This is a genomic window from Methylophaga sp. UBA2513 (assembly GCF_002341285.1).
Classification (GTDB): domain Bacteria; phylum Pseudomonadota; class Gammaproteobacteria; order Nitrosococcales; family Methylophagaceae; genus Methylophaga; species Methylophaga marina.
Genome location: NZ_DDNT01000007.1, coordinates 115,714 through 172,292, shown reverse-complemented (window position 1 = coordinate 172,292; position 56,579 = coordinate 115,714). Strand labels below are relative to the sequence as shown.

Here is a 56,579-nt window from a genome sequence, read left to right as displayed (position 1 = left end):
TTTCATAGCCGGCCAGTAAGGCATTATGCCGTTCAAATCCATGCAGACTCAGACCCGGTGTATGTAATTGATGAAAAACTGTTTTTGCCTCAACAATGGCCATTCCATCTTGCACGTTTTGCTCACCGTACATCAGTGACAAATACTGCTGATAATCCTGATACTCACGCTCATCATCCCATTTAATATCCAGTAAGGCCTTTATACACCGATAAAAGCGTAATTGCGCCTCATTACCTTGTCCCAGCGACAAACACCAATCTACCCACTCCAGTGCCTGTTCATCTTGCAGAGCCAAACACAGCATTAATTTGATTTCACCCAAGCGGATAGTAGACCACAATGTGCCGGGATCAGGTGCCAAGCCGATAAATTGAGCAACCGGCGTATGATCGTTATAGCCACCATCTTCCAGTGCCACTAATAACTCACGCCATTGTTCTTTGGTACGAAATTTCAGTGATAATAAATCTTCGCGGAACAGGGCACCTTCATTATTATTTTCCCAGAGCAACTCATCGACGGGGTAAATATCCGACATACCGGGCACGAGAATACGGCAGGCGTAAACATCGAGATGCTCATAATCGGCAATATAGATATCAAAACCCATCTCATGAATAATATCGGTCAAATAAGTCAGTTCATCGCGTGTAGGTGCATCATGATCCCAATCATAAAACTCATAATCCGGTGCTTCACGAAAAAAGTCATAAGACACATAACCACTGGAATCAATAAAATGCATTTCCAGATTTTGCGGTGAAGCGACTTCTTCCATATCAAATGTTGGAGGATGGAAAACATCTAACTGATCTAGACCTCTACCTTGCAGTAATTCGGTGACCGTTCTCTCCAACGCCACTTCAAAACTTGGGTGAGCACCAAAGGAAGCAAATACAGAACCATCTTTTGGGTTAATCAAGGTGACATTCATCACCGGGAATTGACCGCCCAGAGAGGCGTCAGCCACTTTCAGATGATAACCATGCTGTTCAAGTTCTTGTAATGCGGCCTTAATTTTTGGAAAGCGGTCAATGACATACTGAGGGACCTCAGGTAGGCAAATGCCTTCAGCAATAATATGATTTTTGACGTAACGCTCAAAGACCTCAGATAAGCCCTGAACCCGCGCCTCATTTTGCGTATTACCGGCTGACATACCATTACTGACATAAATATTGCCAATGATATTAACGGGGAAATAGATGGTCTGGTAATCACGCTGACGAATATAAGGAACAGCACAAATTCCTCGCTCGCCAACCCCAGAATTGGTATCAAATAATTTATCTGCGGTTAGCGCCCTTTCCGGATCAAAGTGATCCCACAGACCTTCATCTAATATGCCTTCGGGCATTTCACCATCGTTAGAAACAAACCAACGTTCATTGGGATAATGCACAAAAGGCGCCTGGCTATGTTGCTCACCCAGATAGAAGTCAGCAAAAAAATAATTACAACTCAAACGCTCAAAATATTCACCTAAGGCACTGGCTAAACAGGCTTTAGCAGAACTCCCTTTACCATTGGTAAACATCAACGGACAGCTTTTATCACGAATATGCACCGAGTAAACATGGCTGACCGGATTTAGCCACGATGCCTCTTCGACATCAAAACCAAACGCTTTCAACTTCGCTTGCATGGTCGTAATACTGGTTTCCAGATCACGATCTTTACCTTTAATAAATGTTTGTTCAGTCATGATTTTTTCCAAAAAATAACCCCCTGCTCAATACGAACAGAGGGTTGTTTGACATCATCAGCGGTTGTCTTACATTTTTTCAGCGGCAGCAATCGCTTTTCTTACTAAACGTCCTGCAGCGCCTTTCGCATCAGCCGCTTTGATTTGCTCGAGGTTGACCGGATTACCAACGATGATGGCGCCGCCCATACCTGCACCAAAGTGAGGTGTGCATTTGTACACATAGATACCTTCAACGGTAAAGGTACGCTGATAGTTTTCACCCATTTGTGAATGCCATGCTTCAGCACCTTCCGGAATCAGGCCTTCTAATGATTGTGTATCATGCGTAGGCATATTTTCCCAAGCGACTTTATCGCCAGGCTGAATCTGAATGACCAGTGGATCATATTTGAGACCAACCGCAGTAACAATGTGCGTTTTCGCTTCTGCAGACGCTTGCTCTTGTTCTTCAGGCGCCGCTTCAGCTTGTGTTTCTTCAACAGCCGCTTTCACGTCTTCAGCGGCATCATTCGCTTCACTGGTGTCTGGCTCGGCAATGGCCGCTTCATCTACCACTGTTTCAGGTACCGCCTCTTTCGTATCTTCCATATGCTCGGTGACGGTTTCATTCACACCACCCACTTCGTTTTGTTCAATGGGCTGAGTCATCTCGCTTTCAACAGATGCTGGCGCAACCGCATCACCTACTTTATCTTCTTTATTAGAAGAAGGTACATTGGCATAACGTTCTTTACTGTCATTTACAAAGACTGTAGATACAGCAGCAACAACAAAGATCGCCAATAGCGCAATTACAATGGCAATTAAAATGGATTTTTTCTTCATGATTCCTCCTAAGTAAAAAGTGATAAATGAATGATAACATTCTAAACTGACGATTTTTGTAGAGAAAACAATATTCCTATCAAAACTCTGTCATAATTGTGCCTACAGAACTCGTCGTTACCTGCTTCAGGGTAGACAATAAGTTCCATGTGTTAACAGCCGTTCTGACATGACCTCCACTTTTACATCCCGCTTTGTCGATGTAACACAACCGTGACTGTTAACCTTATCCAAAAACACACGCTGAATAATGCGAAGACGCTGTTTTCACTATATACGCTTTATATTGAGTAAATTATGACATTTTCCGAGTTAGGTCTCATTTTGCCACTGCAACGTGCCGTGACAGAGTCAGGTTATACGACCCCCTCCCCTATTCAAGCCAAAGCCATTCCTGCCATCATGGAAGGTAATGATGTTATGGCAGCAGCTCAAACAGGTACCGGCAAAACCGCAGGATTTACCTTGCCAATTCTGCATAAACTCTCTGAGGGCAAACCTGCCCGAGCAAATCAGGCACGAGCACTTGTACTCACCCCCACTCGCGAGCTCGCCGCTCAAGTGGAAGAAAGCATTAAGACCTATGGTAAATATTTACCATTACGTTCTGCCGTTGTGTTTGGTGGTGTAAAGATAAACCCACAAATGATGCGTATGCGTCGTGGTGTTGATGTGTTAGTGGCTACCCCTGGGCGACTTCTGGATCTCTATCAACAAAATGCCATCCGTTTTGATGAGTTAGAAGTGCTTGTTCTGGATGAAGCTGATCGTATGTTGGATATGGGATTTATCCACGATATTCGTAAGATTATTAATTTACTGCCACAAAAACGTCAGACCTTAATGTTTTCAGCCACGTTTTCCAAAGAAATCCGTGAGCTGGCAAAACGTCTGGTGAAGAATCCTGTCGAAATTTCTGTCGCCCCAGCCAACACCACAGCAAAAAAAGTGAAACAGTGGATTATTCCTGTCGATAAAAAACAAAAACCCGCTTTGCTGAATCAACTTATCCAGGATAATAACTGGTATCAGGTTCTGGTCTTTTCCAGAACAAAACATGGTGCCAACAAACTCACTAAATACCTGGAAGATCATGGGCTGAAAGCCGCCGCCATTCATGGTAATAAAAGCCAAGGTGCGAGAACACGAGCACTTGCCGACTTTAAATCCAATACCATTCAAGTGTTAGTGGCAACAGATATTGCCGCGCGCGGTTTAGATATTGATCAACTGCCCCATGTTATCAATGTTGATTTGCCTAACGTGGCTGCTGATTATGTGCATCGAATTGGTCGAACTGGACGTGCGGGTGCCGCAGGTGAGGCCATCTCCTTGGTCAGTGCCGATGAAATCGATCAGCTCAAAGATATTGAAAAATTAATTGGGAATAAACTGGAACGTGTGTATGTGGATGGTTTTGAACCCACACATGATGTGCCTGATAGTTATAGCTTAACGAAAAAGACCTCGGCCAAGCGTCATCCGGCTAAACCACGCTCAGCCAGACCGCATTCGGAAAATACGTCAGCGAAACGTCCTGCTCGGCGCCCACCCAGAAACAAACCATTGAATAAAACTAATAAAAAGTCTGGCTAACCATCAATTGGCGTAAGGGACGTTTTGTTTCTTTGCGCCTTTTCATCTTTACTTCATGTTGATGTTGTAAATTAAACATCACTTAGAACCATTTCTGCTTCCCGCCAGACAGATCAACGCACTAACAAGCTTCCATTAGTAAAAATTGTTTATTCGATGTAATCTTCATTAACAGCCTTAACAAATATTTACATCTTCGGGAACTAAGCGGTGACCAGCTACCTAAATATGCGATAACAGCCGTAAACGGAACAACATGAAGAATCATTATCATTGGAAAAGAGTCTGCCTATTTTTGTTTGTTTTGTCTGGTTTTCTCAGTACATCAAACCTCTATGCTGAAACACCTGTTTCAGTTATATCGCCAGAAAAATCGAAAGTAAGTGATAACTTAACACTCTCAGGAACCCTCACCGCTGAAAAGCGAGCCATGCTCTCACCCCGTGTAGATGGCTTGGTTTCAACTGTATTAGTGGATGCTGGCAGTCAGGTAAAAAAAGGAGACGTTTTACTCGAACTTGATCCCGCTTTATCTAAACAAGTGCTCGCTCAGGCAAGAGCGGCGACCGCTGAAGCAGAAGCGGCTCGTGATGAAGCAAAGCGCCTGGTTAACGAAGCCAAAGGCTTACGTGAGAAAAATTATATTTCAGCGAGTGAAAATGCCAGCCGTTTATCAAACTTAAATCTTTCTGAAGCTGCACTTATGGCAGCCAAGGCAGCAGAAGCATCTGCTCAGGAACAGTTAGCTCGTCATCATCTTCCAGCGCCTTTTTCTGGAGTTATCAGCGCTAAACTGACTGAGGTGGGTGAATGGGTCAATCGAGGTACCACTGTGCTGGAACTGGTGGCGACCGATAAAGTCCGCTTAGATGTCAAAGTCCCTCAAGAACGTTTTTCAGAAATTAACCAGCAAAATCAGGTAGAAGTCATTCCCGATGTTTTTCCAGATAAACGCTTCAAAGGCACCATCAATGCCATTGTGCCGGTCAGCGATCCTCAGGCAAGAGCTTTTTTAGTCCGAATTCTGATTGATACTGGCGACATTAGCTTATTACCTGGCACCTCTGCCCAAGCCATCATTGGACTCAATGATAATCAGCAAACTCAACAGCGCATCATCATCCCACGCGATGCTTTACTGCTACATCCTGACGGAGGCTATAGTGTTTTTATTGTTGAGAATGGCATAGCTAAGCGTCAGAAAGTCCAGATTGGCAACCAAAGCAGTCAGGGTGTCACCATTCTGTCAGGCATCACATTAGAAGATAAGGTCGTCACACGTGGTAATGAAGTTTTACGAGACGGAGAAAACGTCACGCTTGTTGACCAAGAACAATAACCAGGTGTCATTTCATCATGCTTGAAGCCCCCATTAGAAACGGAAAGCTGCTCACGGTCATTGTTCTGATCATTATGGTGCTGGGTATCGCCGCGGCAAAACGTATCCCCGTACAAATGATTCCTGATCTTGATGTGCAAACCATCAGCGTCGTCACGGGATGGCCCGGTGCCACACCACAGGATATTGAAAAAGAAATCCTGATAGAACAAGAGCGTTATCTGCGAAGTGTTCCCAATCTGGCGCGAATGGAGTCACTGGCCGATACCGGACAGGCCACCATTGAGCTTGAGTTTCCATTTGGTGTGGATATTAATGAAACATTAATTGAGGTCTCTAACGCGCTCAGTCAGGTCTCCAATTATCCCGAAAATGTTGATCAACCTCGTCTCTACAGCAGTTCATTTTCTGAAAATGCCTTTATGTATTTTGCTGTGACCCCACTGCCTGGCAACCCTCTGAGCCTGGATATGGATATGGTCACTGACTTTATCGATGATGATGTCAGACCTAGAATGGAACGTGTAGCAGGTGTGTCTGAGGTTCAACTTCGAGGTGGTGCTGAAAGACAAATACAGATCCATATTGATCCTGCAAAACTGGCGCAGCGTGGACTCTCTCTAACTGATGTCCGAGATGCCATCCGTGAGCGTAACAGAGATACCTCAGCCGGTGATCTTGATGATGGTAAACGTCGCTATTTTATTCGAACGGTCGGTCGGTTTAAGGATGTTGAAAGCCTGAAAGAACTGACACTTGCCCACCGAAATAACACCGACATCAAACTCAAAGATGTAGCGGAAGTCCGCCTAGATCATTATGAAGTACGGGGCTTATCCATCGTCAATGACGAAGCCGCACTGACCATGGCAGTAAAACGTGAAACAGGCTCAAACGTTATTGATATCAAACAGGCCATGCTGAAAGAAGTGGATGAGATTCGGCAAGATCAACTTCATCCTAACGGCTTAACGATTTCGTTAATTGGTGATGATGTTCGCTATGTTCAGGCCTCGGTAGAAAAGGTCACACAGAATCTGGCACTAGGGGCTATTCTCGCGACACTTATTCTGTATTTATTCTTGCGTTCAGGCAGAGCGACCGTAATTGGTCTGCTCGGTATGCCGGTGTGCACGATTGCTGCTTTTATTGGTCTATTAGCCTTTGATCGCACCATCAACGTCATCTCACTGGCGGGGATCGCCTTTGCTATCGGTATGACAGTGGATAACACCATTGTGGTACTAGAGAGCATTGAGCAGGCGCGCCGACGTGGCCTGGACCGTATTCAAGCCGCGATCACTGGCGTAAAAGAAGTCTGGACCGCGGTACTGGCCTCCAGCATGACCACCGTACTCGTATTCGCACCAGTATTATTTGTCGATGAAGAAGCCGGGCAGCTTTATTCAGATATTGCTATTGCGATATCGACAGCGATATTAGCCTCCATGTTATTCGCCGTCGCTGTCGTACCTGCTGCTTGTGCCCGCGTTGGCTTTGGTGATGACCGTGATCATGGTGATGATTTAAGTCATCCAGGCCCGATTTTAAAATTGGTCAGCTGGCTCAATACTTCGCCCTTTAAACGCCTCCTTTCCATTGTCATTATTTTTACCTGCACAATGGGTGCTGGCTGGTATTTACTTCCACCGGCCGAATATTTACCTGAGGGTGAGGAACCGAAAGCGTTCAGTATGATGGTGGCTCCACCTGGCTATAACTTACCTGAAATGCGTTTACTGGCAGATGATATCCGCCAGCATTTAAGTGAAGCCTTGCAGGCTGACCCAAATAAATTTGATGAAGGTGAACACAAACTACCCGCCCTGAAATATTATTTTCAGCGTATTAATCCAGGCTCAATATGGATTCTGAGTGAACCTGTTCGACCACAAGACTTAGAAGCCATGATGGATGCACTGACATCCATGTTTAAGGAATATCCAGGCATGCGTGGCTTCTCAAACCGTGGCTCAATTATTTCGAGCAGCCAAGGCGGCACACGAGCCGTGAATCTTGATATCTCTGGTGCCGATCAGGAAAGCCTCTATAGTACAGCTGAATACGCGATAAGACGTGCTGAAAAGCTGTTTGGTAATCCACAGATTGAATCCGAACCTTCCGCCTTGTCTTTAGATCAACCCTTAGTCGAAATTCGTCCAAACTGGGATCGACTAGCTGAGATCAATATGTCTGCAGATGATTTTGGTTACACAGTCGCGGCACTGAGTGATGGGGCTTATGTGGACGAGTTTTTTATGAATGATGACAAAATTGATATGTTCATCTTCAGCACCGCCGGACAAAACCAAACCCTGTCCTCACTGGCTAATGTGCCTATCATGACACCACAAGGCACTGTGTTACCCTTAAATGCACTAGCCAATATTGTGGATACAGTTGATAGCGATCAGTTACGACGTGTGAATGGTCGTCGTACCGTCACTTTATTGATTATTCCGCCAAGAGAGATCGCGCTGGAAACTGCCGTGAATCAGGTTCGTACTCAAATGCTGCCCAATATGCAGGCAGAGGGTGAAGTGGCAAAAGGTGTGTCTATCAGTATTTCTGGGGCCGCCGATCAGTTAGATGCCACCCGTGAATCCTTATCAGGCAACCTGGTCATTGCCTTAATTCTTATTTATTTGCTGCTGGTCGCTATTTTTAGTCACTGGTGGTATCCACTGCTGATTCTCGCGACAGTCCCTCTAGGCATCGCCGGTGGTATTGTTGGCTTAGCGGCGGTCAATGCTGCTGGGCCAGTGCTAAATATCTTTGGTCTACCCGCCATTATCCAGCCATTCGATATGATTACCATGCTCGGTTTTGTGATTTTACTGGGTACAGTCGTCAATAACCCGATTCTGATTGTTGAACAGGCACGAAGAAATTTGGAAGATAAAGCTGTATCGGTTCGTGATGCCGTCAATCAGGCCGTTGCCACGCGCTTACGTCCAATTTTGATGTCCACTGCCACTACCGTATTTGGTCTAGCACCTTTAGTCTTTATTCCAGGTGCTGGTACTGAGCTCTATCGCGGTGTCGGTATCGTGGTACTGGTTGGGATTTTATGTTCAATGATTGTCACACTGACCTTTTTACCCAGTTTATTAATTACAGTATTGAACTGGGCTGAACGCTTTTCTTCCAGAAAAAAAGAGATATCAACGACATAAGATTAGAACTAAAAAGCGAATAACAATGTGTTTATTACAAGACTTTAGTAACTAAAAAGTGTGGGCCGATTTCTGGAATAATAAACTCTTTGGAAGCCTGCTTATAACCTGAGTTTGTATAGAAACCCATTGCTGTGCTTCTGGCATTAGCCCAGATTAGCTCTGCATCTTGCGATTCTGCATAGTCTTCTGCAGCACTCAATAGTGCTTTTCCAAGCCCTTTACCTCGATAATTTGTCGCTGTCGCCATCGCCCTTATTTGATAGGTGTTAGTCTGCTTAAGCAAAGGATTATCCTTCAAATAAACTGATACAACTCCTACGATAGTGCCTTTTTCATCCACAGCACCAAAATGTCTGGTAGTGACAGCCTTATCACCCTCAAACACACATTGAGAAAGCGGTTTACCAGAACGCAGAACTTCACTTCTTAAGCTTAATGTTTCATCGGCAGTGATTGTTTTAATCTTCATTTTTCAATATAAGCAGCGTTAACGTTCTGCTAGTTGCATATGCAGCAATGGATAAGGTTTACCCTGACCATCAACAGCTGAACGTCCAACCACGGCAAAACCAATGTGCTCATAAAAGCCTAATGCCTGTCTGTTTTGTTCATTCACATCGACCTTATTTGCACCGAGATCATTTATTGCGTGAGTAGCAAGTCTTACCCCAACTCTCTGCCCTCTTGCTTCTGGTGAAACGAACAACATCTCAATATTGCCATCACTCACACCACAAAATCCGACTATTTCACCATCATCACGTTTAGCAATATTTAACTCAACCACATCAAAATAGTTTTCCAATATCAATGGTTTCAATACCTGAAGATCCTGCTCGGCCAGAAAATCATGCGTTGCTCTAACAGAGCTTTCCCATATTTCTATCAGCTTTTGATAATCTGCTTTTGTTGCTTTTTCAATCCGCATTATTATTTCAATCAAAAATTTTCAAGGCAGCATTCTGAAGTGTAATGCCTATAACATCAAATAGAGAAAACCTCCCTTGTCATGGCAACAAGAGAGGCATGTCTTAAAAGTCGATGGTGGTAGAGACGGTGAATGTACGTGGTGCACCATAAGCCATACCACTCCAGGTATCGACACCAGACCAGTAATCACGATCAAAAACATTATGAATACCGGCACGAATAGTGACATCTTTACCGGCCACCAGCAGACCATAACGTGCACCTAAGTCGAGCCGGGTCCAGCTGGGTATCTTCTGAGTATTGGTCTGATTCACGTATTGTTTGCCAGTGTAGATCAGGTTTGCCGTCCAGGTTAACTCAGGCACCATTGGCATATCCCATTCGGCACTGATATTCGCCTGCCGCTCAGCTACACCGACAGGTGTATTACCTTTGGTTGCAGGATTATTAGTTTTATTTAATTCCGCATCCAGCAACATGAAACCACCTAATACACGGATATCCGACGTTAATTGACCGAAGACATTCATTTCAATACCTCGGTTACGTTGCTCACCCGAAACAGACGAGATATTGTTCACTGTTTGATAACTGGGCTTTTCAATCTGAAACAGGCTGACTGTCGATGTAAACTCACCAAAATCAACTTTAGCCCCTACTTCGTATTGCTTGGTTTTGTAGGGCTCAAACACTTCTCCAGCATTAGCTGAACTGTCCGGGGCAATATCGCCTTTGCTCAAGCCCTCACTGCGGTTGGCATAAAGCGATACATTTTCCCAGGGTTTAAATACTATGCCGACCATCGGTGTTAAGGCACTTTCATTGTAATGAGTAGTGACGGCACCTGTGCTGGCATTAAAGCTGTCTGATTCCACCTGCTGCCTTCTGACGCCCAATGTCAGTTGCACTCTGTCATCCAGAATAGACAAAGTATCTGCTAAGGCAATCCCCCGCAGCCGACTCTCACTGACTCTGGGCGCATGCTGCGGATTAGCAACTATAATCTCAGCCTGATCGGTCGGTGAATACATATTATTTAAATAGGAAGAACTGGCATTGATCGTCGCTTTTTCGAGCTGATCGCGATACTCGGTTAATTGCAGCGTCATATTGTGATTAATCATACCCGTGTCAAACCAGCCTCTCAGGCCGGTACTGACGGTATATCTATCCACATTAAAATCCGCATTACTTGGTGTAACGGTCACATCACCAGATGCACTCGTAATGCTAGGGTAGCCAAATAATCTGGATACACGGGTTCTGCCTCCACCGATATCAGCAAAGAAGGTTAATTGGTCATGGATATCATATTCGGCTTTGACCAGTAATGATTTGTCATCCACCTTCGACCATTCCCAGTCCTGAGTAATATTATGTTCACCATCCGGGGCCGATGGGACATCCACACCACTGGCTAACCAGAGATGGCGCAATGGGGCATCGAGATCTTCTTTTTGATGAATTAGATCGGCTGTCACTCTCAGTTTTTCGCCTTGATAATCCAGAGCTAAGGCCCATGACTCGACCTCGCGTGATTGGTTTTCACGTTCGGTATCACCATCACTGACAGTACCGTTAAATCTGACCCCAAATTGCTCGTCATCACCAAAACGTCGACTCAGATCAAGATGGCCTTTTAACTGACTATCAGAAGCGTAAGATGCGGTAAATCGTGTTAAGTCTTCATCCAGAGCACGTTTGGGCACGATATTGATACTGCCGCCAACACTACTGTTTGGTGAGATGCCATAGATCATAGACGCTGGGCCTTTTATAACCTCGACTCTGTCGACATAATCAGCCAACACCCGGTAATTAGAAGCCACACCATACACACCATCAAAGGCGATATCGCCTGAATTACCTTCATTCATAGTAAACCCACGAATACGGAAAGAATCCAGCATGCCACCACTCACATGTGCTGTTCTAATTGAAGGATCTGTCGCCACTACATCGGCTAATGTCTCTGCTTGTATATCGTCAATATAATCACTGGTGAAGTTAGTCATATTAAACGGAGTATCCATCACATCGCGATTACCTAAGATACCGACACGACCTTGTTTGGCTACCTGACCACCGGCGTACTTTTCCGTTTGTAATGACTTTCTTACTACTTTTGCATTGATATCAATGGCATTTAATACCACTTCATCATTTGCTACAGCTTTAATCACAAAGCCTGTCCCGGTATTTTCTGCTTTAAGGTTATGACCGCTTAATAATGTAGCTAACGCATTCTCTGGCGTGTATAAACCTTTAATTGCTTTTGCTGATTTATTTTTTACCAGATCGGTATTCACCACGATGGATATATCTGCCTGACTGGCAAGTTGAGTGAGACTGGTTGATAAAAAACCTGCAGCAATGTCAATTGGCTTTTTGCCACTCTCTACTGCCGAAGCAATGGAAAGCCAGCTTAATAGAAACACCATCAGGCTATAGCGAAACCGTGCTGGTGAAAGAAAACGATTGATAAACATGAGACTCCCTTATTTCATTTGTCTTATTAACGTTGACGAATGAGATAAGGAAATCACCACCAAGAACATCATTTTATTATTTTGATGTCATCGTAATCGTTGTCCACCACGGAGTGAGTGTGCTGACTTTTATTGGGAATGAATCTGCTAATAAGGCTAATGCCTCCAGCGGCTTATCTAGAGGCAGTACCGCTGAGACATGATAATTATCTAACGGTTGATCATCAAAGTAGATATACCCTTTATGAAAACGACTCAGAATCGCAAGCACATCCCCTAACGGCATACCATCCACCATTAACTGGTGTTTGTCCCACATCAAGCTTGCATCGCTGACACTAAAGTCAGTAACCTTCCCCAGATGTTCTGCATAAACACGAATCTGCTGACCTGGGTGAAGAGGTTTAACATCACACCCTTGTCGCTGACAGGTCGCCGCTACACTAGATTCGATCACTTTCAGTAAACTGTAATCGTCCCGCTTATCCACACTAAACTCTGTACCCAGAGCGGTGAGACGACCGTGCTCTGTTCTCACTACAAACGGTCGCTGCGGATTTTTACTGACCTTGAGTCGTATTTCCCCTTTCAACAGATGAATGGTTCGTTGAGTGTTATTAAAATCGACATTAATAGCACTATCACTACTCAGTGTGATAACTGAATTATCTGCCAGGGTGAAGGATTGCCATTGTCCCACATCTGTTTTTTTATCAGCCATCATCAGCGTAATGCTATTTGGCGACCAAGTAAGTATTGGCAGAAAAACGACCATTAGCAGCACAAATGTTTTTGCCAGGGTTTGCCAGGAATGTTGATGATGTCTGTCATTGACCGAGACAGATAATGCCGCCTTCGATGCTGACCGGGGGAATTGCTGAATACTGCCCAACATGGCGTTTAACTTATCCACCGCATCGGCATGGCGCGGATCCCGGTTTTTCCAGTCAAAGTAGGCTTGTTTTTGTGCTGCTGATGGTGGGTTTTCTTCATCAGACATTAACACAAACCACTCTGCAGCTTGAGTAGCGATGTTTTCCGAATCAGTCCTTTCAGCTGATGAACTCGTGACCATTAATACGACTCTGTTTCAAACACTTGCTGACAGGCGACTAAACTTTGAATCAAATATTTCTGCACCATGCTCGTGGATACACCCAGTTTTTTGGCAATAGCAGACTGGGTTAAACCATCAATATGCCGAAGAATAAAAGCTTGCCTGACATGTATAGGTAACTTATCTAACGCCTGAGAAATATTATCCAATGCATTGATCGCCACATAAACATCTTCTTCTGATGGTATTGGTTCAGCATCATCCAAGCTAACTTTTAACTCTTCTAAATACGCTTGTTCCAATAAAGAGCGGCGCCGTTTATCAATTAATAAGCGTTTGGCAATGGTCAGCAACCAAGGACGAGGTTCTTCGATTTGAGTTAAATCTCTTTGCTTACTGATAACATTAACAAAGGTGTCCTGTGTGAGATCTTTGGCATTTTGTGAACAGCCTAATTTTTTACATAACCATCCAGTCAACCAATAGTGATGATTTTCATACAACGAGGTGATGAAACTGCTTTCATCACTCGGCTGATTAAAAGCAATCTGTTTATTACTCGACATGTTCAGCGGTGAAACCGTAAAAGATATTAATGATAACTATTATCATTTAAACACATATCGTATGCAAACTTTTGTTTTTATTAGAAAGCAAATTTATTTCATTTGCATACAACTGTATTATTCCATCTATAAAACAGATTTACAGTTAGTGTCTCAACTTAAGCGATACTGCCGGAGAAAAGAATGAAACAAACGGGAAAAATTAACTACCTTGAAATTCCTTCTCAGGATTTAGACAAAACCAAAGCTTTTTTTAGTCATGTGTTCGGGTGGAAATTTATTGATTATGGTCCAGATTATATAGCCATCGAAGACGCGGGTATTGATGGTGGATTTTATAGAACGCCACTTTCATCGACTCAAGATGCCGGTAGCGTGTTGATTGTGCTTTATAGCGAAACGTTAGAGACTACCCTTGAACACGTAAGAGCGGCTGGCGGTGAAATTGTTAAAGACATTTTTTCATTCCCCGGTGGACGCCGTTTTCATTTTACAGATCCAAATGGTAATGAATATGCAGTCTGGTCCGAATAAACTCACACTCACTTTTTATGATTCATGGCGTCGTTTCAGGTAGCTACCAAATTGAAAGATAAGAAAACCTATCAGCGACAGAACAATAGCAATTTCATACCTACGGTAAGCGACTGAAAGCCCTATTGCACCTGTTAACCATATTCCAGCCGCATTGGCTGTTCCCATCGCTCTACCAGACTCTTTAACAATAGCACCACCACCGATGAATCCCATACCGGTAATCACGCCATACATCACTCGTGCTTCCGCATCACTTCCTTGATAGACATCCATTGCGACTAGCATAAAGGCACAACAAGCAATAGACACTAAAGGATAGGTTCTTAAACCGGCCCCCCCGGTATCGACATATTCTCTATTCATTGCGATAGGTAGAGCTAGGATAAAAGCAATACCGATTTGATATAAATTAAACCAAACCTGATCAAAGTTAATTTCGGGCATGATGCTATCTCATTGAGTTGTAAGTCCTACCATGCCATTAGCGAGTACTTTAATTCAACGTTTTTTGTTCAACAAACAAGAGTTCTTCGGTATCAAATCCAGCTGCTTTTGCTTTATTGATAAAGCGTTGTTTTACCTCATCAGACACTGTAGGTGTTCGTGAGAGTAACCATAAATAATCATGATTCGGACCCGAAACAAAGGCATAACGATAATCATCATCTAGTTCAAAGATGACATAACTTCCATAGAATGGACCAAAAAATGAAACTTTCAGATGACCTTTATGAGGACCATCAACAAAGTAGGCTTTACCTTCTGCTTGTTTCCACTCTTTTTCTTCTGCTGAGTAACCACGGTTAATCACTTTGACACCACCATCTCCTTTTAGAGAATATTGTGCCGTGACGTTACTTAACCCCCGCTCAAAGCCATGATCTAATCTGGCTATTTCATACCAATTTCCGAGATAGCGATTTAGAACAAAATTATCTACTGCTGTCACGCCTTTTGGTGTGCCAGTACAAGCCACAGCGCTGATAACTAAAAAAAACAGCATCCCGAATAGACGCATATCTCTCTCCTTTGATTATTATTATGGATGAGGCAATATCAGTAGGACACAAACAGGCGCTATTGTTTCCCTTTAGACACTATAAAAAACTAAAATGCCAGTAAGGCTTTGACTCCAATGTATACAGCACTAAAAAAGCCAATCAAAAATACTAGCGAACGATATGTATCCATATCGAGAATATAGAATAGCGGATGGAACAGTCGGCTTAATAAGAACAAACCCGCCGGGTAACTAAAATCTGCCAGGTTCAGGCCTGAGGCGTAGGCCAACAAGCTCATAGCAGAAAATAAAATCAATGACTCCCAAGCATTATGTTGAGCGGCGAGTACCCGAGCACCCAAACCGGTCATATGTGCTTGTTGTGCACGTGGGTAATGGTTATCAAATTTGCCAAACTGTTTATATCGACAATAGCCACCTAACATGGCCAATAACATTGGTAGAATCGCTACAATAAATAACACCCATAATAGAACTGGCATAAATCACTCGCTTTATTTAGAAAACACATTGTTTAATGCATTCATCAATGACTGTTGAAAACGTTCAGGATCTTGAATTTGAGGAGAATGCCCCAAGTCATCGAATAACACTAAATGGGATCCTGAAATCGCTTTTGCTGTTTTTTTCGCTAACACTGAGTAATTACCCAGTCGTTTTTTCACCTCATCAGAGACGAAAGCTTTACCAATCGCGGTATTGTCTTTTTCGCCAATAAATAACCAGGTCGGCACCGAAAGCTGATCAAATTCATGCACTACAGGTTGCGTTAGAATCATGTCGTAGTGAATGGCCGACAACCAGGCTGAATCTTCCTTATCTGCCTTGTATGGCATCATCAACATATCGATCCAGTGTTGATAATCATCACGCCACTGACCGGCATAATAGGTGTTTTGCTGATAGTTTCTGGCTTTTTTAGCGGTCAGACCTAACTGGTTTTTATACCAGTCTTTAATCGACACATAAGGCACACCTTTCGCTAACCAATCTTCGAGCCCAATGGGGTTTACTAGAAATAAAGCATCAACATTATCCGGATACAATAGGGCATAACGTGTGGCTAGCATTCCACCCATTGAATGTCCGACCACCACTGCTTTATCAATATTTAACTGGTTTAACAGGCTTCTGCTATTGGTTGCCAGTTGATGAAAGCTGTACTGATAATCAATAGGCTTGGATGATTTGCAAAAGCCTATCTGGTCGATTGCCACAACACGATAACCGGCAGCTGACAGCGTGCGGATAGTCTCCCCCCATGTGGCTGCACAGAAGTTTTTACCATGTAACAGAACGACGGTTTTCCCGTTCGCTTCAGTAGTCGGTTTTACATCCATATATGCCATTTCAAGCTGCTTTTTCTGGCTGGAAAGAGACATAAACTGGACTGGATAAGGATAGTCAAAATTCTCTAATCTGAAACCGGATTTATTCTTTGCTGATGCGGCGCTGCAGATGAGCAACAAAACGACAAAAAAACTCAGGACGCGGAACATAGATGTCATCACTACCTTATTACCTTTTTAAACTTAGTTTGCCTTAACATCATTAATGATATTTGGCGGCTGTAATGAAAATATTAAATGATTCACACCAAATCACTACAGCCTGATAATCAGTCGGACTAATACCCTCAGGCATATCCAGCATAAAACCATTAAAGGTTCTGACATCACCTACTTTTATCATCTTATCTTTATTGGCTAGAAACGCTTGTTTCGTTTCAACAAACAGAGGAGATAAATACAACTTGTAATCTGGACCAGGTGTAATCTGTCCATCAAAGGCGATCTTGTCAGCACTGATGTAGACCGTGCCGCTACCATAATGCAGCACATCACTCCCCTCAAGATCACGTTCAAAGTCGCCGGTGAATAGTGCTGAGGTGGCCACTTGACCAATCTCAACCATCGAAGGTTTATCTGGCTGCGTGAGAATAGGTAATGCATAAATGCCCAAGGCAAACCCCATTACCAGCATGACACTATGAGTGAGTAACAGTAATACTTTCTTCATCGCACTCCCCTCTCATATGACTATCATCGTTGAGCAGATAGCGTTTGTATATGGTTTTTATTGTTTTCTATTTCCTGCTGTAAGTGTTTTATTTCTTGTAAATGCTGTTGCAGCACTACTCGCATATTTTCTAATACTGTGGGATCACGTGTAGCAACCATGCCATTACCCACATCATAAGTCTGCTGCTGCAAGGCCTCATATTTCGCCTTATTTTCTACCGCCAAATCATCAATTTGGCGTTGTAGCGCTATATTCTTTTTCTTGAGCGTTAAAATTTCTTGAATTCGCGCACCTTCTTTGTAAGCGGCCGTGCGTTGCTTTTGTTGATCAATATCGTCTTTAGAAGACTGATGAAGTCGTATGTCAACCTTTTCAGACTGTGACAGGCAAGGTTTATCCTGAAAATGCATCTGGCCTTTTTCAGCACATTTATAAATATCTGCCTGAGCAACCATGCTGATGCCCAGACTTAGCAACAATAAAACACGTAACATCCTTAACCTCCAAAATCCTTTTGGGATGGACAACTCAAAGATGATAAGACTCCAGTCTTTCTACCTCATGTTTTGAGCCCAGAATAACGGGTACACGCTGATGAATAGATTCGGGTTGAAGCGACAGAATACGTTCTCTACCCGTACTACTAGCCCCTCCTGCTTGCTCAATGATAAAACTCATCGGGTTGGCTTCATACAGCAGTCGTAACTTCCCACCTTGCTGTGCGATACGACTATCGAGTGGATACATAAAAATCCCTCCACGTGTCAAAATGCGATAGACTTCGGCGACCATGGAAGCATTCCAGCGCATATTAAAATTCTTCTCGCGCACACCATCTACACCTTGAATACATTCATCAATATAGCGTTTAACAGGCGGTTCCCAAAAACGCTGGTTCGACATATTAATTGCAAACTCAGACGTGTCCTCTGGGATCTGCATATTCGGATGAGTCAAAATAAACTCACCCACTTCTCTATCCAAGGTAAAGCCATTTACACCAAAACCAGTGGTAAGAATGAGCATAGTGGTGGGACCATACACACAAAATCCGGCGCAGACTTGCTCTGTGCCTTTTTGTAGAAAATGTTCGTGACTGGGATTTTCAATGCCTTCAGGGCAGCGTAATACAGAAAAGATGGTACCTACGCTCAGATTGATATCGATATTGCTCGATCCATCTAATGGGTCAAAACAAAGTAAGTACTTACCTTTTGGGTAATCATCAGAAATAGTGATAATGTCATCGATTTCTTCTGACACCATCGCCGCCAGATGACCGGTCCAGTTTAAGTGCTCCACCATGACATCATTGGTCAGAATATCGAGTTTTTTCTGATGCTCGCCCTGCACATTATTGCTGTTAGCGTAGCCTTCCAGACCTAAAATACTACTTCGATTGACCAGGTTTGCGATTTTTTTACAGGCACTAATGACATCATTCAACAGTCCTGTTAAATCACCTGTCGCTGATGGGTGAGCACGTTGCGTTTCAACAATGAGTTGATTAACTGATTGTCCGATATCAGACATAAAGACATCCCCGTCATTAACACATTAAAGCTATCATCATTTCTAACACGGAGAGAAAAGAAACCCGGCTAGAAGCCGGGTTTTTCTGGTTTAAATCTTAATTAAAATCTCACCCATGCCTATGCCGGAAACATCACCAGCATAGCGTTGAACACGTGAAAAAGGTTCAATCTCGGCAAACTTGGTATCAAACTTTTTAAATGACGCAAACATCAGCGGCAAAAACGCTAATGTATGTGAACCACAATCATTAAAGTTAGCAGATATACCTTGTTTCGGTGCTGAGGTCAGTAATAAGGTGCCACGTTTCATCGCGTAACCAAAATGTTTACCCACGTTACCTAATACGGCAATCGTACCTGACACCATTCTTGAGCCACAGTAATCACCGGCATCACCTTCAATAAAGATATAACCGCGACGCATGTGATCACCTGTTCTTGCACCCGTATTACCAGTGACAATCACAGTACCACCCGTCATACCATTCTTATAACCAATACGGGCACCACCCAGGAAATCACCGGCATTACCATTAACCTTAATGGTACCGCCTTTCATTTCACAGGCAGTGTAAATGCCGGTATTACCATTAACGGTGATATCGCCAGCTTCCATAAACTGTCCAAGATAAGCGCCTGCATTTCCAGCCACAGTTATCTTACCCGTGGTCATTGCATGACCGATATGATCCAGTTTATCTGAGGCTTTAGCGAAATGAATATTCGCAACATCATCACCCTGAATATCAAAAATCTCATCCGTACGTACAGCTTGGTTACCAACCACTAGGGTGGTTGCTGCAATTTCCGCCGTTGTTTTATCAGCCAATTTGTCGGCTGTTAATGGTGAACAATCCACCCGCTGTGCAGGTGATGTTTTTAACGTGAATGTTAATGCACTCATGCCATGATCTCCTGCAAGTGGAAGTGGTATGGACCTAATTTACCGCCATAGTTACCCGCGCTGATACGACGAATACCATTTTCAGCACCTAAATCACAGACCGCCTGTATACCCACACGCATTGCTTTATCAATATCTTCTTTGGTCAAACCGTCAATTACAATTTCCATGACCGATTCAACTTCTGGTGATAAATCACTCTTAGTCTGACCTTTTAAGGTCGGACAGAAAGCATCATTGGTAGACGCATTCAGCGCTTTAAACTTGGAGCCCACTTTAGAACCTGACCTTACAACTCCGCCCGGGAAAGGCATGATGACGTTTGGAATTTTTCTCATTTCTTCAATCGCTGCTTCACACGCCGCTAATGCTTGCGCTTGTGATTCAGCTAAGACCAGGAAGTTACCACCGCCGACAGAGTCATGAACACCGGTCTTTTCCTGTGTTAAAAACTCACCATCCATGACAGGAATACGCCAGTAACGTTTACCATCAATCATTTTCGAAATCTGGAAACCGTCACCGAAATAACGCAAGTTCTGACCTAGAGCGATTTCTTTTTCGCTGTTATCCAGTCCAGAAAACAAGGCTGATGTAGGTGACGTTAAAATACATTGGCCAGCACGCGTTTCTACTTGTTTCGCCAGACCTTTACCACCCATTGCAAAGATAAGTACTGAGACACCTGGACGACCATCCGGTGTTTCACTCGGATCCAGTTCGCGCTCAATACCTGCTTCACAACCACAGGCGATAACAGAAGTCGCAAAACCGGTGAATGCTTGTGCTGAAATCATGGCCCATTTGGCATTTAATGCTGTAATAATCAGCCGTGTGCCTTTCATTGGAAAAGCTTCAGCAAACGTCTCATCTATTGTGACGCCGTTGATAATCATAACTTGCCTCCCTTTTTCAACGGCTGTACGGTCAAGCTGCCACGGCCATCATCAACAATTTCGTCATCACTGATTTTAAAGTTACCCATCGTCATCGTGTGATATTTATCGAAGTATTCTTTTAAAGGTTTTTCAATACCTTTGTCATACTCAGGTTTGACCACATGAGTCGTTCCCCAAATGACTTTCACCAGCTCGCCGTTTTTCACAACAATATTGCCATCTTTAAACACATAATCAGGTGAGGTGAACATTTTTTCACGATCAGCATGATCGGTATACACCGTAATATCTGCAGCAGCACCGACACCTAAATGACCACGGTCAGCCAGTCCAACCAGTTTTGCTGCACCAGCACGCGTCATGATAGCAATATCATAAAGACTGTATTCACGATCCAATGAGGCTAGATGTGTGGCATTTTGTGCTTCTGGATGCAGCGTAGACAGCATATCGTTACGGAAAGACTTATCCATCAATAACTTAATTAAATGTGGGTAGCTGGTAAACGGTGCGCCATTGGGGTGATCTGTGGTCAGGAAGATACGCCATGGATCATCCACCATCAGGAAGGTTTCCAGACCGATCATCCATTGCAAGGCATTTACAAAGCTTTGATCTTTGTATTTGAATGGGACAACACCACAACCACCATCACATTCGATATCCATACACACCCATTTATTAGGATGGGCATGTTTGCTGCCATCAAACTGACGCATATTATCGCCAGAGGCGGTCACTGTCTGACCAAACAGAATCTGACCAACGTCAACGGTGATATTTTTGTTTCTATTGATAGATTCAGCGATCTCAGCTGCACCTGATGAGAATTTAAAGTCACCTTCAGTGCCATAACTATGGAACTGAATATGGGTTAAATGCATCGGCAAGCCTTCAATACCTTGAATCGTATCGAGTGTCGTATCTTTGTTACCTGGTACACCTAGATTACAACCATGAACATGTAAAGGATGTGGCACACCCAGTTCAGTCACCGCACGAGATAAACGCTGCAAAATCTCACGTGGAGAGACGTTATAAAAACTGTTTTTCTCATCCAGATCCAACTTACGTTGGTTAAATTTAAATGCATTAATACCACCGGGATTAACCACTTTCAAACCAATAGCCTGACTGTGTGTTAATGTCCAGGCCACATAGTTATTAATGGCTTCCTGATCTTCATTGGCCGCCATCATGCGTAATAGGAAGTCATCGCTTCCCAACATGGCATAACCACCTTTATCGATAATCGGTGTGTCATGCATTTCCATATGTGCCTGACGCGCATTAACTGGCATCACCGCAGGTTCAAATCCGGCTGTGTAGCCCATTTCAGCGTAACGATAGCCTGTTGTTAGCGTACTTGGTGCAGCATGACCGCTACCGCTTCGCATGAGTTCTGTACGTTCAATTAACGATTCGGCATGATCTTCCGGTAGCATAGTACGGGCAATATTGACTTTACCGCCACCAATGTGGGTGTGCATGTCGATCGCGCCAGACATAACGACTTTGCCACGGACATCAATTTCTTCGTCGACTTTTCCATCCGCTGGTGCGTCTACTATGCGACCATCGCGGATATAAATATCTCTCACTACATCATTTTGCCCATGTTCTGGGTCAAAAATGCGTCCACCTGTTAATTTTGTCAGCATATTTTTTCTCCGTTTACAGGGCTTTCTCAACAGCCGTTAATACCTCATGTGTGCTGGGTAAACCACTGTCACGTAATTTTGTAAGTGGAAGTGATACTGAGCTATCACAACGGAATGTTCGTCCTACATGGTCGATACCGGGAACCCCCACCGGGATAAAGACTTCCGGTTCACTCTCAAACGTCATTCCAGAGCGGCCTAAAACAACTGTTGCTGCGTCAGTTTTTGGTGGCGTTAACTTCGTGTTGAAACTGGAAATCCAAAGCAGACAGTCCACTTCTCCCTCATCCAGCATACGTTGCCCACGGTTCAGGAAGGGATCGTAATCAGGCATATTTCTGCTGAAGCTGGTTCGCATCGGATAGCCAGCTTGCCAGGATGACACGGCATTCACTGTGGTATCACCATCTTTACCCCCCAACATTAATCCATTACAGCGCGTGGTTTCATTGACCTCTTTGATCATTTCACACAGGTTTTGAATGCTTGCTTCAGCATGCTCCATACTCATTTCAGAGCCAGACCAAGTAAGTACAGAGTATTTTGCAGTATTAATTTTTTCTGCCAGCTCAGCAAGTTCGGAAGTGGCTATCCCACCCACAGATTCTGACTGAATTGTTTTGCCTTTGACTAAGGCCCTTAATACAGAAATGACTTCTGGCAAATCATCAATATCACACGGTAATACACTGGCTTTTCTACCTGCAGGAGAGGTGGAAGCGTCACCAGAAGGTGATTTACCGAGATAAATAACTTCCCTTGACTCAATATCCTGACCAAACATACTTTCTTGTGGCCAGATCATGCGCTCATAAAACCGAGGAAAGCCTTTTTCGATATCACTACCGACAACAATCAACAAATCAACACGATTTCTGACCTCAGTCAGTGTGGTTGTCATGTAACCAGTGTCTTGTAGTACCAGAATATTTTTGAAAGCGTTATCAGAATAAAAACTATCAACCGTAGCTCGCGTCATATCGGCGAGTGACATTGCCGCCCTGGCACCATTTAAATCAGTCGCCATTCCACCTATTAGAGGTTGTTTGCTTGATTTCAGCAAACCTGCAATGTGATTGACTGCTTGTTCAAATGAAACATCCTGACCTTTTATTCGTGGTGAAAGATCAGTTATCGGTGTCTCAAAACCAGGTTTGGTGACCGCATCGCCATTCTCTTTCACCGTGATGGTATTACCCTTGACTTCGATGACCAAATCATCAGAAGCAATACCACAAAAAGGACTGACTACATCTTCAAAGATGTGAGTTTCTGTATTGTCCGTCATGTCGGTGTCCTCAATTACTCAAATTACAAAACTGAAATCAGTAGCGCTTGATAATAAACAGCCTGGACCATGACAGTCACGAATTTATTCAACTTTCTATTATCAATTGTGTTTGGCCCGTAACAGTAGCGAGTCGATATTATTTTCACGTAATTGCTTTTGCAAAGCATCTGCCTTGCTGCGACCAGCAATAGGACCCACCTGAACTCGATGCCAGGTTTCTTTATTGTCTATAGTAACGCTCTGAACTTTAGACTCAATACCTAATAAGGCTAACTTCGCGCGAAAACCGTCCGCATCCGCAGCCCTCTTGAAGGAACCAACTTGTATCATATAGCTGACATCAGTTTCAGCTGACGTTTCCGCTTCTGTACTATTTGTGGCCTCAGCAGCATCTGAATCATCAGAAGGCGAAGTGACGATCGGTTGTGACCCTTTATTTTTCTTATCCACCATCACTTCCATCTCAGGGAGTAAGGTATAAAAATCAAATGTGGGTTCCACCCCTTCCTTCTTTTCAGGCTTTTTCTGCTGTTTAGACTCTGTTGTTTTTACACTACCAGACTTATCGGCTGGAACATTATCTTTAAGGTGCAGTAAAAACATCACAAAAGCACCAACAGCAAAGCTCAACAACATCGGTCCCCATGGCAGGGAACGGGATGATGGCTCGTTACGTGTATTTCTTTTTGCCGCCAAAGCTCAACCTCTTACATCGACTCAGGCGCTGAAACACCCATCACAGATAAGGCATTATTAATGACTTGTCTGACTGCTGAGACCAGTAATAAACGTGCCTGACTTAACTCCACATCATCCACAATAAATTGATGTGCGTTGTAATAAGCATGGAAATCTCTAGCCAAATCAGTCAGATAGTGAGCCAACAAATGAGGGGTATGATTTAATGCTGCTGTTTCCAGAATTTCTGGATAACGTGACAGCATCGTCATTAATGTCTCTTCCTGAGGTTCTGTCAGTTTGTTCAGGTACTGTTTTGCAATATCTGGATTCCAGTCTTGTCCGCGCTCAGCCAGCTGTCTGAAAACACTACACACACGAGCATGAGCATACTGTACGTAATACACGGGGTTATCATTGCTTTGAGATTTTGCGAGCTCCAGATCAAAATCCATATGCTGATCAGCGCCACGCATCACATAAAAGAAACGTGCTGCGTCTTTACCCACTTCGTTACGTAATTCACGCAACGTTACAAACTCACCGCTTCGGGTAGACATACCTACTTTTTCAGTTCCCCGGTATAACACCGCAAACTGCACTAATAAGACATTTAATTTGTCTGCATCAAGTTGCATTGACTCGACAGCCGCTTTAACGCGTGGGATGTACCCATGGTGATCAGCACCCCAGATATCAATGATGCGATCAAAACCACGTTGGTATTTGTTGAGGTGATAAGCAATATCAGAAGCAAAATAGGTAGCTTGGCCATTGTCACGCACAACAACACGATCTTTTTCATCACCAAATGCCGTGGATTTAAACCACCATGCCCCTTTGTCCTGGTACAAGTGACCAGCAGCTTTGAGGACTTCAACCGCTTTGTCTACATCGCCTGACTCAACGAGGGAACGTTCGGAAAACCATTCGTCATACTCTGTACCAAACTCAGCCAAGTCATCACGAATGTCATTCAGGATGGCATTGAGACCTTTATCAAAAATAATCCGATAATTGGCTTCGCCTAATAAGCTTTTCGCTTTATTGGTCAATGCATCAATATGCATTTCTTTGTCGCCACCATCTGGCTCATCCGCAGGGATATCTTCAAAAACCTGACTGGCCGAAAGTAAAAACTGGTTACCGAACTCAGTTTTTAACTCACCTGCAATATTTCTTACATATTCGCCTTGATAACCATTACTCGGGAAAGTAAACACTTCACCAGATTCATCCAAATAACGCAGCCAGACACTGGTAGCCAGTATATCCATTTGTCTGCCGGCATCATTCACATAATATTCACGGTGAACGTCAAAACCGACCGCGGATAGCAGGCTACTCACAACAGAGCCATAAGCAGCACCACGACCATGCCCGACATGCAAAGGTCCAGTTGGATTCGCGGAAACGTACTCTACCTGTACCTTCTTACCCTGCCCAACTTGGCTTAAACCAAACTTTTCACCTTGCTCAAGTACATCTGTGATGACTTTCTGATTCGCTTCAGCAGAAAGGAAAAAATTGATAAATCCAGGGCCGGCAATCTCAACATTGGTGACAAACTCTGTCGCGGGCAATACTTCAACGATTTCGGTGGCAATTTGACGAGGATTCATTTTGGCTGGTTTGGCCAGCATCATCGCAATATTAGAGGCAAAATCACCATGAGATTTATCTTTAGTTCGCTCTATCTGTATCTCAGGTAGCTCAATGTCTAAAGCGTGTTTTTGAATAAACGTAGATAAAGCCTGACCGAGCAGGTTTTTCAGTTGATTTTTCAACGTTAATGAACCTTGAATGCAATTTGAATAGTGTCGCGCATTTTACCCGATCATCCACTCGGTTTACATCCTTGATTGTCTCAAGTTTGACTGCTGTATGACTGTTTAAAGAATATCGACCGGATCGATATCAATAGACCACCTTACCCTCCGCGCCAGTTTATGCCTTGAAATCACACTGATATGTTGATCCAACAGTTGGTGTAAGGGTTTTCGTTGTGTACTACTTAGTAATAATTGTGCTCTGAATCGTCCTCCCTTTTTTTCCATAATGGCAGGGACAGGACCTAAAATGAGGACATCCTCAGCGAGTTGTTGATGACACTGTGCGCTGAATGCTTCTAAAAAAGCGGTGGCTTCTTCTCTATCAGCAGACTCAGCGCGAATGACCGCCCAGTTTGATGCTGGAGGTAATGCCATTTCTATTCGTTCTTGTAATAGACTTTCTGCCGTTTTTTTGTATCCATTGGTGATCAATGTTTTCCAGAAATCATGTGCGGGCTGTTCAGTCTGAATAATAACTTCACCAGACTTTTCTCCTCTTCCAGCCCTTCCTGTGACTTGAGTAATCATTTGTGCCAGATTTTCTGTGGCTCTGAAGTCTGCACTATATAAGCCCTGATCCGTATCAAGCACCCCCACTAAAGTCACATCATGGAAGTCATGACCTTTTGCCAGCATTTGCGTGCCCACTAAAATTCGCGCTTCTCCCTGTTTGATATCAGCGACTAAGTCAGAAAAAGCATTTACTCTTTGTGTGGTATCACGATCTACCCTACTCACCGGTGTTTCGGGAAAGAGTTGTTGTAAATGCTGCTCTATTTTTTCTGTACCGGCTCCATAGCTTTTAAGAGAGGTGGATTCACATTCAGGGCATTCATCAACTAAACGCTGAATATAGCCACAATGATGACAAAACAGTATATGACGATGCTGATGAACCACCATTCTTGCATCACAATGTTTACATTTTGCTTGCCAGCCACAGTCGTGACACATCAACACGGGAGCATAACCACGCCGATTAATAAACAAAATGACTTGATTGCCCGCATCAAGATGTTTTTTTATTGCCTTAAGTAGGATGTCACTAAAACCGTGATCAGGATTAGCCTGACTACAATCAACTAAACGTACTTTGGGTAATTGAGCACTTCCTGCACGTTGTGTTAATTCCAGAAGTTCAAAGCGTTGTTTTTTTACTTGATACAAACTTTCCAGAGAAGGCGTCGCACTTCCCATTACGATAGGAATATCGTACTTCTGAGCTCTAATCAACGCGACATTTCTGGCGTGATAGCGCAAACCATCTTGTTGCTTGTAAGAACTGTCATGTTCTTCGTCAATAATGATAAGGCCAGGTTGGCTTAAAGGAGTAAAAACGGCAGAGCGTGTACCAATAATGACATGAGCTAATCCTGCTTTTGCTAATAGCCAGGCTTGTTTTCTCTCTTTATCAGACACGGATGAGTTTAAGATGACAATGGTTGTATTCAACCTTTTCTTGAATCGATCAACAAATTGACTCGTTAGACCAATTTCTGGGATAAGTATTAATACTTGTTGATTGTCCTTTAACACCCTTTCAGTGAGTTCAATATAGACTTCCGTCTTACCACTTCCTGTTATTCCTTCTAGCAAAAACGGTTGAAATCGTTCCTTTTTTTTCCAAACGTTTTCTACAATGTTTTGTTGTTGATCATTAAGTTCTAAATCAAAATGAAGTTCATTCCTTGCTATCGGTAACTTTGCTTTCTGTTGTTGCGATATAAGACCTGCTGTTTCAAGCGATTTTAGAGAAGTATTAATATTTCCAAGGTAATGCTTTAGCTGGGATTGACTGATGCCGTCAGGATAATCATTAAGTAAATCTAAGCACTGCTGTTGTTTCGACCCTATTTTTTTCTCTACGGTTTTGTTAGTTCTGCTCCACCAATTTTCTGTCTCGATTTCTGCAGGTTTGCCTGTTCTTAAGAGTTTAGGTAAAGCCGTTTGGAAACATTCTCCTAAAGGATGATGATAATAACGGCTTACCCATAACAATGTTTGCATTAACTCTTTTGGAATGAGGGGCTCATTGTCTAATTTTTCTTCAATGGGTTTTAACTTGGCAATTTCTGTTTGTTCAGTGACTTCGCTAATTTTCATAACGATGCCAGTACAGAGTCGGTTCGCAAAGTTTATTTTTACTCGTGCTCCTATCTTCCACTCTGTGATGGGTAAGTCAGAGGTGTAATCAAACAATTGTCTGAGAGGACACGGTACGCTAATGTGAAGTATGCAAGTCATTAATTAAACATAAAGAAAGAAAGATATTTTTTTAGTGATGTTAATGATTTATGCCTGTGGATTGTTGGATAGTTCTTATTACAACATATAAATCAATATTTTATCTGTGTTAGGACATGTTAATAACTACAAAGCTGCGCAGTCTAAATCTTGTGGATAAAAAGACGAGTTATCCACAGGAAAAGTTATCCACAACTTGTGATCGATCTTATAGGGATCTTATACAGCAGTTATCATGGATAAAATTTAGTCTTAATTGGGCAATAAAAAGGTCTTCGGAGAGTCAATGAAAATAGCAATGATTGTGGCAATGGATGAGCAAGGTGTGATTGGTAAAGATAATGATTTACCTTGGAAAATATCAGCGGATTTACAGTTTTTTAAACGGACAACAATGGGCAAACCCATCATTATGGGTAGAAATACACATGAATCTATCGGTAGACCTTTGCCAGGCAGGCGAAATATTGTCGTGACGACCCAACAGGGCTACATCGCACAAGGCTGTGAAGTCGTCCACTCTTTGGAGCAAGCTCTTGAAGAGTGTAAGGATGTGGATGAAGTGATGATAATGGGAGGTGCATCGTTATATAAACAATGCTTCCCACTATGCGACAAACTCTATATTACTCAAGTCCATACCACGATTGATGGTGGAGATACCTGGTTTCCAGAATGGGATCGTTCCGACTGGACTTTACTGAGTTCAGAAGACCATCAAGCCGATGAAAAAAATCAATATGACTATAGTTTCAGACTTTTTAAACGGATTCAGAACGTATGATTTGTAAAGCGTGCTGTAAGTGTTCAGCCGCTTCATAACCGAGATCGGTCAGATAGCCACCATCATGTTGACTGATAAGTCCTTTTTTATATAGGTTCTCAGTGGCATCAATCATTTCCTGTCTGGCATTATGATGGACTTTAATACCCGCCTGAGTGCTATCCAGAGGGAACTGAAGTAAGACTTCGATTTCTTCTATTAGGTATTTGTTGATTGTCATTGTCTGAGCCCTTTGTTGTATTTATGGATTTAACATAGCATAAAGGGTGATACTGATTTAGCTATTTGTGAAATACATCCGAATATTTTCTGTTGTATATAAATATGATGAACTTATTTAATATTTAGCCGCTAAACAATAATAACGTTAATAAGGGAGAAAATAACGATGGCTGCTCCAATCATTACAGATAATCCGCTATATCAATTGCTTCGAGACGGTAAGGTACAGGAGTTTAATCAGAGAGTAGCTGCTGGTGAGCAAGTCGATTTAAGAGGGTGTGATTTTAGACACTTGACACTGGTCGGACTACTTGCGAAAGGCTTAGATTTTTCAAATAGTTATTTTCGCCAGGCTGACTTAAGGGGTATTGATTTTACTGAGTGTGTCAGCATGGAAGGCGCCAGTATTCATGGTGCAAAGATTTCTGGTGTGTATTTTCCTAAACAGATAGAAGCAGAAGAAGTGTTGCTGTCTTTACAACATGGCACGCGGATGCGATACAAGAACTAAACTTGCTGCTGTTTTTTTGGTAAAAAACGGGCACTGAATAACCCCATTTCAAATAATAACCAAATAGGCACAGCGAGTAAGGTTTGAGAAATGACATCTGGCGGCGTGAGTAACATACCCACCACAAAAGCCCCTACGATGATGTAAGGCCTCTTTTGCTTTAATGACTCCACTGTGGTTGCTTGTGTCCATATGAGCAACACAGTGGCAATAGGGACTTCAAATGCCAAGCCAAAAGCAAAGAACAGTTTTAAAACAAAATCCAGATAACTGCTGATATCTGTCATCACCGCCACCCCTTCAGGCGCAGCTTGAGTCAAAAAGGCAAATATCAATGGGAAGACGGCGTAATAGGCAAAAACAATACCTAAGAAGAATAGAATCGTGCTGGCAAATAATAATGGGAACACCAGCTTTTTCTCATGTGTATATAAACCCGGCGCGACAAAAGCCCATAATTGGTATAACAATACTGGTACAGCCAGCAGTATGGCCGTGCTCAACGTGAGTTTAAACGGCGTTAAGAATGGTGAGGCGACTTCTGTCGCTATCATGGTACTGGTTTCTGGTAGCTGCTCGAGTAATGGCTCAGACAAAAAGTGATAAAGATTATTGGAAAAAGGCAGTAAACATAAAGCAATAACTAAAACGACGAGCACACCTTTAAGTAAACGATCTCTTAGCTCAACCAGATGGGATATCAAAGGTTGTTGATCGTGATTATCCATCTTTTTTATCGGTCTCTTCTTTTGGGGCGGTTTTTTTATTCTCTTGCAGATTTTCGTCAATATGAATCGTTTGATTCATATCAGACATGGTTTGATTAGTTTTATTAAGCGCATCTTTTAACTCCTGCGCTCGAAGCTCTCTGGAAATATCTGTTTTTATGGCATGTAATGAGGCTTGAGCCCGGCCTATCCAAAGACCAGTCACTCTGACCAGTTTTGGCAGTCTTTCAGGACCGACGACAATCAATGCCACCAGAGCAATGACTAAGATTTCCCAGAATCCGATATCAAACATGGCGAATGTGCCGATTTAGACTAGTGAGAAGTTTTATCTTTATTATCACTTTTCTGTGAAATGTCATCATGAGCATCATGATGTTGGATAGCGTCATTTTTTTCTTTATCAATATCATCTTTGCCATCTTGCACAGAGTCTTTGAAGCTCTTGATTGCACTACCTAAATCACCACCAAGCGATCGCAGTTTTTTTGTGCCAAATAATAAAATAACAATCGCTAAAACGATAAGTAATTGCCAAATGCTAATACCACCTAACATGGGGTTATCTCCTAATTGAATCCAGGCATTTTACTACCGCCAAGGATATGAATGTGCAGGTGATCGACTTCCTGGCCACCACCAGGTCCGGTGTTAATAATCGTACGGAACCCATTTTTAAGGCCTTGTGATTCAGCTATTTTGGGTAAGCTGAGCATCATATGGGCAAGGAGCGAAGCGTGCTCTTGATTTGCGTTATCCAGTCTGGCGATATGTTGTTTCGGAATCACTAACACATGTACAGATGCCTTTGGATTGATGTCAGTAAAGGCATAAATCAGTTCATCTTCATAAACGCGGTTTGAAGGTATTTCACCTGCGACGATTTTACAGAATATACAATCGTTCATGATTTGCTCCGGTTAGCCTTTTCTTCCAGGCCAGACAAGCCAAAGCGTCTGGCAAGTTCATCAAGAACAGCTTGAGAATCGATATCATTATGCGCCAGTAAGACAAGGCTATGAAACCATAAATCAGCAGTTTCATAGATAATCTCTTCTTTCACACCACCTTTGCCTGCGATGACTGTCTCAACGGCTTCTTCACCCAGCTTTTTCAGAATTTTATCTGTGCCTGCAGCATAGAGGCTGGCAACGTATGAGCTATCAGCATCAGCTGTTTTGCGTTCGGTAAGTACCTGACTAAGTTGTTTAATTATATCGCTCATGAATAAATGTCTTTGGGGTCTTTTAAAACTGGATCAATTGCTTGCCATTTATCTGACTGTAATTCATTAAAGAAGCAGTGATGACGTCCAGTGTGGCAGGCAATGCCCCCTTTTTGAATCACTTCCAACAAAATAGCATCGTTATCACAGTCCATTCGTATTGATTTAACGATCTGTTGGTGCCCTGATTGTTCACCTTTATGCCATAACTTTTGTCGTGAACGTGACCAATAAATGGCATGTCCTTGTTCAGCTGTCAGCGCTAATGCGTCTCTATTCATCCAGGCTAAAGTGAGTACTTGCTTGCTTTCAAACTCTTGCGTAATGACAGGAACTAAACCATCACTATTCCATTTCACTTGATCCAGCCAAGTTGTCATTTACAACCTCACCTCAATACCCTGTGCAGCCATTTGTTGTTTGGCTTCTTCAACAGTGTGTTCACCAAAGTGGAAGATACTTGCAGCCAGAACGGCATCCGCATGACCTAATTTAATGCCATCCGTTAAGTCTTGAAGTTTGCCAACACCACCTGAAGCAATCACTGGTACGTTAACAGCATCACTGACTGCTCTGGTGAGTGCCAGATCAAAACCTGACTTTGTGCCGTCTTTATCCATGCTGGTCAATAAAATCTCACCCGCACCATACTCGACCATTTTTTTAGCCCACTCTACGGCATCAATACCTGTAGGTTTTCGTCCACCATGGGTAAAAATTTCCCATTTATCAGTTTCGTTTTCAGCAGAGACTTTTTTTGCATCAATAGCAACGACAATACATTGTGAGCCAAACTTTTCTGCCGCCTCACGAACAAACTCTGGATTGTTAACAGCTGCTGAGTTGATGCCAACTTTATCGGCTCCGGCATTCAGCATGCGACGAATATCTTCTACCGTTCTGATTCCACCGCCGACGGTTAATGGAATAAAGACCTGACTGGCTACGGCTTCAACCACATGAACCATAGTGTCACGTTCAGCATGAGTAGCGGTAATATCAAGGAAGGTGATTTCATCAGCACCTTGTTGATCATAGCGTTTAGCGACTTCAATCGGATCGCCAGCATCCCTTATATCAACGAACTGGACACCTTTAACAACACGTCCACCATCAACATCAAGACAAGGAATAATGCGTTTTGCAAGAGACATGGTTATATTTAAAACTCCAGAGGCGGATTTAATTTATCAGCCATCTCCTGACCTTTTTTCAAATCAATACTGCCTTCATATATAGAACGGCCGAGAATGGCACCCATCACACCTTCATCTTCACAGGCACATAACGATTCAATATCTTCATATGAACTGACACCACCTGAAGCAATCACTGGGATTTGAATAGCTCGAGCTAAGTCACGCGTTGATTCGAGGTTGAAACCTTGCATCATGCCATCCCGGCTGATGTCAGTATAAATAATGGCTTCAACGCCATCTTGTTCGAATTGTTGAGCGATGTCGATAACGTCATGATTAGACAATTTTGACCAGCCATCAATGGCTACTTTACCGTCTTTTGCATCCAGGCCGACAATGATATGCCCTGGAAACTCAGCACAGACATCACCCACAAAATGCGGTGCATTAATCGCTTTTGTTCCAAGAATGACATAGCGAACACCAGCATGAAGATAGGTTTCAATGGTTTCCTCGTCACGAATACCACCTCCAACTTGGACATCCAAGTCAGGAAATGTTTTGCAAACTTCGTGGATGACGTCAGCGTTGACCGGATTACCTGCAAATGCACCGTCAAGATCGACCATATGAAGTCTTTTCGCCCCTGCTTCTACCCATTTCCGAGCAACTGCAACAGGATCCTCTGAAAATACCGTGTTATCTTCCATTCGCCCCTGACGCAAGCGCACGCAGTGACCTTGTTTGAGATCAATGGCAGGGATTAACAACATATTCTTACTCCGTTTGTTGATGTCTGTTAGGACTGACCGTCCCAGTTTACAAAATTTTCTAATAACTGCAGTCCAGCACGTTGGCTTTTTTCTGGATGGAATTGCGCAGCGAAAATATTATCTTTGTACAATGCTGCAGCAAAATCATCTGGATAAGCTGAAGTACCTGCAATGACTGCTTTATCTATGGGTTCAGCATAAAAACTGTGAACGAAATAAAAACGACTATTTTGCTCTATGTTTTTCCATAAAGGATGTGAACAGGTTTGATGAACTTGGTTCCAGCCCATATGCGGCACTTTTAATTTTTCGCCATTCACTGAAGCATCAGGTCGAAATAATTTAACGCTACCTGAAAAAAGGTTCAGCGTGTCCACACCACTATTTTCTTCACTATGCGACAGCAATGCTTGCATACCCAAGCAGATACCTAGAAAAGGCTTTTCTTGTGCTGCTTGCAAAATAACGTCTTCTAATTCCAGCTGTTTGAGTTCCGCCATACAATCACGAATTGCGCCGACACCCGGAAATAAAACATGACTGGCAGAAAGAATGGTTTTAGGGTCAGATGTGACAACAACAGAGGCATTATTAGAAACTGCTTCCAGTGCTTTTGATACTGAGCGTAAATTACCCATGCCGTAGTCAATCACTGCTATGTGATGCATGTTAAACCTGTTTATTTACTTAGTTTTATTGGCTAATAATTCTTAATAAAGGATTATAAAGCACCTTTGGTTGAAGGCAATTGCTCCAGTGCGCGCTGATCCAGTGAAACAGCCATTCGTAATGCACGACCAAATGCCTTAAATATGGTTTCAGCAATATGATGAGCATTGCGGCCTTTTAAATTATCGATGTGCAGAGTCATACCAGCATGATTCACTAAGCCCTGGAAAAACTCATAGAACAGGTCGACATCGAATTCGCCAATCTTGTCGCGGGTAAATGTGACATCAAATTCGAGACCAGGACGACCAGAGAGATCGAGTACCACTCGAGACAGAGCCTCATCTAAGGGGACATAGGCATGTCCGTAGCGAACAACCCCTTTTTTATCACCCAAGGCTTTCTTCAGCGCTTGACCTATCGTAATGCCGACATCTTCAACAGTGTGATGTGCGTCAATATGTAAGTCACCATTGGCTTTGACCGATAAATCAAACAAACCATGACGAGCAATTTGATCCATCATGTGATCTAAAAATGGGACACCGGTTTCGGCATTGAATTGACCGCTTCCATCCAGATTGATTGATACTTCGATCTGTGTTTCTAGCGTGTTTCGCGCAACTGACGCGCTACGAGTGGTCATTTGAGTTCCTGAAATTAATAATAAAAAGAGATAATAACTGTTTCGAACAAGGGTTTGAAGCGTTATTATAGTCGATGTTCACAACACAGGATTAACAATGACTCAGTTAGGCAACGTTACCCCCCTATTTCAGGACCTCGCCAAAGTTGAACATGAGCATAATCTTGCGTGTCAGGAATGCTCACTTTATCGATTATGTTTGCCTCTTGGTTTACATAATAATGACCTGATTCAATTAGATAAAATCATTAAACGTAGTCAGAGTTACTCACGTGGTCAGCCTTTATTCAGCACTCAAACACCGTTCAATTCTATTTATGTTGTCCGCTCAGGCTCATTTAAAACTACGGTGTCTGCTGTCGATGGTCGGGAGCAAGTCACCGGATTTTATTTTCCAGGTGAGTTTGTTGGCCTTGATGCCATTTACGAACAAGCCTACCGTTCGAATGCTAAGGCTTTAGAAAGCAGCAGTGTTTGTGAATTACCTTTTGATATGTTGCAAGAGCTAGGCGCAAATATGCCTCAACTGCAAGTGCAGATGATGTCGCGTTTAAGTAAGGAGTTATCAGGTGATAAAAGCCTGATGTTTTTGCTTGGCAAAAAAACCGCTGAAGAAAAATTAGCGACATTTTTATTATCTATTTCCCGTCGTTTCCAAGATCGGGGTTTTTCTGCACGTGAATTTCAACTGAGTATGTCCCGTGGTGATATCGCTAATCATCTGGGCTTAGCTGTAGAAACCGTCAGCCGCCTTTTCTCTCGTTTTCAAGAAGAAGGCTTGATCGACATTCATAATAAGTCGATTTCTATTCGTGATGCTGAAAAATTAAAAGCATTATGCGGTTAATCTTGGGAAAAATTGGTAAGCGCTCGCTTTATTGATCCAGGTCAATGCATTAAGTCCACACCTCCGTAAAATTCAAACCATGTCTTACAGAACATAGTTTGTCCCAGGAGGAAAAAATGAAAACAACAACATTAGCTGCAGCACTACTTACTACATTAGGTCTTTCTACTGTTGCTGCACCAGCAATGGCCTATGAAGCTGGCGACTGGTTAGTCCGTGGTCGTGTCATAAACGTCAACCCTAATGATGATAGTGGTCAGTTATACGCTGATGGTGCTGCTGGTGGTGAGGGTGTCAGTGTGAACTCAGATACAGTGCCTGAACTTGATATCACTTATATGTTCCACAAAAATTGGGGTGTGGAATTAATTTTAGGGTATTCAGAGCACACAGTGAAAGGTGAAAAAAACTGGTCTGCATTGGGTGATGTTATTGATACAAAAGTATTGCCACCTACATTAACGCTGCAATATCACTTCATGCCTGACTCAAACATTCGTCCATATATCGGAGCAGGTGTTAACTATACTTATTTCTTTGATGAAGAAGTTGCCGGTGATGTTTTAGATACACCCGGGTCAAAAGTAAAACTTGATAGTTCATGGGGCTTAGCAGCTCAAGCTGGTGTGGATGTGGCTTTAAATGATGATTGGTTTGTCAACTTTGATGTCAAATATATTGATATTGATACTGAAGCACACTTCACAAATATTGCAGGTGGAACAATTCAAAAAGCTAAAATTCATGCCGATATTGACCCATTCGTTTGGGGTATTGGTATCGGACGCCGCTTCTAAGAAATTTATGTCCTCGTAGTGCTTGGCCCTCCTCGGAGGGCCTTTTTTTTATCTCATTATTGGCCTGACTAAACTTTTTAGATTGATACGTAGTACGAGTAAAAAAGTGAAGTAAATGACTGCAGCACCAACGATCAGACCGAATAAATGTCCGCCTCGTTGCCATGCATCCCATATTACCCATTCATTGTGTTGTGGATTAAGTAGGAGTAAAAAAACGAACAAACTGCTATTAGCAATGACTAACTTTAATGAGAATTTACCCCAGCCTGAATTGGGGGTATAAACGGATCTTTTCCTCAGTCCGTGATATAGCAAACCCGCGTTCAGCATGGCAGACAGTGCTGTTGCTAATGCCAAACCAACATGATCAAGATAGATCATCAGTACGACGTTCAATGCCATATTACTAATCATCGCAATAATGCCAATCTTCACGGGAGTTTTTGTATCCTGCCTCGCGTAATAACCTGGCGCTAATACTTTAATAAATATGAATGGCAACAGTCCCAAACCATAAGCCATTAAACTCAATGAAGCTTTATGTGAATCCATCACCGTAAATTCGCCATATTGAAACAAGGTCATTAGTAGTGGTTCTGCCAAGTAAATAAGCCCTATCGCTGCTGGTGTACCAATTAGAAATACCCAGCGTAAGGCCCAGTCGATAGTGTCTGAGAATTCTTCTGTCGACTTGGCCGCATGTTTTCTAGAAAGACTCGGCAAAATGACGGTAGACAAAGCGATGCCAAAAACGCCTAATGGAAACTCAACAAGACGATCTGAGTAATACAGCCAGGAAATACTGCCCGTCACTAAAAACGAGGCAAGTAAGGTATCTAATAGAAGATTTATTTGTGCTACTGATACCCCAAACATCGCGGGTATCATTAATCTGGTAATTTTTCTGACACCCTCACTTTTCCATCCCCATTTTGGCCAAGGTAATAATCCAAGTTTTATCAGAAAAGGTAATTGAAAAATAAACTGTACAAGGCCGCCTATGAAGACCCCCCAGGCCAAGCCCGTCACTGGCTCACTTAAATTAGGTGATAACCATATTGCGGTACTAATCAATGAAATATTTAAAAAAACCGGTGTAAATGCGGGGATGGCGAATTTGCCAAAGCTGTTCAGAATGGATCCTGCAAGTGCAGTTAAAGAGATAAAGAAGATATAAGGGAATGTGATCGTCAGTAAATCTGCAGCTAAATCTGCCTTTACTGGATCTTCAATAAAACCGGGTGCAAACACCATGATGATGACCGGTGCGGCAATTATCCCTATTGCTGTAATCATCGTTAATATTACAGCCAACGTTCCGCTTGTCTGGGCAATTAAGTCTTTTAAAGGTTTATCTCCATGTTCTTTGAACTCAGCAAGAACTGGTATAAAAGCCTGCGAAAAAGCCCCTTCTGCAAATAAGCGTCTTAAAAAGTTTGGTATTTTGAAGGCGACAAAAAATACGTCTGCTCCCAGGCCCGCGCCAAACATTCTGGCTATGACAATATCCCTAATAAACCCCAATATCCGGGATAAAAAAGTCATCACACTGACAACTGCGGTAGACTTGAAGAGTTTCTCGCTCATTTTTTACTCACAACAGGGTTTCATCCGGCTATTCAAGGTTAGATGTTATATGTTTAAGCCAATTAAAAGTGTCAATTCTAAGGCTTTTCTGCTGTTATATCTTGCTATTACCCTGATTATTTTAGTTTTGTGGGTGAGTCGAATGGAGATTTCGCAACCAGATAGGCGAGATATTCCTGATGAGCTACGTCCGTTTCTTATTTCACCTCCTAAAACACTACCTCAGTTTGTTCTTAATAGTCAGTCAAATCAGATTCTGACGAATGTCAGCTTCGATGGTCGCTGGAGCTTTATTTACTTTACGCACTCACATTGTCAGCCAGAATGTGATGTTGTCATTGATGTGATGCAAAACCTTAAACGTTTATTTGCTGGGCCTACAGTCCAGTTCTTACTCATTAATTTCGATAATCAGGGCGAAAGTTCTGCATTACCTAAAAGCTCACTACAACTTTATAGTGGTTCTGCTGATGTTATTCATTCTGTTATTAGAAGTTTTGATTTTTTATACCTGGAACCGGAAAGTTATCAGAACAGTAATAAAGTCGAGCAGCAACACTATATTTATCTAGTCGATCCACAAGGTCGTGTCTATGCTGTATTTAAACCTCCATTTACATCACTTGCTATACAGCATGTTTTCTTCAGATTGCGCGAGTTTTATGCACGTAGTGAATAATTTGTATCAGCGAGCGCATCAGAAAAAGTCTTCGCTAATTGTTCTAACGTCGCGGTCCTTCTGAAGCTTGGTCGCCAGACCAGGCCGATCTCTCTTAAAGCCTGATCGTTATCTGCCGATAGGGGCACTAAACAAATCTCAGAATGAATAACCATATCTGAATTAACGGCCATGTCTGGAATAAGTGTAATACCCAACCCACTGGCAACCATTTCAATCAGTGTATATAGACTTGTCGCTTGTACACTCTTTCGTTGAGCGGATGCAGGCAATTGGCATGCACTTAGTGCGTGCTCCCTCAAGCAATGCCCTTCTGCCAATAAAAGCAATTCGTTTGTAGGTAAATCGCTCGCTTTTAATTCTTCTTTCTCAGCTAAGGGGTGGTTCTTAGGCAGCGCTATCCAGAAGGATTCTTTGGCAAACTCTCTATGTGTGAGACCACGTGTGTTGTATGGAAATGCTAATACCGCAACGTCAATATTACCGCTTTCTAACTGATCTAAAAGTCGCTCCGATTGGTCTTCTATTAATACGATTTCAAGCTCTGGTAACTGCTTTCTAACCGTTGGTAATACTTTTGGTAATAAAAAAGGACTTATCGTCGGAATAATCCCTATTTTTATTCGACCGGATAACGGGTTTTTTTCTGATAACGCCAGATCAACAAGGTCTTCACTCAATGACAATATTTGTTGTGCTCTGCTGGCAATTTCTTCTCCAATCGGCGTTGGTAAGACTTTCCTATTCGTCCTTTCTAATAAAGACACTTCAAGTAGTTGCTCTAAATCTTGTATTCCGGCACTTAATGTTGATTGGGTAACAAAACATTTCTCAGCGGCATGGCCAAAATGCTTTTCTTCTACTACTGCGGTAAGGTATTGAAGTTGTCTCAGTGTGGGGAGTCGCATAATCGGCTTTTCCGTTTATTTGTCTAATATTAAGTTATAGCATAAATATATAGCTAATTTAAAAAGTCTTAAAAGTACGACCTGTCACAATGTAAATAGTTTTATTCTATTATTGAAACTTCGCTAACGTAGCTCTCCCAATTTTGTTAACATCACATATAAATAAACTTAAAAATCTCGGAGTTTCAGTATGAAAAAGTGGCAGTGCATTGTTTGTGGATTTATTTACGACGAAGCTGAAGGCCTACCAGAAGAAGGTATTGCACCTGGCACGGCTTGGGAAGATATACCAGATGATTGGGAATGCCCAGAATGTGGCGTTGGTAAAGATGACTTTGAGATGCTAGAAATTTAAATCTCATTAATATTATTTATATTGATACTTCCATTTAGCCATATTAATTCTCTTTATTTGTTTTGTAACAATGTAAAGCAAGTGCAAGATAGCTAGTATGGCTCTAACTCCTGTAGCTCTGATTCTGTGTTATCACATCTGACGCTTTCAAATTTTCGTAATATTAACCAGGTCTCTTTAAGTCCTTCTGTTGGTATTAACTTATTCATCGGCGAAAATGGCTCCGGTAAGACTAGCATTCTTGAAGCAATTCATTTGCTCGCAATGGGTCGCTCGTTTCGCTCGCGCAATTTAAAAAACATCATTCAGTTTGAGCATGCACAATTCACGGTTTTTGCGCGTTCATCGGAAATGACACCGGTAGGTTTACTTTTTGATACGGACACTGGTCTTCAAATCCGCTTGAATAATGCCCCACTAAAAAAACTTTCTGACCTTGCTGTTAACACACCACTCCAATATATCTCTGCCAACTGTCATCAGTTCTTTGAATTAGGTCCAAAATTCAGAAGACGCATGATCGATTGGGGTGTGTTTCACGTGGAACATAAATTTAATTATCATTGGCAAACATATAAAAAAGCGTTACTACAAAAGAACGCAGCATTGAAAAATAAGAAATCCAAAGCTGAAATAGAGTTATGGGATCAGTATCTGGTAAAACATGGTGAGCAAATTACTGACCTACGTACCACTTATCTCAATAGACTTATTGATATATTCAAACCAATCTTTAGTAAAATCTGCCCTACCTTTGATCAATGTGAATTTACAATTCGATACAGCAAAGGATGGAATAAAGATAAATCACTTCCCGAAACACTTGCTGAAAATTATGAGCGCGATCGTATTTTAGGTTACAGTCGAACTGGACCACACTCTGCAGACTGGATGGTAAGAATTAACAATGATTCACCTGAAGAAATGTTATCTCGTGGTCAACAAAAACTCTTTTATTTGTCATTGTGTCTCTCACAGATAACACTATTGACGGAGATTAAAGGGGTTAAAAATACGATTTTATTGCTTGATGACCTAAGCTCAGAATTAGATTGGCAACACCAAAAAACAGTAATGGAAACACTCAGAAGTTTGCCCGTACAAACTTTTATTACAAGTACCAATACTGAATTAGCTAGTTTAATAAGTAATGAAAAAGAGAAAGTGTTTCACGTGGAACATGGAGAAATCAGAGAGGATAATGAGACTGTCAACACTTCTATATAAGTAGTAGAATAGAAGGTTATTCAGCACATCCTCCATTTGGCCAGGAATAGTTTGACTATGACAACGGAAAAAAACAACAACACATACGATTCTTCAAATATAAAAGTCCTAAAAGGACTTGATGCGGTAAGAAAAAGACCTGGTATGTATATCGGTGATACCGATGATGGTACCGGCTTGCATCATATGGTTTTTGAAGTTTTGGATAATGCAATTGACGAAGCGTTAGCTGGTCACTGTAGTGAAATTCAGGTGAGAATTCACCCAGATGATTCCGTCTCTGTTATTGATAACGGGCGCGGCATTCCCGTGGATATCCATGAAGAAGAAGGCGTCTCTGCAGCAGAAGTTATCATGACGGTATTGCATGCAGGCGGTAAATTTGATGACAACTCATACAAAGTTTCAGGCGGTTTACATGGTGTTGGTGTCTCTGTCGTAAATGCCTTATCAAAAAAATTAGCGATGGAAATTCATCGCCACAACCGGGTTTATAAACAAACTTACACACATGGTGTGCCAGACTCAGCACTAACAGATGTGTCTGATACAGATATCACAGGCACGAAAATTCAGTTTTGGCCAAGTGAAGAAACATTCACTAACGTCACATTTGATTACAATATCCTGGCAAAACGGATCAGAGAGCTAGCCTTTTTGAACTCAGGGGTCAGAATTGTTTTAACAGATGAGCGTGATGAAAAAACAGAAACATTCTTTTATGAGGGCGGCATTACTGCTTTTGTTCAGCATTTGAATAAAAATAAAGATCTCATTCACGAAAATATCATCAAAATTTCTGGTATGAGAGATGATGTAACAGTCGAGTTATCGATGCAGTGGAATGACTCGTATCAAGAAAATATTTATTGTTTTACAAACAATATTCCGCAGCGCGATGGTGGAACGCATTTAGCGGGTTTTCGTGCCGCATTAACCAGAACACTCAACCAGTACATTGAAAGCGAAGGACTAGCGAAGAAGTCCAAAGTAACAACAAGTGGTGATGATGCGCGTGAAGGATTGACTGCCGTTCTATCCGTAAAAGTGCCTGATCCGAAATTCAGTTCACAAACTAAAGATAAACTGGTTTCATCAGAAGTAAGAACAATTGTTGAGTCTTATGTGAATGAGTTCTTTCATGACTTCTTAATTGAGAATCCTACTGATGCAAAATTAATCGCTAACAAAATGATTGATGCTGCTCGTGCACGTGATGCCGCAAGAAAAGCTAGAGAACTTACGCGTAGAAAAGGCGTGCTTGATATAGCCGGTCTGCCAGGTAAGTTAGCCGATTGTCAGGAGAGAGATCCTGCCCTCTCAGAACTTTTTTTAGTGGAAGGAGACTCAGCGGGCGGCAGCGCCAAGCAAGGTCGTGATAGAAGAACGCAGGCAATTCTACCGTTGAAAGGAAAAATTCTTAATGTAGAAAGAGCGCGTTTTGACAAAATGATCAGCTCTGCTGAGGTAGGCACACTAATAACCGCATTAGGATGTGGAATCGGCCGTGATGAATACGATCCTGAAAAACTCAGATATCATCACATAATTATTATGACCGATGCGGACGTTGATGGCTCACACATCCGAACATTGCTATTAACATTTTTCTATCGACAAATGCCAGAGTTGATTGAACGTGGTCATGTCTATATTGCACAGCCACCGCTTTATAAAATTAAGAAAGGTAAACAAGAGCGTTACGTGAAAGATGATGCAGAAATGGAGCGTTATCTAACAGAGGTTGCTTTGACAAATGCCAAGTTATTCCCAACAGAAGAGGCCAATGCTATCGAGGGCAGTGCGTTAGCATCTTTGGTCACTGAATACCAAACAGTCAATTCAATAATTGGCAGATTGTCTAATCATTATTATCCTGCGTTTCTTGATAAGCTCGTTTATCAGCCTCAGATTCCAGAAATGAATGATAGTGATGCGATAAATAGCTGGTTATCAGTCATTGAGGTGGAACTCAATAAAGGTTTACCAACAGGTACGCAGTTTAAACTGAGTATTAAAACACAGGAAAATGACCCAGTTGGTTTGATCAATATCAGTTACAGTCGACATGGTATCAGCACAGACTACCATATCCCTGGTGAATTCTTCGATAGCACTGAATATCAAAAAATCCTTGCGTTTTCTAATAAAATCAATGGCTTATTTGGTGAGGGTGCCAGAGTAGAACGTGGTGAAAGGCAGCAAGAGATTAGTTATTTCTCACAAGCCGTGAGTTGGTTGTTAGCTGAAGCACGCCGTGGCCAACATGTTCAACGCTATAAAGGCTTGGGTGAAATGAATCCTGACCAGCTGTGGGAAACCACAATGGATAAAGATAAACGTCGACTTTTACAAGTGAAAATCAATGATGCTATCGTCGCTGATGAGACCTTCAATACACTGATGGGTGATAATGTTGAACCAAGAAGAGAGTTTATCGAGACGCATGCATTACAGGTGTCGAATTTAGATATCTAATAATAGGAATCTTTCCTGAGTAAAATAAGTCATACAGCCGCAAGGTTGTGTGGCTTTTTTATGCATAAAAAGAAAGTGAAGGAAATTATATGCCCGAACAGATAAAACAGTACGACTTGGTACAGCGATGGTTACATTGGTTAATTGCGTTCGCCATTTTAGCCATGATCGCAATCGGACTATATATGGTTCAGCTTCCGAAAGAATGGGATTTGCCTGAAGGTCAAGAAAGTGTTCGGGCATTTTGGTTTTTATTACATAAATCGTTGGGGATAAGTATCGCTGTGCTGATTGTAATGCGTGTAGCGTGGCGTATATTTCATCCAGCGCCCTCTCTTCCCTCTTCTATCCCATTATGGCAACAGAAGCTCTCTGGTGGCGTCCACGGGCTATTATATGTGTTAATGATTGCTATGCCACTAACGGGGTATCTGCAATCAATGTACAGTAAATACGATACGAAACTGTGGGGAATAGTTTTACCGCGCCTGGCGGAGGCAGACCCAGATATGAGGGAGTACTTCAGTGAAATACATGAAGTGTTGGCATTTACGTTAATTGCATTATTACTTTTGCATATAGGTGCAGCAGTAAAACACCGAATAAATAATAATGATATTACTCAGCGCATGTCATTGTTTTCCAAAAAGTAGATGTAGAGAACATAAAAAAGGCCCTATCAAGGGCCTTTTTTATCTGATGTAGCAAGTGTTTAGTGTAGTTTGATTTTAGGGTGAACACTACGTCTGAAGATATGCGACAGAGAGAGCATAGCAACCCGGAAAGGACCAAACAGTGCAACTTGGTGCATCTTATATAAAGAAAGATACATCAGGCGCGCCATGAACCCCTCAATCATCATGCTGCCCTTACTTAGGTTGCCCATCAAGTTACCAACCGTGCTGTATTTACCTAACGATACTAGTGAGCCATAGTCATGGTATTCAAATTCAGGGGCAACCTTACCTGCCATGCGATTACGAATAGACTTATACACAACAGATGCCATTTGATGAGCTGCTTGAGCACGGGGTGGTACGTTCTCATCATGTCCCTGCCACTTACATGCACAACAATCACCGATGGCATAGATATCATCATCTAAGGTCGTTTGTAATGTTTGTCGTACAACCAATTGGTTCATCCAATTGGTTTCAAGTCCGGCAATATCTTTTAAGAACTCTGGTGCTTTGATACCTGCCGCCCATACTTTAATGGCAGCGGGAATGGTTTTTCCACTTTCTGTGAATATAGCCTTGTCATTAACCTCAACAACGCGTTCTCCAGTGAGAACGTCAACGCCTAATTTCGTCAATTCATCCGTTGTAGCCGCAGAGAGATTTTCTGGTAAGCCAGGTAAAACACGATTGGCTGCTTCAATAATGCTAATCTTGACGTCTTGTGGTTGTACTTCATCAAGCCCATAAGCAGTGAGTAAGTGAGAAACTTCATGAAGTTGAGCGCTAAGCTCAATACCTGTAGCACCTGCACCAACAATAGCAATGTTCAACTGACCTTCGTGCAAAGGCTTACCTTGTGTGTGTGCGCGAAGATAGGCTTCAAGTAATTTGTTTTGGAAAGATTCGGCTTGCTTGGTTGTATCAAGGAATAAGCAGTGATCACGAACACCTTTGATACCAAAGTCATGACTAACGCTACCAACAGATATGACAAGGTAGTCGTATTCAAATTCGCGACGTGGGATAATTTCCACCCCGTCTTGATTCAGTGTGGGGGCCAGAGATATAGTCTTACGGTCTCTGTCTAAGCCATCCATTTTACCCAAACGGAAACGAAATCCACTGGCATTAGCTTGACTCAGGTACTCAATTTCATCTTCATGCGAATCGAGTGTACCAGCAGCAACCTCATGAAGAAGCGGTTTCCATATGTGTGTATGTGTATTATCGACAAGCGTAATTTCAGCTTTGCCTTTTTTACCCAACTTTTTGCCGAGTTTAGTGACTAATTCAAGACCACCTGCCCCGCCTCCGACAACCACAATTTTTGGAATACTGTTAGACATTCGCAAAGACTCCAATCTGACGCAAAATTACAATGAGTTATCGATTTTAACGTAAAAAACCCTATAAAACCTATCTTATTTTTACTAAGTGTAGTTAGTCTGGCAAAATTTACGTCTTAACTTATTCACAGAGAAACAAAATGCAAGCAAGGCCTGAAAAACCACGTCTGGCTTGGGCTATTACAGGCTCAGGACATTATCTGAAAGAATGTTTGGAAATTGTCCATGAGTTAGATGACGTGGACTTGTTTTACAGCCGAGCTGGTGAAGAAGTTGTAAGGATGTACGGCTATGATCCAAAATCATTCGTACCAGAGGGGCGAGTCTACCGTGATAGAGCGGCTAGCTCACCGCCAGTCGGTTTATTTTATCGAGGTGACTATCATAGCCTTGTTGTCGCTCCAGCTACGTCTAACACCGTTGCTAAGATGGTCATGGGCTTATCTGATACTTTGGTAACGAATATATATGCCCAAGCAGGAAAATGTCGTATACCAAGCATTGTGCTCGCCTGTGATTCTGAACCAGAAATAGATACCCCTGCACCAGACAGAATTGTGCATGTTTCTCCCAGAGCGATAGATCTACAACATACGACTACATTAAAACAGTTCGAGGCAACAACCGTGGTAGATAATGCTGATGAATTATTCAATGTACTGAAGCAACGTCTGGCTGAGGTCGGTTAGTACCTCTGATGGCGAGGAAGATATTATTTCTTACAGGCAAACTGGCTGAGCCCAGTGTGCATAAAGTGTTGGAAGAAATGGCGCCACTCCCCTTTGAGTATCGAGTTCATCAGATAGGCGTGTCTGTCGCAGCATTGATGACAGATAAAATGATAGGTAGACGACTCAAGCCTGAAGATTTTGAAGGGTTTGATGAAATCATAGTCCCAGGCCGCTGTCGAGGAGACCTCGAGCTACTAAGCCAAGATCTGGGTATTAAAATTACGCGTGGCCCAGATGAAATCAAAGATCTACCAATGCAGTTTGGTAAAGCCCGTAAAAAACCAGATTTATCTCACCACGCTGTCAAAATATTTGCCGAAATCGTCGATGCTCCTGAACGCTCTATTGAAAGTCTGTTAGAACGTGCCCGGTATTATGCTAGCCAAGGGGCGGATGTTATTGATATTGGCTGTTTACCTGAAGAAAAATTTCCATTAATGGAAGAAGCTATTGCAGCATTACATGATAATGGTTTTAAAGTGAGTGTGGACTCACTTTCGATTCATGACCTGCAGCGTGCGTCCAAAGCAGGTGCTGACTATTTATTAAGTTTGACTGAAAAAACGATTGATCTGGCAAAAGAAACAGACGCCGTCCCAATTTTAGTTCCTGCTGAGCCAGGTTCCCTTGCCTCACTGGAGCGAGCTATGGAAGCCATGGATAAAATTGGTAAACCGTGGGTGGCAGATCCGATTTTAGATCCCATTCATTTTGGTTTAACGGCCTCAATTGTTCGTTACCATGAATTACGGCGGAAATACCCTGATGCGCCGATCATGATGGGAGTAGGTAATCTGACAGAGTTAACTGACGCGGATACTACCGGAATCAATGCCATGTTGTTTGGCATGATTTCTGAGTTAAATATTAACTGTGTATTAGCCACAGAAGTTAGCTCGCATGCACGACGGGCCATACGTGAAGCCGATGTGGCGAGACGAATGATGTTTGCCGCCAAACAGGATAATAGTCTACCAAGAGATTTTACAGGTGACTTGTTGGTGTCACACGAACGACACCCGTTTACGGATACTGCTGATGAAATTCATGCTTTGGCCGACACGATTCGAGACCCGAACTACCGGATAAAAGTCGCAAAAGAAGGCATTTTTATGTTCAATCGTGATGGTATTGTGCAGGATATTGATCCATTTGAATTCTATCCCCATCTAGACGTAGAGAATGATCCCGGCCATGCATTTTATCTTGGTGTTGAACTGGCCCGCGCCGAAGTCGCCTGGCAGTTAGGTAAGCGTTATACCCAAGATGAAGATTTACAATGGGGTTGTGCCGTTGATGTGGCAGAAGAAGATTTAACAGAGCAAAAGGTGGAAGGTACCACCATGAAAAAAACCAAGAAAGATCGTGCCTGCGGTACAGCAGATAAAACCGATACACCAAGAGAGAGTATGAAAAAAGTCGTCCGTGACGAGCATGCCCCAAAAGTCAAAAAAACTCGCACGGCGTGTGGTACGGCTGAACCTAAGAAAAATAAAAAAGGAGCATCCTAGTGGTACGGCTGACCGCAAAAATTCATGAAGTTATTGTGACGACAAAAAATGCTGATGGTACAGCACATCATGCGCCTATGGGTGTTAGTGAAGTAAATGGTTACTTTCAAATAAAACCTTTTAAACCATCGACAACTTACAATAACTTAATGCGTCATCGCTCATGTAGTATTAACTACACGGATGATGTACGCGTGTTTGCAGGAGCATTAACCGGGCACCGACAATGGCCATCTTCAGCATGTGAAAAGATAGATAGTCTCTATTTAACAAATGCACTTAGCCACACAGAAATAGCTATCCAGAATGTTGATGACGATGATCCCCGCGCCTGTTTTTATGGCGATGTTGTACATGAACAGCAACATGGCTTATTTCGTGGATATAACCGTGCACAAAGTGCCGTCATTGAAGCCGCCATATTGGTTAGCCGTTTGTCGATGTTGCCAGAACAAAAAATTCGCGATGAAATTAACTATTTGACCATCGGTATGGAAAAAACAGCGGGTGAACGCGAGTGGGAAGCGTGGGGCTGGTTAATGAAAAAGGTGAGAGAAGCAGGTATCAATGTCGAATAATACAAAATGGCTAGCCAGTGTACAGTCATTGGAAGAAGCTCAGAGCCTCAACGGCTGTCTGCCAGATATTCTTGATATGAAACAGCCGGCAAAAGGGGCCTTAGGCGCTTTGCCTGTAGATATAGTGGAAGATATTGTTAAGTCGGTATCGGGACGTTGTCTAACCAGCGCGACAATTGGTGATTTGCCAATGCAGTTTGATGTCATTGAGCCGGCAATCATGAATATGGTTGGAACAGGCGTGGATTATGTCAAAATTGGCTTATTCGGAGGTGAAGAACAAGCGGACTGTTTACAAGCATTAACGCCAGTTATCAAACAACTCACCACGCCGGTAATTGCTGTGATATTTGCTGATCGTAATTATGAAACTGATGTAATAGAACAGGTTCTAAAAGCAGGTTTTAGCGGTGTGATGGTTGATACCGCAGAAAAAAATGGTCGCTCTTTATTGGATTTATGGTCAATTGATGCGTTGACAGCGTTTGTAAACATAGTGAAAAACGCAGAAAGTTTATGTGGCTTGGCAGGTGCTTTACGCATTGAGGATATTGCTACCCTACGCGCATTAAAACCCGACTATCTGGGATTCCGTAGTGCTCTGTGTCCTGAGCGCAGAAGAAACGCATCACTGTCAGCGACATTAGCTCAAACAATCGCATCAGAGTTAGAGTAAACCGAGTCAAGACGTCTATTGGCAGGATGCCAGAGGCAATTACTATTAATTAATTTGCAAGGAGGCAAATATGCCACGTATACAGCGTGCTATCACTGTTGTTTTCATTTTCACCCTGCTTAGTCTTAATGGGCTAGTTCATGCTGCTCAGACTATGCCACCCGTGCAACTGGCCAGTGTCTATAAGCCAGAGAGGACTGAGCCAGTATCTGCCTATCTCGTCAGTGAAAAGTTCGATGGTGTACGGGCTATCTGGACAGGTCAACAACTTCTGACCCGTAGTGGCAATATTATCAACGCCCCAGACTGGTTTACTGCTTCCCTACCCGATGTATGGTTGGATGGTGAGTTGTGGACTAAACATCAAGACTTTGCACGGCTCAGTGGCATTATAAGAACACAAATACCGGATGATGAAGCTTGGCGAAAAGTGAGTTATCGGGTGTTTGATATGCCCGATCGTGAACTGCCTTTTGAACAACGTTATCAAAACTACACAAGTTTAATCACAAAACTAAATCTGCCACATATTAAACCTGTTAAACAATATCGGCTGATAAACAAAACGGCTTTACAAGACCTGTTACAAGATAAGATAGAACACGGTGCTGAAGGTCTGATTTTACATCTGGCGTCAGCTAAACATCACGGTGGGAGAACGCAGGCTTTATTAAAACTCAAGCCATATGATGATGCTGAAGCCACCGTTATTGCGCATTTGCCAGGCAAAGGTAAATACACTAATCAGTTAGGCGCATTACGTGTTAAAAATAAGCAAGGCCGGGTCTTTTCGATCGGTAGCGGCTTATCAGATCAAGACCGTATTAACCCACCTCCCATCGGCAGTGTCATTACCTATCGTTATCAGGGGGTTACTAAAACTGGATTGCCTCGGTTTGCCCGCTTTTTGCGTATTCGCGAGACCGATCTGGATTAAACCTGTTTCACTTTTTTAGTTTTTTCAGTGCAGTACAAGCTCAACCAGAGACATGGTTGAGCTTGATATCACTGTATGAGAACACTTAGGCCATATGCACGATTTTTTTCACCAGAAAAGCCACAAAAGGTCTAACAATAAGAATACAAATAAAGGCGGCGGGCATGGCAACTTTGTATGCGTTTAGGGCATCACTGATGTAGTGTGAGGATAGGCCCTGATTAACGCCAGTAATAATTAAGCACATTAAGAAGGCCATAATACCTGCCATATAAAGTGCAAAAACATACGACGTGAGTTTAACGGGTAATTTTTTTGTATTCATTAATTAACTCCTCTTAAGCAATGTGAGCAGTTTAGTCTTGCTATTGTTAAGTTTGTAGTGCATATAAACTAATTGTACTGTTAAGCTAAGCTTATTAATTTTTCATTATTATTGTTGGTAAAGTACAAATGGACACAATGCGTGGCGTTGAGAGTTTTGTCAGATCGGTCGAGTTAGGTAGTCTTGCCGCGGCATCAAGAAGACTTGGCATAAGTGCCGCAGCGGTCAGCCAAAATATTGCACGCTTAGAGTCATCTCTTGGTACACGTTTATTGACCAGAACAACAAGAAGTCTGGCATTGACCGATACTGGTGAGGTGTATTACCAGCGTGTTAAGGGTTTATTGCAGGAAATGGAGTTGGCAGCTGAGGCCGTTTCATACGTAGAAGGCAAGGTGTCTGGAAGACTAAAAATAGCCTGCTCAGCTGCATTTGCACGACATGTTCTCGCTCCCCTCCTCCCCATATTTTATGAACAATATCCGGATTTGAGTATAGAGCTGATTGCCAGTGACAGACATGTCGATCATCGACAGGAAGGTATTGATGTCAGCATCAGAATACGTGAGCAGTTAGATGACAGTCTGGTGGCGAACAGACTAACCACGGTTCCGTTAGTTTATTGTGCGTCGCCAGAGTATCTGAATAAAAACGGTATACCGGATTCCATCGCTGAATTACGTCAGCATAGATGTTTGTTATTTAAGATACCTGTTGATGAGAAAATTGTAGGCTGGTCATTTTTACGGCATGGGCAACGCTTTCAGCCTGAAGTGAGAACAGCCATGGTTTGTGATGATATCGATATGTTGGCTAATATCACACTCGCTGGAGGAGGTATTGCTAGAATCGCCGCTTTTGTTGTGACTCAACATGTGGCGGAAGGCAGGCTTATTTCTTTATTTGAGGAGGGAAGTCATACAGAGCTTCATGGTGAGCCTGAGCCATTAGACTATTATTTTTGTGTCGCTGATCGTTTTGCTAAAACATTAAAAGTGAGGGTTCTGCAGGAGTTTTTGCATCAGAATTTACCGACCAACTGGCTATAATAGGTGGGTGCGAATAAGTTATTCCTCTTATCAGACAGAGCTGAACAGTGTAATCAGCTAAAAAAACGAACTATGATGATAGGCTTGATATCAAGCAATGTAGCGACAAAATTCTTTTATGAGTCAAGTAAACGGAATAACATTTCGCGAATGGTATGCGGCTCGAAAGGTTTGTTGAGAATGGCTGAGACTCCGGCCTGCTCGACCTGCCCTAATCGTGCTTCATTATTTTCGGTGGTGAGTATCATGATGGGGATAGCGTCATTACCCATATCATTTCTGATGTATTGTACTAATTCATGCCCATCCATTTCCGGCATATTCAAATCAGTCACAATGAGGTCATAATGGTTTTCATTGATCTTATCTAATGCTTTGCGGCCATTTTCGGCATCATCAATATGTAAGATCCCCATCGTACTAAAAATACGCATAATGTGATTACGCGATGTCAGGCTGTCATCTACCACCAACAAACTGAGTTCACTCACATCATAGCTTTCAAGAGTAATCTCTTCCGGATCAATGATATCGAGTGTGGCTCTGATAGCACGTTGTAAATCTTTATGATCGAAGGGTTTAGGTAGAATGGCAATCACACCAGCTTGCCTAACGGGTTCAAGTGCCGCATGCCCTTTTTCACTTGAGATCAGCATATAGGACATATTCAGTTGAGGGTGTTTGTGTATAACGGTCTCTATAAGCTCATTGGCAGTCATATCCGGTAAATACATGGCGGTAATGACCAGATCTGGCGGATATTTATCAATAAAGTCTAATGCTTCTTTACCGCTGCTGACACCATCAATTTTATGCACACCCTCTTCATGCAGATGACGCATAATCAGTTTGAGCTGCATGGCTGATGGTTCAACCAGAAGAATAGACAAATCGTTAGCTGTAAGTAAGGCCATAGGTTTTACTTTCTTACCAAATCTTGTTCAACGGTATGTCGAGTTTGATGGTTTGTCAGAACTTCAATAAGGGTTAAGGCAAAATCCATCGCTGTACCAGGTCCTTTTGAAGTAATTATTCTGCCATCGACGATAACAGACTCATCGGAAAGTGAGATTTCAGGCCAATCTTCTTGCTTTATTGCTCCCGGATAGCAAGTGGCTTTATGCTGATTGAGGATTTTAGCATGAGCTAGTACCAGCGGAGCAGCACAAATGGCAGCGATGTGTTTATTAGCATTTAACTGCTTTTGTAATAACACTGAAATACGGGAATCTTGATTAAGATTGTTTGTGCCGGGCTGTCCGCCCGGCAAAACAATCATGTCAAAATCAGCGTTAACCATATCCTCAAGTAAATGGTCAGCAAACAGAACAATCTGTCTACTGCCTGTAACCTGATGTCGCTGGCTAAGGCTAGCCGTTACTACATTGATCTCTGCTCTTCTCAGTAGATCGATAACGGTAACCGCTTCAATCTCTTCAAAACCCTCGGCGAGAGGTATCAATACAGTAGACATAAGCTATCCTTTATTTTTTAAGGATGGTCATTCCCTTCAACAAATTAAGTGCTTGAGATAAAGCATAATCAGAGACTTCTAGCGGCTGTTCTTTCTCTTTATCAGCCTGGTTCTGTTTTGCATCGGTCTCTTCTTCTTCATCACCATTCATAAGGTGATGTGCTAAATCACGCTCACGAAGAGGCGTAAACTCTGCATCTTCGATGGCTGAAATATGTACGGGTTTAAGCTCAATATCAGGCACAATACCTTCTGCTTGAATAGAGCGACCTGATGGCGTGTAATAGCGAGCAGTCGTCATCTTCACAGCTGTGTCATTGGTAAGAGGCATCACTGTTTGGACAGAGCCTTTACCGAAGGTTTTTGTTCCCATAATGACGGCACGGTCATGATCCTGTAAGGCACCAGCCACAATCTCAGAAGCGGAAGCAGAGCCACCGTTGACTAAGACAACGAGTGGCGCGCTTTTCAACATATCGTCTGGCGTCGCATGGAATTTCTGATCTGAGTCTGCAATACGACCTTCGGTATAAACAATAAGGCCTTTTTCTATGAAAGCATCAGAAACTTCAACGGCGGCATCTAGTACGCCACCTGGATTGTTACGTAAATCCAGAACCAGTCCGTTTAAGGCGCCATTATTTTCTTTTTTCAGGTCAGAAATAGCTTCTCTTAAGCTTTCACCCGTTCGAGACTGGAAGGTAGAAATCCGAACATAGGCATAACCGGGTTCCAACATTCTTTTCTTAACACTCTCCACTTTGATAATGGCACGAGTGATATTAATTTTTAGCGGTGTATCTTCGCCTTCACGAATGACGGTTAGCATCAGATCCGTACCAGGTTTGCCGCGCATGATGTCAACGGCATCGTTCAGTGTCATTCCTTTAACTGGCGTATCATCAAGACGAATAATTAAATCACCTGGCTTGATACCGGCTTTAGCTGCAGGGGTATCATCAATAGGTGTCACTACTTTGACAAAGCCATCTTCCATACTGACTTCGATACCTAAACCACCGAACTCGCCAGAGGTGCCTTCACGTAACTCTTTGAACTGATCTTTATCCAAGTATGTCGAGTGTGGATCCAGACCAGAAAGCATGCCGCGAATGGCATTTTCTAATAATTGTTTATCTTCTACTGGCTCTACATAACTGCTTTTTATTCTGCCAAAAATCTCAGAAAAAGTTCGCAAGTCTTCAAGAGGTAGATCGGGTTTAGTGGCTTCCCTGTCAGCAAAAACCATTTGGCCAAATACGAGGGTGGCACCTAAAATTACGCCGCTGGTAATTAAGCCGAAATCACGTTTAAACAAACTCATATTCCTTCCTTAATCGATAAGACTTGTCAGCCTTGTTTTCCCAACCATTTTAATGGATTTGTTGGGCTGCCTCGGTGACGAATTTCAAAATATAGGCCGGAAAGGCCGCGAATTCCTTGTTCGCCTGACTGTGCTATAACATCGCCGGCCTTAACATATTCACCGACATCTCTCAGTAGTGATTCATTGTTGCCATAGAGGGTCATGTATTTATCACCGTGATCAATGATGATTAACAGACCAAACCCTCTCAACCAGTCAGCAAAGACAATGGTGCCGGCTGCTGTGGCTTTGACATCATTTCCAGTTGGTGACGCAATGACGATACCTTGCCACTTGAGTTTACCAAGATTTCTCGAGCTACCATAGCGGGCAAGTATTTTTCCACTCACTGGCCAATCTAGTTTACCTGTCAGACGTGAAAAAGGTGTGTTTGGTTTCACAGCCGTGAGTTTCTTGCCTGGCTTGGGTGCCGGTGGTGTTGGTGTAGGCTTTTTACTCAGTGAATTGAGTAGCTGTTGTAGGTTTTTTTCTTCTTCTTTTAAAGAGGCTAAACGACTATCTTGGCTGGTGATGCTTTTATCTAGCGCGACCAATGTCGCTTTTCTTTGTTCGGTTTGTTGCTGAAGCTCAGTTTGCTTAGAACGCTGTTGCGTTAGCATGTTTTCCAGTGACTGTTGAGCAAGCAATACTTCACGTTGCTCATTGTTAAGCTTGGTTAGCAGTTGGTGAATATTATGTAGCTCTTGCTGTCTGGCCTGATGGAAATAGCGAAAATACGTACTGCCTCGACTCAGAGTAGAAATATCTTTCTGATTAAGTAAGAGTTCAAGATAACTGGGTTCGGCATGAATAAAAGCGGTGCGTATCTGACTATAAAGGGCATCTAGTTGTTGTTTTTGTTCTTTTTCTTTAATGCCCATTTCCTGACGTAAGGCCTCAACCTCTTTATGTTTATTGTCTATTTGGGTTTCGATATTTCGCAGCTGTTTGTTCAGTTCAGAAACTTGTCGGCTCTGTTTTTTTAATTTCTCGAACAGAGCTTCCCTGTCAGCCTTCTTTGCAGAAAGATCGCTATTTAGGGATTTTATTTCATCACGAACGTCATCTAAGCGTGCCGCTGAGTCTGTCTCAGCATGAACACTGAAACAGATCAGCAGGCTTAAGCTCGCCAGTAAGATCTTTAATGTCACGTTTTTGTTTACTTGGGCAGAACTAATCGTTTTTTATTCATTTCATCAGGGATTGTCAGCCCCATCAAAGACAACATCGTTGGTGCGATATCAGACAAAGTGCCCCCATCAACACAGTCGGCTTCACGACCCGCGAATAATAACGGAACAACGTTGTTTGTATGGGCGGTGTGGGGCTGCCCCGTCTCATGATTGACCATGCGCTCGGCGTTTCCATGGTCAGCGGTTACCAGCATTTCACCGCCGACTTTTTCTATTGCTGACCAGATTTTACCCAAACTGACATCCAGTGTTTCAATGGCCTTTACCGCTGCAGCAAAATTACCGGTATGGCCTACCATGTCAGCGTTGGCGAAGTTACAGATGATGACATCGTATTTTTCGCTGTTAATGGCTTCGACCAGTTTTTCAGTGACTTCGGGTGCATTCATTTCAGGTTGTTGATCATAGGTATCCACTTTAGGTGATGGGATGAGTATACGGTCCTCACCCTCATAAGGCGCATCCTGACCACCGTTGAAGAAAAAAGTCACATGTGCGTATTTTTCTGTTTCGGCAATACGTAGTTGAGTTTTACCCTGAGCCGATAAATATTCCCCCAAGATGTTATGTAACTTTTCTGTGGGGAAGGCGATAGGTGCGGTAAAGTCTTTTTTGTATTCTGTTAGCGTGACAAAATCTGCTAATTCGATCTGTCGTGGTCGTGTAAAACCTGAAAATTCAGGGTTGATGAAACATTCTGTCAATTCGCGGGCACGATCTGAACGGAAGTTCATAAAGATGATGCTGTCACCATCATTCACTTTCACTGGATCGCCAATGGTAGTGGCTTTAACAAACTCATCGGTCTCTTCTCGTTCA

At 42.6% G+C, this 56,579-nt stretch carries 60 protein-coding genes (2 of these 60 only partly in view); 19 read left to right on the top strand and 41 right to left on the bottom strand.

Going from position 1 to position 56,579, the window contains the following annotated elements; all coding sequences use genetic code 11:
• A protein-coding gene (gene ycaO / locus B3V56_RS03825; protein ID WP_289283983.1) for a 30S ribosomal protein S12 methylthiotransferase accessory factor YcaO crosses the window boundary here: on the bottom strand, window positions 1–1,708 show its 5' portion. Its footprint begins 44 nt before the window's first position; only the first 1,708 of its 1,752 coding nucleotides appear in the window; the start codon lies at window positions 1,706–1,708; its stop codon lies beyond the left edge, outside the window.
• A 69-nt stretch (window positions 1,709–1,777) separates the two neighbouring features.
• Window positions 1,778–2,536: a plastocyanin/azurin family copper-binding protein gene (locus tag B3V56_RS03820; protein WP_289282819.1), complete on the bottom strand. Its 759-nt coding sequence runs from the start codon at window positions 2,534–2,536 to the stop codon at window positions 1,778–1,780.
• A gap of 297 nt (window positions 2,537–2,833) precedes the next feature.
• On the opposite strand from B3V56_RS03820, the gene B3V56_RS03815 reads away from it, so the two are divergent.
• The 3 genes from B3V56_RS03815 (at window position 2,834) to B3V56_RS03805 (ending at window position 8,647) form a co-directional block, all read left to right on the top strand.
• Window positions 2,834–4,132, top strand: coding sequence for a DEAD/DEAH box helicase (locus B3V56_RS03815; protein WP_286305984.1), 1,299 nt, complete (start codon window positions 2,834–2,836; stop codon window positions 4,130–4,132).
• A gap of 256 nt (window positions 4,133–4,388) precedes the next feature.
• Window positions 4,389–5,471 carry an efflux RND transporter periplasmic adaptor subunit gene (locus B3V56_RS03810; RefSeq protein WP_289282817.1) on the top strand — a complete coding sequence of 361 codons (1,083 nt, stop codon included), beginning with the start codon at window positions 4,389–4,391 and terminating at the stop codon, window positions 5,469–5,471.
• 17 nt (window positions 5,472–5,488) lie between these two features.
• A complete protein-coding gene (locus B3V56_RS03805) occupies window positions 5,489–8,647 on the top strand; it encodes an efflux RND transporter permease subunit (protein WP_289282816.1) in 3,159 nt (1,052 codons plus the stop codon).
• Window positions 8,648–8,681: 34 nt separating this feature from the next.
• Here the strand turns inward: B3V56_RS03805 and B3V56_RS03800 are convergent, their stop codons facing one another.
• The 5 genes from B3V56_RS03800 to B3V56_RS03780 form a co-directional block, all read right to left on the bottom strand.
• Window positions 8,682–9,119 (bottom strand): GNAT family N-acetyltransferase, encoded by a 438-nt coding sequence (locus B3V56_RS03800; protein WP_289283982.1) that lies wholly within the window; start codon window positions 9,117–9,119, stop codon window positions 8,682–8,684.
• A gap of 18 nt (window positions 9,120–9,137) precedes the next feature.
• Window positions 9,138–9,578, bottom strand: coding sequence for an acetyltransferase (locus B3V56_RS03795; RefSeq protein WP_289282813.1), 441 nt, complete (start codon window positions 9,576–9,578; stop codon window positions 9,138–9,140).
• 103 nt (window positions 9,579–9,681) lie between these two features.
• Window positions 9,682–12,069 (bottom strand): TonB-dependent receptor, encoded by a 2,388-nt coding sequence (locus B3V56_RS03790; RefSeq protein ID WP_289283981.1) that lies wholly within the window; start codon window positions 12,067–12,069, stop codon window positions 9,682–9,684.
• 76 nt (window positions 12,070–12,145) lie between these two features.
• A complete protein-coding gene (locus tag B3V56_RS03785; RefSeq protein WP_289283693.1) occupies window positions 12,146–13,144 on the bottom strand; it encodes a FecR family protein in 999 nt (332 codons plus the stop codon).
• Window positions 13,144–13,692, bottom strand: coding sequence for a sigma-70 family RNA polymerase sigma factor (locus B3V56_RS03780; protein ID WP_289283692.1), 549 nt, complete (start codon window positions 13,690–13,692; stop codon window positions 13,144–13,146). The genes B3V56_RS03785 and B3V56_RS03780 overlap by 1 nt, the downstream gene beginning before the upstream one ends.
• 183 nt (window positions 13,693–13,875) lie before the next feature.
• On the opposite strand from B3V56_RS03780, the gene B3V56_RS03775 reads away from it, so the two are divergent.
• Entirely contained in the window at window positions 13,876–14,226 is a 351-nt protein-coding gene (locus tag B3V56_RS03775; protein WP_289283691.1) for a VOC family protein, read from the top strand.
• A 15-nt stretch (window positions 14,227–14,241) separates the two neighbouring features.
• Here B3V56_RS03775 and B3V56_RS03770 read toward each other — a convergent pair whose 3' ends face one another.
• The 14 genes from B3V56_RS03770 to B3V56_RS03705 form a co-directional block, all read right to left on the bottom strand.
• Window positions 14,242–14,673: an MgtC/SapB family protein gene (locus B3V56_RS03770; protein WP_289243579.1), complete on the bottom strand. Its 432-nt coding sequence runs from the start codon at window positions 14,671–14,673 to the stop codon at window positions 14,242–14,244.
• Window positions 14,674–14,722: 49 nt separating this feature from the next.
• The gene (locus B3V56_RS03765) at window positions 14,723–15,247 is read right to left on the bottom strand and encodes a lipocalin family protein (protein WP_286305974.1); all 525 of its coding nucleotides are present in this window, start codon (window positions 15,245–15,247) and stop codon (window positions 14,723–14,725) included.
• An 89-nt stretch (window positions 15,248–15,336) separates the two neighbouring features.
• Complete coding sequence (locus B3V56_RS03760; protein ID WP_286305973.1) at window positions 15,337–15,732, bottom strand: MAPEG family protein; 396 nt, start codon at window positions 15,730–15,732, stop codon at window positions 15,337–15,339.
• 12 nt (window positions 15,733–15,744) lie between these two features.
• The gene (locus tag B3V56_RS03755; protein WP_289283696.1) at window positions 15,745–16,749 is read right to left on the bottom strand and encodes an alpha/beta fold hydrolase; all 1,005 of its coding nucleotides are present in this window, start codon (window positions 16,747–16,749) and stop codon (window positions 15,745–15,747) included.
• 52 nt (window positions 16,750–16,801) lie between these two features.
• The gene (locus B3V56_RS03750; protein ID WP_286305971.1) at window positions 16,802–17,269 is read right to left on the bottom strand and encodes a DM13 domain-containing protein; all 468 of its coding nucleotides are present in this window, start codon (window positions 17,267–17,269) and stop codon (window positions 16,802–16,804) included.
• A 23-nt stretch (window positions 17,270–17,292) separates the two neighbouring features.
• A complete protein-coding gene (locus tag B3V56_RS03745; protein ID WP_289283690.1) occupies window positions 17,293–17,766 on the bottom strand; it encodes a DUF4124 domain-containing protein in 474 nt (157 codons plus the stop codon).
• Window positions 17,767–17,800: 34 nt separating this feature from the next.
• Window positions 17,801–18,805: a class 1 fructose-bisphosphatase gene (locus B3V56_RS03740; RefSeq protein WP_289283689.1), complete on the bottom strand. Its 1,005-nt coding sequence runs from the start codon at window positions 18,803–18,805 to the stop codon at window positions 17,801–17,803.
• 90 nt (window positions 18,806–18,895) lie between these two features.
• Window positions 18,896–19,711, bottom strand: coding sequence for a formylmethanofuran dehydrogenase subunit C (locus B3V56_RS03735; protein ID WP_289283688.1), 816 nt, complete (start codon window positions 19,709–19,711; stop codon window positions 18,896–18,898).
• On the bottom strand, window positions 19,708–20,607 hold the full coding sequence (gene fhcD / locus B3V56_RS03730; RefSeq protein ID WP_007144228.1) for a formylmethanofuran--tetrahydromethanopterin N-formyltransferase: 900 nt from the start codon (window positions 20,605–20,607) through the stop codon (window positions 19,708–19,710). Before fhcD ends, B3V56_RS03735 begins: the two co-directional genes overlap by 4 nt.
• Window positions 20,604–22,271: a formylmethanofuran dehydrogenase subunit A gene (locus tag B3V56_RS03725; RefSeq protein ID WP_289283980.1), complete on the bottom strand. Its 1,668-nt coding sequence runs from the start codon at window positions 22,269–22,271 to the stop codon at window positions 20,604–20,606. The genes fhcD and B3V56_RS03725 overlap by 4 nt, the downstream gene beginning before the upstream one ends.
• A gap of 13 nt (window positions 22,272–22,284) precedes the next feature.
• The gene (locus tag B3V56_RS03720) at window positions 22,285–23,559 is read right to left on the bottom strand and encodes a formylmethanofuran dehydrogenase subunit B (RefSeq protein ID WP_289283979.1); all 1,275 of its coding nucleotides are present in this window, start codon (window positions 23,557–23,559) and stop codon (window positions 22,285–22,287) included.
• A 102-nt stretch (window positions 23,560–23,661) separates the two neighbouring features.
• Window positions 23,662–24,258: an SPOR domain-containing protein gene (locus B3V56_RS03715; protein WP_286305965.1), complete on the bottom strand. Its 597-nt coding sequence runs from the start codon at window positions 24,256–24,258 to the stop codon at window positions 23,662–23,664.
• Between the two features lie 11 nt (window positions 24,259–24,269).
• Window positions 24,270–26,027, bottom strand: a complete 1,758-nt coding sequence (gene argS / locus B3V56_RS03710; RefSeq protein ID WP_289283685.1) for an arginine--tRNA ligase — start codon at window positions 26,025–26,027, stop codon at window positions 24,270–24,272.
• A gap of 105 nt (window positions 26,028–26,132) precedes the next feature.
• Window positions 26,133–28,316, bottom strand: a complete 2,184-nt coding sequence (locus B3V56_RS03705; RefSeq protein ID WP_289283684.1) for a primosomal protein N' — start codon at window positions 28,314–28,316, stop codon at window positions 26,133–26,135.
• 286 nt (window positions 28,317–28,602) lie between these two features.
• Between B3V56_RS03705 and folA the strand changes: the two genes are divergently transcribed.
• Entirely contained in the window at window positions 28,603–29,100 is a 498-nt protein-coding gene (gene folA / locus B3V56_RS03700) for a type 3 dihydrofolate reductase (RefSeq protein ID WP_289283683.1), read from the top strand.
• On the opposite strand, the gene B3V56_RS03695 is transcribed toward folA, so the two are convergent.
• The gene (locus B3V56_RS03695; protein ID WP_286305960.1) at window positions 29,078–29,320 is read right to left on the bottom strand and encodes a TIGR02647 family protein; all 243 of its coding nucleotides are present in this window, start codon (window positions 29,318–29,320) and stop codon (window positions 29,078–29,080) included. The two genes, folA and B3V56_RS03695, sit on opposite strands and share 23 nt — an antisense overlap.
• Window positions 29,321–29,488: 168 nt before the next feature.
• Here B3V56_RS03695 and B3V56_RS03690 point away from each other — a divergent pair, with 168 nt between their 5' ends.
• Window positions 29,489–29,833, top strand: a complete 345-nt coding sequence (locus B3V56_RS03690) for a pentapeptide repeat-containing protein (protein ID WP_286305959.1) — start codon at window positions 29,489–29,491, stop codon at window positions 29,831–29,833.
• On the opposite strand, the gene tatC is transcribed toward B3V56_RS03690, so the two are convergent.
• Genes tatC through hisB form a run of 10 tightly spaced genes read right to left on the bottom strand, consistent with a single transcriptional unit; the run spans window position 29,830 to window position 35,013 of the window.
• Window positions 29,830–30,561: a twin-arginine translocase subunit TatC gene (tatC, locus tag B3V56_RS03685; RefSeq protein ID WP_289283682.1), complete on the bottom strand. Its 732-nt coding sequence runs from the start codon at window positions 30,559–30,561 to the stop codon at window positions 29,830–29,832. The two genes, B3V56_RS03690 and tatC, sit on opposite strands and share 4 nt — an antisense overlap.
• Window positions 30,554–30,856 (bottom strand): Sec-independent protein translocase protein TatB, encoded by a 303-nt coding sequence (tatB, locus tag B3V56_RS03680; RefSeq protein WP_289283681.1) that lies wholly within the window; start codon window positions 30,854–30,856, stop codon window positions 30,554–30,556. The genes tatC and tatB overlap by 8 nt, the downstream gene beginning before the upstream one ends.
• A 20-nt stretch (window positions 30,857–30,876) precedes the next feature.
• Window positions 30,877–31,119 (bottom strand): twin-arginine translocase TatA/TatE family subunit, encoded by a 243-nt coding sequence (gene tatA, locus B3V56_RS03675; protein ID WP_286305956.1) that lies wholly within the window; start codon window positions 31,117–31,119, stop codon window positions 30,877–30,879.
• Window positions 31,120–31,130: 11 nt separating this feature from the next.
• Window positions 31,131–31,469, bottom strand: coding sequence for a histidine triad nucleotide-binding protein (locus B3V56_RS03670; RefSeq protein ID WP_289283680.1), 339 nt, complete (start codon window positions 31,467–31,469; stop codon window positions 31,131–31,133).
• The gene (locus tag B3V56_RS03665; RefSeq protein ID WP_289283679.1) at window positions 31,466–31,786 is read right to left on the bottom strand and encodes a phosphoribosyl-ATP diphosphatase; all 321 of its coding nucleotides are present in this window, start codon (window positions 31,784–31,786) and stop codon (window positions 31,466–31,468) included. Before B3V56_RS03665 ends, B3V56_RS03670 begins: the two co-directional genes overlap by 4 nt.
• Window positions 31,783–32,166, bottom strand: a complete 384-nt coding sequence (gene hisI / locus B3V56_RS03660) for a phosphoribosyl-AMP cyclohydrolase (protein WP_289283678.1) — start codon at window positions 32,164–32,166, stop codon at window positions 31,783–31,785. Before hisI ends, B3V56_RS03665 begins: the two co-directional genes overlap by 4 nt.
• Complete coding sequence (gene hisF, locus B3V56_RS03655) at window positions 32,167–32,940, bottom strand: imidazole glycerol phosphate synthase subunit HisF (protein WP_289243592.1); 774 nt, start codon at window positions 32,938–32,940, stop codon at window positions 32,167–32,169.
• Window positions 32,941–32,948: 8 nt separating this feature from the next.
• A complete protein-coding gene (gene hisA, locus B3V56_RS03650; protein WP_286305952.1) occupies window positions 32,949–33,698 on the bottom strand; it encodes a 1-(5-phosphoribosyl)-5-[(5-phosphoribosylamino)methylideneamino]imidazole-4-carboxamide isomerase in 750 nt (249 codons plus the stop codon).
• 26 nt (window positions 33,699–33,724) lie between these two features.
• On the bottom strand, window positions 33,725–34,366 hold the full coding sequence (gene hisH, locus B3V56_RS03645; protein WP_289282206.1) for an imidazole glycerol phosphate synthase subunit HisH: 642 nt from the start codon (window positions 34,364–34,366) through the stop codon (window positions 33,725–33,727).
• Between the two features lie 53 nt (window positions 34,367–34,419).
• Window positions 34,420–35,013, bottom strand: a complete 594-nt coding sequence (hisB, locus tag B3V56_RS03640; RefSeq protein WP_286305950.1) for an imidazoleglycerol-phosphate dehydratase HisB — start codon at window positions 35,011–35,013, stop codon at window positions 34,420–34,422.
• Between the two features lie 97 nt (window positions 35,014–35,110).
• Here hisB and fnr point away from each other — a divergent pair, with 97 nt between their 5' ends.
• The gene (fnr, locus tag B3V56_RS03635) at window positions 35,111–35,860 is read left to right on the top strand and encodes a fumarate/nitrate reduction transcriptional regulator Fnr (RefSeq protein ID WP_289282205.1); all 750 of its coding nucleotides are present in this window, start codon (window positions 35,111–35,113) and stop codon (window positions 35,858–35,860) included.
• Window positions 35,861–35,976: 116 nt separating this feature from the next.
• On the top strand, window positions 35,977–36,657 hold the full coding sequence (locus B3V56_RS03630; RefSeq protein WP_289282204.1) for an OmpW/AlkL family protein: 681 nt from the start codon (window positions 35,977–35,979) through the stop codon (window positions 36,655–36,657).
• A 48-nt stretch (window positions 36,658–36,705) separates the two neighbouring features.
• Here the strand turns inward: B3V56_RS03630 and murJ are convergent, their stop codons facing one another.
• On the bottom strand, window positions 36,706–38,247 hold the full coding sequence (murJ, locus tag B3V56_RS03625; RefSeq protein ID WP_289282203.1) for a murein biosynthesis integral membrane protein MurJ: 1,542 nt from the start codon (window positions 38,245–38,247) through the stop codon (window positions 36,706–36,708).
• 142 nt (window positions 38,248–38,389) lie between these two features.
• On the opposite strand from murJ, the gene B3V56_RS03620 reads away from it, so the two are divergent.
• On the top strand, window positions 38,390–38,926 hold the full coding sequence (locus B3V56_RS03620; RefSeq protein ID WP_289282202.1) for an SCO family protein: 537 nt from the start codon (window positions 38,390–38,392) through the stop codon (window positions 38,924–38,926).
• On the opposite strand, the gene B3V56_RS03615 is transcribed toward B3V56_RS03620, so the two are convergent.
• Window positions 38,908–39,834 carry a hydrogen peroxide-inducible genes activator gene (locus B3V56_RS03615; protein ID WP_289283978.1) on the bottom strand — a complete coding sequence of 309 codons (927 nt, stop codon included), beginning with the start codon at window positions 39,832–39,834 and terminating at the stop codon, window positions 38,908–38,910. The genes B3V56_RS03620 and B3V56_RS03615 overlap by 19 nt on opposite strands.
• A gap of 190 nt (window positions 39,835–40,024) precedes the next feature.
• Between B3V56_RS03615 and rd the strand changes: the two genes are divergently transcribed.
• The 4 genes from rd to B3V56_RS03595 all read left to right on the top strand — a co-directional run bounded on the left by rd (window position 40,025) and on the right by B3V56_RS03595 (window position 44,547).
• Window positions 40,025–40,189 carry a rubredoxin gene (gene rd, locus B3V56_RS03610; RefSeq protein WP_289243596.1) on the top strand — a complete coding sequence of 55 codons (165 nt, stop codon included), beginning with the start codon at window positions 40,025–40,027 and terminating at the stop codon, window positions 40,187–40,189.
• A gap of 126 nt (window positions 40,190–40,315) precedes the next feature.
• Window positions 40,316–41,416, top strand: coding sequence for a DNA replication/repair protein RecF (recF, locus tag B3V56_RS03605; RefSeq protein WP_289282199.1), 1,101 nt, complete (start codon window positions 40,316–40,318; stop codon window positions 41,414–41,416).
• A gap of 57 nt (window positions 41,417–41,473) precedes the next feature.
• Entirely contained in the window at window positions 41,474–43,894 is a 2,421-nt protein-coding gene (gene gyrB, locus B3V56_RS03600; protein WP_289282198.1) for a DNA topoisomerase (ATP-hydrolyzing) subunit B, read from the top strand.
• An 89-nt stretch (window positions 43,895–43,983) separates the two neighbouring features.
• Window positions 43,984–44,547, top strand: coding sequence for a cytochrome b (locus tag B3V56_RS03595; protein ID WP_289282197.1), 564 nt, complete (start codon window positions 43,984–43,986; stop codon window positions 44,545–44,547).
• Between the two features lie 59 nt (window positions 44,548–44,606).
• Here the strand turns inward: B3V56_RS03595 and B3V56_RS03590 are convergent, their stop codons facing one another.
• Window positions 44,607–45,920, bottom strand: a complete 1,314-nt coding sequence (locus B3V56_RS03590; RefSeq protein ID WP_286305942.1) for an NAD(P)/FAD-dependent oxidoreductase — start codon at window positions 45,918–45,920, stop codon at window positions 44,607–44,609.
• A gap of 140 nt (window positions 45,921–46,060) precedes the next feature.
• On the opposite strand from B3V56_RS03590, the gene B3V56_RS03585 reads away from it, so the two are divergent.
• The 5 genes from B3V56_RS03585 to B3V56_RS03565 all read left to right on the top strand — a co-directional run bounded on the left by B3V56_RS03585 (window position 46,061) and on the right by B3V56_RS03565 (window position 50,353).
• On the top strand, window positions 46,061–46,609 hold the full coding sequence (locus tag B3V56_RS03585; protein WP_289282196.1) for a flavoprotein: 549 nt from the start codon (window positions 46,061–46,063) through the stop codon (window positions 46,607–46,609).
• Between the two features lie 8 nt (window positions 46,610–46,617).
• Window positions 46,618–48,162: a DUF6513 domain-containing protein gene (locus B3V56_RS03580; RefSeq protein WP_286305940.1), complete on the top strand. Its 1,545-nt coding sequence runs from the start codon at window positions 46,618–46,620 to the stop codon at window positions 48,160–48,162.
• Window positions 48,162–48,740 carry a DUF447 domain-containing protein gene (locus B3V56_RS03575; RefSeq protein ID WP_289282194.1) on the top strand — a complete coding sequence of 193 codons (579 nt, stop codon included), beginning with the start codon at window positions 48,162–48,164 and terminating at the stop codon, window positions 48,738–48,740. Before B3V56_RS03580 ends, B3V56_RS03575 begins: the two co-directional genes overlap by 1 nt.
• Window positions 48,730–49,416: a (5-formylfuran-3-yl)methyl phosphate synthase gene (locus B3V56_RS03570; protein WP_286305938.1), complete on the top strand. Its 687-nt coding sequence runs from the start codon at window positions 48,730–48,732 to the stop codon at window positions 49,414–49,416. The genes B3V56_RS03575 and B3V56_RS03570 overlap by 11 nt, the downstream gene beginning before the upstream one ends.
• A 70-nt stretch (window positions 49,417–49,486) precedes the next feature.
• Window positions 49,487–50,353: a DNA ligase gene (locus B3V56_RS03565; RefSeq protein ID WP_286305937.1), complete on the top strand. Its 867-nt coding sequence runs from the start codon at window positions 49,487–49,489 to the stop codon at window positions 50,351–50,353.
• A gap of 85 nt (window positions 50,354–50,438) precedes the next feature.
• Here B3V56_RS03565 and B3V56_RS03560 read toward each other — a convergent pair whose 3' ends face one another.
• Entirely contained in the window at window positions 50,439–50,678 is a 240-nt protein-coding gene (locus tag B3V56_RS03560) for a DUF2798 domain-containing protein (protein WP_289283977.1), read from the bottom strand.
• Window positions 50,679–50,806: 128 nt separating this feature from the next.
• Here B3V56_RS03560 and B3V56_RS03555 point away from each other — a divergent pair, with 128 nt between their 5' ends.
• Window positions 50,807–51,727 (top strand): LysR family transcriptional regulator, encoded by a 921-nt coding sequence (locus B3V56_RS03555; protein WP_286305935.1) that lies wholly within the window; start codon window positions 50,807–50,809, stop codon window positions 51,725–51,727.
• Window positions 51,728–51,843: 116 nt separating this feature from the next.
• On the opposite strand, the gene B3V56_RS03550 is transcribed toward B3V56_RS03555, so the two are convergent.
• The 5 genes in view from B3V56_RS03550 to gpmI are tightly spaced (at most 26 nt apart) and all read right to left on the bottom strand, a layout consistent with a single transcriptional unit that may run on beyond the window.
• Window positions 51,844–52,641: a response regulator gene (locus B3V56_RS03550; RefSeq protein ID WP_286305934.1), complete on the bottom strand. Its 798-nt coding sequence runs from the start codon at window positions 52,639–52,641 to the stop codon at window positions 51,844–51,846.
• 5 nt (window positions 52,642–52,646) lie between these two features.
• Entirely contained in the window at window positions 52,647–53,201 is a 555-nt protein-coding gene (locus B3V56_RS03545; protein ID WP_289282192.1) for a DJ-1 family glyoxalase III, read from the bottom strand.
• 10 nt (window positions 53,202–53,211) lie between these two features.
• A complete protein-coding gene (locus tag B3V56_RS03540) occupies window positions 53,212–54,525 on the bottom strand; it encodes a S41 family peptidase (RefSeq protein ID WP_286305932.1) in 1,314 nt (437 codons plus the stop codon).
• Window positions 54,526–54,551: 26 nt separating this feature from the next.
• Window positions 54,552–55,718 carry a murein hydrolase activator EnvC family protein gene (locus B3V56_RS03535; protein WP_289282191.1) on the bottom strand — a complete coding sequence of 389 codons (1,167 nt, stop codon included), beginning with the start codon at window positions 55,716–55,718 and terminating at the stop codon, window positions 54,552–54,554.
• Between the two features lie 8 nt (window positions 55,719–55,726).
• Window positions 55,727–56,579, bottom strand: the 3' portion of a protein-coding gene (gene gpmI / locus B3V56_RS03530; protein ID WP_289282190.1) for a 2,3-bisphosphoglycerate-independent phosphoglycerate mutase. 680 nt of this gene lie beyond the right edge of the window; 853 of the gene's 1,533 nt are visible here — the last part of the coding sequence; its start codon lies off the right edge, out of view; it ends in the stop codon at window positions 55,727–55,729.

Excerpts from the sequence above, each read along its gene's own strand:
- B3V56_RS03545 (WP_289282192.1), bottom strand. The coding sequence starts at position 53,201 with ATGTCTACTGTATTGATACCTCTCGCCGAGGGTTTTGAAGAGATTGAA.
- B3V56_RS03630 (WP_289282204.1), top strand. The coding sequence starts at position 35,977 with ATGAAAACAACAACATTAGCTGCAGCACTACTTACTACATTAGGTCTT.
- folA (WP_289283683.1), top strand. The coding sequence starts at position 28,603 with ATGAAAATAGCAATGATTGTGGCAATGGATGAGCAAGGTGTGATTGGT.
- B3V56_RS03590 (WP_286305942.1), bottom strand. The coding sequence starts at position 45,920 with ATGTCTAACAGTATTCCAAAAATTGTGGTTGTCGGAGGCGGGGCAGGT.
- B3V56_RS03790 (WP_289283981.1), bottom strand. The coding sequence starts at position 12,069 with ATGTTTATCAATCGTTTTCTTTCACCAGCACGGTTTCGCTATAGCCTG.
- B3V56_RS03595 (WP_289282197.1), top strand. The coding sequence starts at position 43,984 with ATGCCCGAACAGATAAAACAGTACGACTTGGTACAGCGATGGTTACAT.
- B3V56_RS03725 (WP_289283980.1), bottom strand. The coding sequence starts at position 22,271 with ATGCTGACAAAATTAACAGGTGGACGCATTTTTGACCCAGAACATGGG.
- gyrB (WP_289282198.1), top strand. The coding sequence starts at position 41,474 with ATGACAACGGAAAAAAACAACAACACATACGATTCTTCAAATATAAAA.
- fnr (WP_289282205.1), top strand. The coding sequence starts at position 35,111 with ATGACTCAGTTAGGCAACGTTACCCCCCTATTTCAGGACCTCGCCAAA.
- rd (WP_289243596.1), top strand. The coding sequence starts at position 40,025 with ATGAAAAAGTGGCAGTGCATTGTTTGTGGATTTATTTACGACGAAGCT.
- B3V56_RS03620 (WP_289282202.1), top strand. The coding sequence starts at position 38,390 with ATGGAGATTTCGCAACCAGATAGGCGAGATATTCCTGATGAGCTACGT.
- B3V56_RS03820 (WP_289282819.1), bottom strand. The coding sequence starts at position 2,536 with ATGAAGAAAAAATCCATTTTAATTGCCATTGTAATTGCGCTATTGGCG.
- B3V56_RS03780 (WP_289283692.1), bottom strand. The coding sequence starts at position 13,692 with ATGTCGAGTAATAAACAGATTGCTTTTAATCAGCCGAGTGATGAAAGC.
- B3V56_RS03705 (WP_289283684.1), bottom strand. The coding sequence starts at position 28,316 with ATGACTTGCATACTTCACATTAGCGTACCGTGTCCTCTCAGACAATTG.
- B3V56_RS03670 (WP_289283680.1), bottom strand. The coding sequence starts at position 31,469 with ATGAACGATTGTATATTCTGTAAAATCGTCGCAGGTGAAATACCTTCA.
- B3V56_RS03805 (WP_289282816.1), top strand. The coding sequence starts at position 5,489 with ATGCTTGAAGCCCCCATTAGAAACGGAAAGCTGCTCACGGTCATTGTT.
- B3V56_RS03775 (WP_289283691.1), top strand. The coding sequence starts at position 13,876 with ATGAAACAAACGGGAAAAATTAACTACCTTGAAATTCCTTCTCAGGAT.
- B3V56_RS03665 (WP_289283679.1), bottom strand. The coding sequence starts at position 31,786 with ATGAGCGATATAATTAAACAACTTAGTCAGGTACTTACCGAACGCAAA.
- B3V56_RS03720 (WP_289283979.1), bottom strand. The coding sequence starts at position 23,559 with ATGACGGACAATACAGAAACTCACATCTTTGAAGATGTAGTCAGTCCT.
- B3V56_RS03565 (WP_286305937.1), top strand. The coding sequence starts at position 49,487 with ATGCCACGTATACAGCGTGCTATCACTGTTGTTTTCATTTTCACCCTG.
- tatA (WP_286305956.1), bottom strand. The coding sequence starts at position 31,119 with ATGTTAGGTGGTATTAGCATTTGGCAATTACTTATCGTTTTAGCGATT.
- B3V56_RS03555 (WP_286305935.1), top strand. The coding sequence starts at position 50,807 with ATGGACACAATGCGTGGCGTTGAGAGTTTTGTCAGATCGGTCGAGTTA.
- fhcD (WP_007144228.1), bottom strand. The coding sequence starts at position 20,607 with ATGATTATCAACGGCGTCACAATAGATGAGACGTTTGCTGAAGCTTTT.
- B3V56_RS03550 (WP_286305934.1), bottom strand. The coding sequence starts at position 52,641 with ATGGCCTTACTTACAGCTAACGATTTGTCTATTCTTCTGGTTGAACCA.
- B3V56_RS03785 (WP_289283693.1), bottom strand. The coding sequence starts at position 13,144 with ATGGTCACGAGTTCATCAGCTGAAAGGACTGATTCGGAAAACATCGCT.
- tatB (WP_289283681.1), bottom strand. The coding sequence starts at position 30,856 with ATGTTTGATATCGGATTCTGGGAAATCTTAGTCATTGCTCTGGTGGCA.
- hisI (WP_289283678.1), bottom strand. The coding sequence starts at position 32,166 with ATGACAACTTGGCTGGATCAAGTGAAATGGAATAGTGATGGTTTAGTT.
- B3V56_RS03755 (WP_289283696.1), bottom strand. The coding sequence starts at position 16,749 with ATGTTCCGCGTCCTGAGTTTTTTTGTCGTTTTGTTGCTCATCTGCAGC.
- tatC (WP_289283682.1), bottom strand. The coding sequence starts at position 30,561 with ATGGATAATCACGATCAACAACCTTTGATATCCCATCTGGTTGAGCTA.
- B3V56_RS03570 (WP_286305938.1), top strand. The coding sequence starts at position 48,730 with ATGTCGAATAATACAAAATGGCTAGCCAGTGTACAGTCATTGGAAGAA.
- hisB (WP_286305950.1), bottom strand. The coding sequence starts at position 35,013 with ATGACCACTCGTAGCGCGTCAGTTGCGCGAAACACGCTAGAAACACAG.
- B3V56_RS03760 (WP_286305973.1), bottom strand. The coding sequence starts at position 15,732 with ATGCCAGTTCTATTATGGGTGTTATTTATTGTAGCGATTCTACCAATG.
- B3V56_RS03695 (WP_286305960.1), bottom strand. The coding sequence starts at position 29,320 with ATGACAATCAACAAATACCTAATAGAAGAAATCGAAGTCTTACTTCAG.
- B3V56_RS03800 (WP_289283982.1), bottom strand. The coding sequence starts at position 9,119 with ATGAAGATTAAAACAATCACTGCCGATGAAACATTAAGCTTAAGAAGT.
- B3V56_RS03765 (WP_286305974.1), bottom strand. The coding sequence starts at position 15,247 with ATGCGTCTATTCGGGATGCTGTTTTTTTTAGTTATCAGCGCTGTGGCT.
- hisF (WP_289243592.1), bottom strand. The coding sequence starts at position 32,940 with ATGTCTCTTGCAAAACGCATTATTCCTTGTCTTGATGTTGATGGTGGA.
- B3V56_RS03795 (WP_289282813.1), bottom strand. The coding sequence starts at position 9,578 with ATGCGGATTGAAAAAGCAACAAAAGCAGATTATCAAAAGCTGATAGAA.
- B3V56_RS03745 (WP_289283690.1), bottom strand. The coding sequence starts at position 17,766 with ATGTTACGTGTTTTATTGTTGCTAAGTCTGGGCATCAGCATGGTTGCT.
- B3V56_RS03585 (WP_289282196.1), top strand. The coding sequence starts at position 46,061 with ATGCAAGCAAGGCCTGAAAAACCACGTCTGGCTTGGGCTATTACAGGC.
- B3V56_RS03615 (WP_289283978.1), bottom strand. The coding sequence starts at position 39,834 with ATGCGACTCCCCACACTGAGACAACTTCAATACCTTACCGCAGTAGTA.
- B3V56_RS03580 (WP_286305940.1), top strand. The coding sequence starts at position 46,618 with ATGGCGAGGAAGATATTATTTCTTACAGGCAAACTGGCTGAGCCCAGT.
- B3V56_RS03750 (WP_286305971.1), bottom strand. The coding sequence starts at position 17,269 with ATGAAGAAAGTATTACTGTTACTCACTCATAGTGTCATGCTGGTAATG.
- B3V56_RS03810 (WP_289282817.1), top strand. The coding sequence starts at position 4,389 with ATGAAGAATCATTATCATTGGAAAAGAGTCTGCCTATTTTTGTTTGTT.
- hisH (WP_289282206.1), bottom strand. The coding sequence starts at position 34,366 with ATGCATCACATAGCAGTGATTGACTACGGCATGGGTAATTTACGCTCA.
- murJ (WP_289282203.1), bottom strand. The coding sequence starts at position 38,247 with ATGAGCGAGAAACTCTTCAAGTCTACCGCAGTTGTCAGTGTGATGACT.
- B3V56_RS03740 (WP_289283689.1), bottom strand. The coding sequence starts at position 18,805 with ATGTCTGATATCGGACAATCAGTTAATCAACTCATTGTTGAAACGCAA.
- hisA (WP_286305952.1), bottom strand. The coding sequence starts at position 33,698 with ATGTTGTTAATCCCTGCCATTGATCTCAAACAAGGTCACTGCGTGCGC.
- B3V56_RS03815 (WP_286305984.1), top strand. The coding sequence starts at position 2,834 with ATGACATTTTCCGAGTTAGGTCTCATTTTGCCACTGCAACGTGCCGTG.
- B3V56_RS03560 (WP_289283977.1), bottom strand. The coding sequence starts at position 50,678 with ATGAATACAAAAAAATTACCCGTTAAACTCACGTCGTATGTTTTTGCA.
- B3V56_RS03540 (WP_286305932.1), bottom strand. The coding sequence starts at position 54,525 with ATGAGTTTGTTTAAACGTGATTTCGGCTTAATTACCAGCGGCGTAATT.
- B3V56_RS03770 (WP_289243579.1), bottom strand. The coding sequence starts at position 14,673 with ATGCCCGAAATTAACTTTGATCAGGTTTGGTTTAATTTATATCAAATC.
- B3V56_RS03690 (WP_286305959.1), top strand. The coding sequence starts at position 29,489 with ATGGCTGCTCCAATCATTACAGATAATCCGCTATATCAATTGCTTCGA.
- B3V56_RS03735 (WP_289283688.1), bottom strand. The coding sequence starts at position 19,711 with ATGAGTGCATTAACATTCACGTTAAAAACATCACCTGCACAGCGGGTG.